The organism is Chryseobacterium defluvii (assembly GCF_003634775.1).
Taxonomy (GTDB): domain Bacteria; phylum Bacteroidota; class Bacteroidia; order Flavobacteriales; family Weeksellaceae; genus Chryseobacterium; species Chryseobacterium defluvii.
In genome coordinates, this window is the sequence record NZ_RBXB01000002.1 from 807,400 (window position 1) to 865,070 (window position 57,671).

Below are 57,671 nucleotides of genomic sequence, written 5' to 3' on the forward strand. Positions count from 1 at the left end.
AATGTTCGCTCAAAAATATACCTGGCTGCTTATTATTGGTGTGTTTTGGTTAGCATCCATCCTGGCTAATAAATGGTCTTTATCTCAAAGTAGATCAACACAGTATTTAGGATTAGGATTTTATATTCTGCTTGAAGCTGTGATCTTCCTGCCGTTGCTTTATATTGCTGTCGGATATTCAGGAGGGGGAACTATGATTTTTCAGGCAGCGATGCTTACTATTGCTATGTTTGCGGGATTATCGGCAGTAGCTTTTACTTCCAAAAAAGATTTTTCTTTTTTAAGAAACATCATTATTATAGGAGGTTTCCTTTCTATAGGATTGATTGTAGCGGGAGCGATTTTCGGGTTTAACCTTGGTCTTTGGTTTTCGGTAGGAATGGTGATTCTGGCTTCTGCAAGTATTTTGTATGAAACGAGTAAGCTTAAGGATTCCTATACAACAGGTCAGTATGTGGGAGCTTCTTTACAGCTTTTTGCTTCCATTATGTTGTTGTTCTGGTATATTCTGAGAATTTTAATGAGCAGAAGAAGCTAGTTTTAGTGATGAATTATGAGTTATGAGTTATAAGTTATAAGTGATGAGTTATGAGTTCTCACGGAAATTGATAATTCATTTTAATAAATTTAAAAAGTCCTGATGTATTTTCATCGGGATTTTTTTATTTAGATATTTGCTTTAGTATTAACTTCTTTATTTTAACGCAAAGGAATAAAATGAGAGTTACGAATATAAGTCAGCAAAGACGAAATCAATAAATTGATGGTAAAAAGTGGGCTTCATCAGCGACAAAATCGTTATTCTTTGCACCTTAACAATAAAATATTTTTAGATAAAATTTTGCGATAAATATGGATAATGCAAAGTTTATTAGGAAGAGAGGGAATTTATAACCCAAAAAATCCTGATGTGTTTCATCGGGATTTTTATTGTAAGAAAGTAATTCTTAGAATTTTTTAATGCTTAAATCTTTCAATCTTTCAATCTTTTAATTGTTTAAGCAATTACTTATCAATAGATCCTAAAACCTTTTGGGCAAAAGAATTTAAAGCATCTTTTTCACTCATTCCGTTTTGAACATTAGCATGAACTTCTAATGCTCCGCAGATATTGGTGATTAATTCTCCGGCAACATTCAGGTCTTCTTCACTGGTTCCTCTGAATTCGCAGAAGCTCTCCAGTACTTCAAGGGTTTTTTCAAGGTTTTCAGGTGTCTGATTTTGATAAAACTGTCTGATGATCGGTAATTTCATTACTTTAATTCATTAAATAAGTTGATTAAACTTTCCGCCTGATTAGACTGAACCTGGTTCACCAATTCCCCGTTTTTGAAAATAGCGAAAGTAGGTAAGTTGTCCACTTTAGCCAGTTTTCTGCTTTCAGGTAATTTCTCAGCATCTACGTATAAGAACGGAATGTCATCATTTTCAGATGCTAGTTTTTTGAATTTCGGCTTCATAATTCTGCAGTTTCCGCACCATGTTGCTCCATACTGCACCACCACTTTCTCATTGTCGCTCACAATATGCTGTAGCGTATCTTCTGTTAATTCAGTGTACATAAGTTTATTTTTAGAAAAAATAAACAATGTAGCAATCTAATAATTTACCAATCTAACAATTAAAAAACGAATCTTAAAATTGTTATACTGTTAGATTGCTACATTGTTATATTAATTTTAATTAGTTTTTAGCTAAATATTCTGCTGTAGAATTTCTGTCAGCTTTCATTGCTTCTTTTCCTTCTTCCCAGTTTGCAGGGCAAACTTCTCCGTGCTTCTGAACGTGAGTATAAGCATCAATTAGTCTTAAATACTCTTTTACGTTTCTTCCAAGAGGCATATCGTTTACTGATTCGTGGAAAATTTTTCCTGTTTCGTCGATTAGGTAGGTAGCTCTGTATGTTACGTTAGAACCTGTGAAAGTTTCTTCTCCATCCTCATTGTATTCGAAATCCTGGTCAACAATTCCTAGGATGTTTGCCAATTGTCTGTGAGTATCAGCTAAAAGCGGGTAAGTTACTCCTTCGATACCTCCGTTTTCTTTTGCCGTGTTTAACCATGCGAAGTGAACTTCATTAGTATCACAAGAAGCTCCGATTACTTTGGTGTTTCTTTTTTCGAATTCACCTAAAGCATCCTGGAAAGCGTGAAGCTCAGTCGGGCAAACAAAAGTGAAATCTTTTGGATACCAGAATAAAAGAACTTTTTGCTGGTTTGCTGTAGACTCTTCAAAGATGTTGATTCTAAGATCATCACCCATTTCAGACATTGCATCAATGGTTACATTCGGGAATTTTTTTCCTACTAAAGACATAATTTTCTTGTTTTTATATTTTAAATTTTTCTGGTGCAAATATAAAAATATTTCATCTATCGAACAAATTGATTTCGATAAATAAAATCTATAATTGTTTTTCATAGCAGCATAAAGAAAAAAGCCCTGATTCAGGGCTTTTTGTTATTTCTAATAACCTAATAAGGATATTTATTCATTATTTTAATTATACTTTTCCAGCAGCTCTTTGATTCTTCTCATGGCTTCCTTTAGATCCTCTTCTGAAGTGGCATACGAGAATCTGATGCATTCCGGACTTCCGAAAGAAACCCCGCCTACAGATCCTACATGAGCCCGATCCAGTAAAAACATTGCAAAATCATCAGAGTTTTTAATTTCAGTGCCGTCTAATGTTTTTCCGATATAATGGGAAACATCCGGAAAAAAGTAAAATGCCGCTTTTGGAAGCAATACTTTAAATCCTGGAATCTCCTTGATAAGATCATACATAAGATCTCTTCTTTTCTTAAAGGCATCGATCATGTATTTATATTCCGAAGGGTCTGTCTTCAAGGCTGTAATAGAAGCTCTCTGTGCCATGGTATTGGCTCCGCTGGTCATTTGTCCCTGCACCTTTTCACAGGCTTTTGCCAGCCATTCAGGGCATGCGGAATACCCGATTCTCCAACCGGTCATGGCAAACGCTTTAGACATCCCATTGATGACCGCCGTTTGCTCATATACTTCAGGGAATTGAGCAATGGAGGTGGTTTTAGTTTCATAATTGATGAATTCATAGATTTCATCTGAAATAATAGTCACATGCGGATATTTAGCCACCACTCTCGCTATTGATTTCAATTCGTCATACGTATAATACCCTCCGGAAGGGTTACATGGAGAGCTGAAAAGAATAGCTTTGGTTTTATCTGTGATGGCTTGTTCCAGCTGCTCTGCCGTAACTTTAAAATCAGTGACATAAGAAGTCGGAAGCATAATGGATGTTCCGCCCATCATTTTTACCATTTCGTCGTAGCTTACCCAATAAGGAGCCGGGAGCAAAACTTCATCCCCATCATTAATGATAGCTGCGAGAACGTTTAAAATAGCCTGTTTGGCACCATTGGACACACAGATCTGAGTAGGTTTATATTCAAGATGGTTATCTCTTTTCAATTTATAAGCAATTGCTTCGCGAAGCTCTAAAAATCCCGGAACAGGCGAATAGTGACTGTAATTTTGATTAATGGCATCAAAAGCCGCTTGTTTTATATTATCCGGAACATCGAAATCCGGCTCGCCGAGAGTTAAGCTGATAACGTCTATTCCATTGGCTTTCATTTCTCTAGCCCTGTTAGACATTACAAAAGTTTGCGAATAACCTAGTCTTTTTACTCTATCTGAAAGTTTGTCCATGTATTTTTTTGAATTTTAACAAATATAGATAAAAACTTAATCTGAATACAATGGTAACCGGAAAAAATACACTTCTCAACGCACATAATTTCGTATATTTAAAACCCTTAGTTTTAAAATGGATCGTCTATGAAATATCTTCTTTTTTTATGCCTTACTCCTTGCGTGGTGTTTTCACAAATACGTTCGAAAGATGATGAAATAAAGAAATACGTTTCTGAAGTTAATTCAGATTCTCTACAGTCTTATATTAAGAAACTTGTGAGTTTTAATACAAGGCATACTTTAAGTGCTACGGATGATCAGAATAAGGGGATAGGAGCGGCAAGAAACTGGGTGTTGGGAAAATTTAAAGACTATGCCAAAAACTCGGGAGGAAGAATGGAAGTGTATCTGCAGCAGCAAGATATACAGCCGGACGGGAAACGTGTAGATCAGGTCTTTAATCTGGGGAATCCTATTGCTTTTCTAAAAGGTACAGATTCTAATGATAAAAGAATTTTCATGATTTCCGGACATCTTGATTCCCGTGTTACTGATGTGATGAACAGAACTTCTTTTGCACCGGGAGCGAATGATGATGGGAGCGGAGTGAGCGCAGTGATAGAAGCTGCAAGAGTTTTAAGCAAATCCTCATTTCCGGCATCTGTTATTTTCGTAGCGTTTTCCGGGGAAGAACAATCGCTGTTGGGATCTAAAATGTTGGCGGAAAAAGCTAAAAAAGAAAACTGGCAAATAGAAGCTGTTCTGAATAACGATATGATCGGTAATACCAAATCCGGGGAAACCAATGAAACCAATGACCGTGTGCTTCGGGTTTTCAGTGAGGGATTGCCTTATATGGAATTGGACAAGAAAGCTATGAGTATAAGAAACCTAGGGCTTGAAAATGACGGGGATTCAAGACAATTGGCCCGGTATATTGAAGAAGTGGCGGAAAAATATGTAAAGATTGATATAAAACTGATATATAGAAATGATAGGTTTCTTCGTGGCGGAGATCATTCGAGCTTTGTGAATCAGGGGTTTCCAGCGGTGAGACTTACCGAATATTATGAAAATTATGATCAGCAGCATCAGGATGTACGGATAGAAAACGGAAAACAGTACGGTGATCTTCCGGAGTTTGTAGACTATAATTACCTGAAAAAAAATGTGGCAGCCAATATTGCTGTACTTGCCAGTCTTGCCAAATCTCCTTCAAAGCCTGAAAAAGTGGAAATAGAAGTGAAGGAGCTTACTAATTCAACAACATTACATTGGGAAAAACCAAAAGCAGGAAAGCTTGCGGGCTATTATGTATTAGTAAGAGAAACCGAGAGCCCAATATGGCAAAAAAGAATCTTTACAAAAGACCTTTCCCTGAAGATTCCGCTTTCGAAAGACAATTATATTTTTGCGGTACAGAGTGTGAATGAGACCGGAAATTTAAGTATACCTGTAATTCCGGCTATCGCACGATAATCATGAAAGAAATGTTTTTGTCGGAGCTTTAAAGCTTTGTCTTTTTATGGTTTAATTTTTTGGTGAGTTTACAAGGGTTTAATGTGAAATAAAACTTATTTTTGTGGTTTATAATATTTCACATGTCTACATCGTTACTATTAAAATACTTTCCGGATCTTACAGAAAATCAGATAGAACAGTTTGCAAAGCTGGAAGAGCTTTACCATGAATGGAATGAAAAAATCAATGTGATTTCCAGAAAAGATATGGAATCTCTGTATGAAAAGCATATTCTGCACTCGTTGGGAATTGCTAAAGTAATGGAATTTGCTCCGGGAACTAAAGTGTTGGATATAGGAACCGGAGGCGGTTTTCCTGGAATTCCTTTGGCGATTCTATTTCCTGAATCAGAATTTACCTTAATAGATTCTATCGGAAAAAAGATCAGCGTAGTCAATGCGGTAGCAGAAGGAGCAGGAGTGAAAAATGTAACGGCTATTCACGGAAGAGCGGAAAAATTAAAAGAAAAATTTCATTTTGTGGTAAGCCGGGCGGTTACCCAAATGCCGGAATTTCTGAGATGGCTGAAAGGAAAATTTGAAAAAGAGCAATTTAATCCCAAACACAACGGAGTTTTATATTTAAAAGGCGGAGACCTTGCTGAAGAGCTTGCCGGAATTAAATGTGAGATTTTCAGTCTTAAAAACTATTTTGATGAAGAATTTTTTGAAACAAAAAAAGTAGTTTACCTGTCAAAGGGTAATTTTAATTCTTAATTTAACATAATTAAGGAATAATTTTTGCTAAATATTCATTAATGATCAAAATTTATGTAGTCATGAAAAAGTTTCTCAATATTGGGGCTTCTGCAATGGTTGTAGGGTTGTTTTTTACTTCTTGTAACGATAATGAGGACTATCGGACCATTGAGTCAATAGATAAGGTAAAAATAGACAGTGTGAAGATTGTGAACGATACGATGGATGTTTTTACGGTACAGAGTATCAAAACATATTCTACCTATTCATCTCAATGTGAGGGTTTTTATGCCTATGATTATATTCACAACAATAATCTGACAAGGACGGTTACTGCCTATAAATATATTACCAATGGCCCTTGTGCACAGGGAATGTTTTCCGGGGCAAGCCAGATCAATTTCAGTCCGCAGCAGGTAGGAACATACACGTTAAAATTCTGGAGCGGCGACAATACATGGATTACCAAAACGATAGTAGTAGAATAAAATAATGAAGTGGATTCTTATAATTAGTTTATTAACAGCCAATACTTTATTTGGACAGAAAATTCTTTGGCAGGAAAACAGAAAACTCAACTGGAACAATTTTAAGAGCAATGTCAATAATCAGAAAGGGAGTAATGTAGTTGCTTATACGAATTGTGGTTGGGTATATTCGGTTGTAAAATCCACCAATCCTAAATCTCCGGTGAAGATTAAAATTGAAACTTTTTTCAATGAAGACAAATCCTGGAAAGATATAAAGCAGATCAATGATTATGTTTTAAATCATGAGCAGAAGCACTTTGATATTGCAGAAGTTTTTGCCAGAAAGCTCCGTAAAGAAGTAGCCGAAAAAGTGAAAACATCCGGTGATTATAATAGGATCTTTCAGGGGATTTATAACAGGATATTGAAGGAATATACCGAATTCCAAAGGGCATATGATAAAGATACGCAACATGGAGTCGATAAGGATAAACAGGCGGAATATAATAACTTGATTGCTGAAGAATTAGAAAACTTAAAAAGTTACCAGATCTCTTGAAATTCCTTAATAAAATCATCCACGAACTATTGATCCAAAACACAGATTTATCTGTGTTTAATATTGTTTTGCCGGGTAAACGTCCTATTGTTTTCATCAGGCAGATTTTAGAGGAGAATAATTATTCGGGGTTTCTTCCCAATTTTTACACGATTGAGGAGTTAATCGATAGGATAGCAGATCAACAGGCTATTCAGGGTATTTCTTTGTGGCTTTTTGCCTTTGATGTATATAAAAGCCTTAATCTCATTCCCAACGATGATTTTGCTGATTTTTTAAAATGGTTCCCGACTTTGCAGAAAGACTGGGATGATATTCTGAAATTTTCGGAAAATGACCAGGCTGTTCTTCAGTATATGTTTGATGAAGAAAGAATCAAAGACTGGGCACAGAACTTAGGGGAAGAAGAAGATGTTCCCAGAAGGAAATTCCTTAATTTCTGGAAGAATATGAATGTTTTCCTTCCTGTCTTAAAGAAAAGACTGCAGGAAAAGAACTGGGCAACTTCCGGAATGATCCATGAAACGGCAAAAGCCAGAATTGATCATTTTGCTAAAAGCACCACTGAACAATTTGTTTTCTGTGGGTTTAACGCTTTTACACCTGTTGAGGAGAAATTGGTAAGAAGTCTTTTGCAATGGAATAAAGCGCAATGCTTTTTCCAGGCGGATCATTATTATTTCGATGATGAAAGACAGGAAGCCGGGAAGTTTCTCAGAAATCATAAAACATGGAAAGAATTTAATGGGAGCCGGGCTTTTGAATGGATCGAAGATGATTTTAATCAAGCTAAAAATATAAAAGTATATGAGGTTTCGGGAAATGTTACCCAAACCAAAATACTGCCGGAAATTTTCAAGGAAATTAATAACTCTACCTATTCCAATACTGCTGTTGTATTACTGGACGAGAACTTACTTCCTGCAAGCCTTGATGTGATGTACGGTGTTGAAAACCTGAATATTACCATGGGGTTTCCTTTGAAAAACCTGTCGTTCTCCAATGCAGTTAAACAGCTCTTTTATTTGCAGAAGCAGCTTGAAAAGAATAAATCTTCTTATTATTATAAAGATGTTTTTCCTATCCTCGAAGAGTTACCAAAATCTATTGAGGATGAGAATGTTATCAATGATTTTAAGGCTAAAATAGAGGAGAGGAATATTGTATATATTTCCAAAAAGCTGTTAGCGGAACTGTTAGGCGGCCTTTCCTATTTTAATCTTCTTCAGAAAGCTGAATCAGTGGATAAGTATCTCGATATGCTCATTGAATTCTGTCAACGGATCAAATGGCTTGAAATAGATGATATTCAGTACGAAAATGTTTCTCATTTTGAAAATGCATTCAGAATCATCAAAAATCAACTTACTCCCTATGATTTTGAAATCAAAATGGAGACGTTGGAAATCCTGATTAATCAGCATATCAATGCAGAAAGTATTGATTTTCAGGGGGAACCTCTGAAGGGTTTGCAGATCATGGGCTTATTGGAAACAAGGCTTTTGAACTTTGAGAACGTGATCATGCTGTCTGTGAATGAAGGGAAGCTCCCATTGGGAAATTCACAGAATACTTATATTCCTTTTGATATCAGGAAATATTTTGATCTTCATACGTTTTTAGAAAACGACAGTATCTACGCCTATCATTTTTACAGGCTGATCCAGGATGCAAAGAATGTTCACCTGTTGTATAATGCTTTAAGTTCCGGAGTGAATACAGGAGAAAAAAGCCGGTTCATTACCCAGATTGAAATGGAAAGCTCGCATGAAATTGAACATCTGATCATTGAGAATTCATCAGAGCCTATCTCGAGCCAGCCAATCGAAATTTCCAAAACGGATATTGTTCTGGAGAGACTCGAACAGTGGAAGAAAAAAGTATCTGCTTCACACCTTACAAGTTACTTATATAATCCTATAGATTTTTACCTTTCCAAGATTTTGAACACCTCGGAGACGGATGAGATCGAAGAGGAACTTTCCGTGAAAAATTATGGAAATCTGGTTCATTATTCACTTCAAGAAATATATGAAGTACTTAAAGGTAAGATTTTAAAAGAAAGTGATTTACAAAAATCAATTAAAGAAATAGATCAATATATAGATATCGCTATTGAAAAGCTGAAACATCAACCCGAATTTTATGAAAAAGGGATGAACTTCATCCATAAAGCCATTGCAAAAAAGGTGATCCAAAATATATTGACACACGATCTTGATCTGGTAAAAAAGGGAAACAAACTGGAAATTATTGCCATCGAAAGAAGGTTTGAAAATGTAGATTTTTACCTTGATGAAAATAATACCGACAAGATTTCTTTCTTTGGTTTTATTGACAGGATAGACCGTTTAAACGGAACTTTAAGGATCATTGATTATAAAACAGCCAAGATTAAAAATCTTACAGTAAAAATCGATGAAGATAACGTGGATGAATATTTTCATAACAGTGACAGAAAGCAGGCTTTACAGCTATGTATCTACCATTATATCATCCAAAATCTTCCTGAATTCTGGGGATTCCCTATTGAAACCGGAATCTGGAGCTTTGCCGAAGCCGGAAAAGGAGTCATTTCTCTGCAGTTTGAAAAAGGAGATATCAGTGATGCAATGAAGTCCGTCAGAAGTTTGATTCTTGAAATTCTGAATCCGGACATTAATTTTATAGAGAACGTAAAAACCTATTCCAACTAAAAATGCACCTCATTGCTGAAGTGCATCCCAATTTGATATAAGAAATTGTTATTGAGAAGGTTAGTTATTCTATTTTTACCTTTTTGTTGGTTGCTTTTCCGTTGCCAGGTGTTATTTGTACTACATAAACTCCCGGTTCCAGTGTATTGGATTCAAATTGAGCTTTATTAACATCCTGATTTTGAACCAAAGCCCCGGAAATACTGTAAATGGCAATATTTTTTATGATATGTCTGTTTCTGGCTACGATTCTGCGGTTTTCGGTAAATATTTCCGTATGATCTTTTACATTAACATCTCCAACCTGTTTGTTGAACTGCAGGTTATAAAACTGAGAGACAATTTCAAATGTATAATTTTGATTTTCAAGGTTTTTTAGGTTGATTCCGCCATCTTTCACATACTGTTCACGGAAAACTGATTGTATCAGGTTTTTGTTCTGGTCAAAGATATTAACTGATAACAATTCATTCTGATCGATTTTCAAGCTTAATATAGTATTATTCTCAGATTTTACAATCTCATTTTCAGTTACTTCTTTCGGGGTGTTTTTGATGTATGGAATAAGCTTATTCGTTTGGTTATCTGTAACCTTTAATAAATAAATCCCATCTTGTAAAGAAGCCAGATGGCTGTTGGAAGCTGCTTTCCGATCTGCTTTTTCATTATTGAAGTCTGTAATCTCCAATACTTCCATTCCCTGTAATTCAGGCTTGATCTGCGAAGTATAAGAATATGATTGAGCGCTATTTTCTGATTGCTTTGAAGTTAAGGCAGCCCATTCATTGAATAGCCCTCCGCTTCTCAACGTATTGAATTTAGCATTGGATGCCAAAACAAACGGAACAATTCCTCCCACGTGTCCTAAAGGCCCCCAATAAAATGCCTCCAGTTTGTATTTATTAAGATCCCACCAAGGATAATATCCCCTTTGAACATCTATTGTTTTGGAAGTATTTTCCGGATGGATGGCTAAATCTACGGTTGAATGTCCCAATGTCATTGGAGTTTTGTTGTACCAGTCATAAACATCGTTGGCTCTCAGACATTGTCTTAATTTTGTATTCGGATTGTTGGATACTTCATTCACATAGCTGTCTGTAAACAATTTTCTCCATAATAAAGGTCCCCATAATAAACCTCCGTTATCCTGAATGACATGGTAATTATACTTATCCAGATATTCTGCTGAAATTACTTCTGAAATATTGTTTGTATAGGTTTTATAACCTGTATTATTACAAGTGTTCACAACATTGGCAATGAATGAAGTAAAAGGATAGACATCCTTCTCCAATACGCCTTTCTGAAGGGTAACTCCTGAAAAATCATACGGACCATCACCCATGTAGGCATATTTGAACTTCAAGCCCGTCGGATTTGAGATGTTGAGCTTCTTTAAAGTGGACATTGCTGCGTGAGCTCCCTGTGAATAGCCTGTCAGGAAATATTCATTATAACGTTTTATATTTTGTTGAGCCAAAACTTTATTAGCTGCCGTTACAAAATCAATGGTTGCACTGGCTTCGGTAGGATAGTGTACATACGGATGGACGCCTTCTCCTGTTCCCATTCCTACATAATCGGGTGCCATCACAATATAGCCATTCAAAACATAGGACAATTCAACCACAAATCCTGCATACATTACTCCTTTAAGATTGGAAGGCACATTATCTCTGCTATCCGTAGTTCCGTGGTCTGAAACTACCGTGGAAAGTTTATAATTTACATTAGGGTACATCAGAAGCCCTGTTGCCTTCACCAGATTATTATTTTCATTTTTGGTATAGTAAGTGATTTTGTACGCTTTTACCCCAACATTGAAGCCGTTGAGATAACTTACAAAATCGGGTGCATTTTGTTCCCCGAGATTATTGGCAATGAAATTAACAACTCCTTGTGGTGTAAGATCCAGTTTTTGTTCCACATTCACAATGTCGCCAGCTTGCTGGGCAAAATAGAAAGGTGCAGAAAGTCCCAGTAAAAAGAAAGTAATTTTTTTCATATTGATACTTTTTATTTCGTTTAAATTAGAAACTTTCAATAAATGAAACAAAATATTAACGGATCAATAATTATTCATTGAATATCAATTCTCTGCATTGTGAGTAAAACAGCGAGTCCGGCCGAAGGCCGGACTCGCTCCCATATATTTTTTATAGCTTAAAAAGCGTTGATTCCTGTAATATCCAATCCCGTAATCAATAAATGAACGTCATGAGTTCCTTCATACGTGATTACAGATTCCAAGTTGGCAGCATGCCTCATCATAGGGAATTCACCCATGATTCCCATTCCACCCAGGATTTGTCTCGATTCTCTTGCAATATCGATCGCCATTTTCACATTATTTCTTTTGGCCATTGAAATTTGAGCCGGGGTAGCTTTATGGTCATTTTTAAGGTTTCCTAGCTGTAAGCAAAGCAACTGTGCCTTAGTGATCTCGGTAAGGAATTCAGCCAGTTTCTTTTGTTGCAGCTGATAAGAAGCAATAGGTTTCCCAAACTGTTTTCTTTCCTTAGAATACTGAACAGCGGTGCAATAGCAATCGATGGCAGCACCGATAACTCCCCATGAAATACCATATCTCGCTGAATTTAAACAAGACAAAGGACCTTTCAATCCGCTTACATTAGGAAGAAGATTTTCTTTAGGCACTTTTACATTATTGAACACCAGTTCTCCCGTTTTGGAAGCTCTTAAGCTCCATTTATTATGAGTCTCAGGGGTTGTGAAGCCTTCCATTCCTCTTTCAACGATCAATCCGTGGACTTTTCCTTCTTCATTCTTTGCCCAAACTACTGCGATGTCGCATAAAGGCGAATTGGTAATCCACATTTTAGCGCCATTTAAAAGATAATGGTCTCCCATATCTTTAAAATTGGTTTCCATGGAACTTGGATCAGACCCATGATTAGGCTCCGTTAAACCGAAAGAACCGATCATTTCTCCTGCGGCTAGCTTAGGTAAATATTTTCTTTTTTGTTCCTCAGAACCGAATTCATTAATAGGGAACATTACTAAAGAGCTTTGTACGGAAGCGGCAGAACGAACTGCAGAATCTCCTCTTTCCAGTTCCTGCATGATCAAACCGTAAGAAATCTGATCTAAGCCTGAACCACCGTATTCCACCGGAATATAAGGACCAAGAGCTCCGATTTTCCCCAATTCTTTCATCAATCCGGGTAAATCTGTATGATGTTGTGCGGCATGATCTATCTGCGGCATTACAAAACTTTCCACCCAGTCTCTGATAGATTGGCGAATGAGTTTATGTTCTTCAGTAAGTAAGGCATCAATTCCATAATAATCCGGAATACTTGTGAGAGGGTAATATGACATGTTTCTTTAATTTGCCTAAAAATAAGACTTTTCAGGAGTTTAGAAAAATTTTTTTTGGAGAAACTGATTTTACAGTAAGCTTCCTCTGTTTCAGTACTGAACGGATCAAAAAGGGATTAATTTTCTTCCTCTTCGTTGGAAATCGGGTACTGTCCGTTAGAGTTGTGGACCTTTGTTTTAAATTTATATAAATAAGGAGCTTTATTCGCGGAACCGTCATATAATTTCTCCAGCCTGTCAAGAATATTCAGGCTTAGTATTTTCCGCTGGAAATTATTTCTTCTGAATTTTTGTCCCAAAATGGTTTCGTAGAGGCTCTGAAGATCTTTCATGGTAAATTTTTCAGGCAGAAGATTACTTGCAGCCACTTCCGTATTAATATTCATTCGAAGATACTCAAGGCCGGTTTCAATAATTCTGTCGTGATCGAAAGCCATGTTTGGAAGCTTACTCACTTCAAACCATTCACAGGTTTCATTGAAGGCATCCGGGAAAGTATTCGCTAATGAAAAATCTATAAGGCTGCAATATCCCACCGTAATGAACCTTTGAAATATCCAGTGGTCTTTCGGTACTTCAATTCCTTTATTCTGAAGCAAAATCTGGTGTACATTATTTTCTGTACGGTCTATTCTCCCGAAAGTGTGGAACTGCTTCAAAAAAATATCCTTAAGATGTGTCCTTTCATACAAAACACGTTCAGCAGCTTCTCTGAGATCTTCATCATTAAAGACAAAACCACCCGGAAGCGACCACAAATCAAGGTCATGATATTTTAAAAGCAGTACTTTCAAAATATTTTTATGAAAACCAAATATCGTACAGTCAACAGATACATGAGCTACAAAGTCTTTTGTATCAATGAGTTCCTGAAGTGTTTCTTTGTTTTTTGGATCCTGGATTTTCATGACAGTAAAAATAAAATTATTTCCGAATTTTTTTCTTAGCAAGATTAAAATAAATTAAACTTATTACCAAAAGTATTACAACAAAAAATAAAATATACAAAGGGTAATAGTTTAAGAGCTGATTTCCAAATAGTAATGCCATAATGATCGAACTTACGGAGCTTCCCAGTGAAGAAAAGATAACAATAAGTGAGGTAAAGAGGTTGATTTTTTCTTTGTCTATCTGTGCAATCATTTTGGAATTAATAACAGGATAAAGAGGGGATAAGAAAAGACCAATGACAGGAAATAAGTATAAAAGAATCTTAGAATGATCAGATTCAAAATATTGTATTAATAGAATAAGGCACAAAACAAATACAATGAATCCTAAACAAACAATATAGTATTTTGATAAAGAAAACCGCTGAATAATGTTAGCGGTAGCCATTCTTCCTGCATAAGAAAACAGGGCAAGAAAGGATGAAGCCTGAAGGGCAAAAAATGAATTGACCTTCAAATGGTTTTTATAGAAAGACGGCAGCCATGAATTAAAGCTTTGCTCAATAAATACAATAAAGAAAATTACGGCTAGAAAAGCTACTACAGAAATATTGAAAATACTCGATAAATCTGACATAAGGCCTTTAGTGTCCGTTTTTTGAGCCTCAGATATTTGTATTCTTGAAAAAAGCCATATCGTTACCAAGGAAAGAACCGAAATAGAAAGAAATCCGAATTTCCAGAATTCCGAATACTTACTTGAAATGAGCCAGCCGAATCCGGTATTTACTACAAATATTCCGATCATAAATGAAGCCTCAACACTATTCATGGTTTTGGCAAGTGATTTCTCATCCAGGATATTATTCCGGATAATTCCGAAAACACAGATTTTTCCAATCGCGAAGCAGGCTCCTATAATGGCAAACCATAATTTGTAAAACCAGAATACTTCCACAAAAGGCAAAATACTTGAGCATACACCTACGATAGTCAATGAGATAATCAAAGCTGTTTTGGTTCCTATTTTACTGATGAAGTTGACTGCGAAAAGGGAAATAAAAGCAATCGGAATATCTTTAAATGATTCTAAAAATCCCAACTTTTCATACGTGATTTTTGCATCGGAAAGCTGTAAAATTACGATGCCCATACAGTTCAACACCATTGAAAAAATTAAAAATGTAAGTTTTAACGGAAGGGAAACTGTATTGAGGTTAGTGGTCATTTTGGGGACTAATTTTATGGATATTTTATGAATTTTTCAGAATTATGACAATTATTTTAGGGCTTTCAAGCCCCAAAAATAAACGAAAAATTAAAATATTTATTAATATAATGTTAATTATTTAAAAAAAAATATATTTTTATTGTCTCAATTTGAGAATTAAAAAACTAACAGTATATGAATGTGAAAATATCCAGAAGTTTGGGGATGGTTGCTGTGCTTTATTTTACAGCGAATTTCAATGCCCAGAACACCAGCAATGACACCTTGCCTAAAGAGCAGAAAATAGAAGAGGTGGTAATGATTGGTTACGGAACTCAGAAGAAGAGTAATGTAACCGGAGCTATTGCAAGTATTAAAGCCAGTGATATTGAAAATATCCCGGCGGGTAAACCAGAGCAGGTACTGCAGGGTAGAGCAGCCGGGGTCAATGTGATTACCAATTCCGGTCAACCTGGTTCAGCTGCTACCATTCGTGTGAGAGGTATTACCAGTTATTCATCAAGTAATGATCCGCTATGGGTGGTGGATGGTATTGTAGTGGATGGTATCGGTTGGCTGAACCAATCTGATATTGAAAGCATGGAAGTGTTGAAGGATGGTGCATCTTCAGCCATTTATGGAGTATCTGCAGCAAGAGGAGTAATCCTGGTGACTACCAAAAAGGGTAAAAAAGGAAGACTGAATATTTCCTATAACGGATTCTACGGAGTGGGAAGTGCTTCAAGAAGGCTGGATCTTTTGGATGCCACTCAATATGCTACAGTGATTAATGAAGCTTTTGCCAATGATGGAAAGCCGATTCGTTATAATGATCCGGCTAGTTTCGGGGCAGGAACAGACTGGCAGGATATCATTTTCAGCAATGCCGAAAGATCAAGCCACGAAGTGAGCATTAGCGGCGGAAATGAGAAATCAACATTCTATGGATCTTTCGGTTATTATGACCAGACCGGAATCGTGATGAGCGATATTTCATATTACAAAAGATTAACCGGGCGTCTGAACTCTACCCATAAAGTAACAGATTGGTTAACAGTGGGACAGACATTTGCCTATACTCATACAAAATCTCAGGGAATTAATTCCAATGGTGAATTTGGAGGACCTTTAAGTTCGGCTGTGAATTTAGACCCTACAACACCGGCTGTTGTTACGGATATGAGTGCACAACCATTTCCTAATGATTACTCCAACCCCTATATCTTCAGGGATGAAAATGGAAATCCTTATGGTATTTCACATTACGTAAACCAAGAGATGTCCAACCCCTTGGCCTTCCGTAATACACAATTAGGAAACAACGGGTGGTCGGATGATTTTGTAGCTAATGTTTACGGAGAAGTTAAAATTTCAAAACATTTGACTTTCAAATCTTCCATCAACGGCAAAAAAGCCTATTGGGGGAGTAGAAACTTTACTCCGCTCTTCTATCTGAACCCGAATTATACCAATCTTAGTGTAAACAGTTTAAGCAGAACGACACAGGAAAAATTCGAGTGGAGTTTAGAAAATACGATCAACTATCAGAATAAATTCGGAAAGCATAATTTGAATGTGCTATTAGGAAACGGATATTACGAATATAATATCGGATTCGGACAAACCGTTACCCATACCGATTTACCCGTTAATAATTGGCAGGATGCTTCTTTCAACTTTTATGTACCACCCAACAAAAGAAATACAAATGCATGGGATTATGTAAATACGCATAAAGCTTCTTATTTCGGAAGGGTAATTTATGATTATGACAACAGATACTTATTCACCGGAACGTTAAGATATGACGGTTCATCAAAATTTGGAGCCAACAATCACTGGGGAACATTCCCTGCGTTCTCTTTAGGTTGGAATGTAAGTAACGAAAGCTTCTGGCCGCAGAATAATATTGTTAACAGCTTGAAATTAAGAGGAGGATACGGAATTTTAGGAAATGACGGTATTGGAGATTTCAAATTTGCAAGCTTCTATGTTTCCGGAGCTAATTATACATTTATTGATGCGCAAGGAAATGAGGTTCTTTTACCGGGATACATTCCCAACACGTTGGAAAACCCGGATCTGAAATGGGAAACCACTTCGCAGTTGAATATTGCGGCAGATTTAAAATTATTCAAAAACTTTACCCTTACTGTTGACTGGTATAAAAAGAAAACATCTGATATCCTCAGAGAAATTTTCCTTCCGGGATATGTAGGAGTTACCAATGCACCGACTGCCAATATCGGAGATATGGAAAACAGAGGGGTTGAAGTAGAATTAGGTTATAAAAAGAACTGGACAGACTTCGGATTTTCCATCAATGGGAACTTCTCTTACTTAGAAAATGAAGTAACAAGTCTGGAAAGAGGCAGAGAATATCTTGACGGGCCAGGCTTCCAATCTATGGGGCCGGTTCAGAGAATACAGATCGGGCAACCGTATAATTCTTTCTATGGATTCAAATATTTAGGGGTATTCCAAAATCAGGCACAGATCAATTCTTATGTAAATGCTCAGGGTCAGATGATTCTTCCCGATGCTAAACCTGGAGATTTTATTTGGTCAGATACCAATGGCGATGGAGTTATCACAGACCTTGATAAAGTGAATCTTGGAAGTTCTATTCCAAAATATACTTTTGGTTTAACGGCGAATGTAAATTATAAAAACTGGGATTTAATGATATTCGCTCAGGGAGTGGCAGGAAACAAAGTATTCCAGGGGTTGAGAAGATTAGATATGCTGGATGCCAATTATCAGACAAGAATACTGAACCGTTGGACAGGAGAAGGGTCTACGAATGAATATCCTCGCTTGACAAGAGATGACACCAACAAGAACTATTCCAGAATGTCCGATTATTATTTACAGAAAGGAGATTACTTAAGATTAAAACTTATACAGGTAGGATATACACTTCCGCAAAACGCTACTGAAAGCTTTGGAGTAAGTAAAGTCCGTTTTTATGTAACTGCTGAAAATCTTGTAACATTTACAAAATATACAGGGTATGATCCTGAAATTGCAGCCGGAGACAGTTTCGGTATAGACAGGGCTTTCTATCCACAGGCAAGAACATTTATTTTCGGTGCCAATATCACTTTCTAATACTATTACAATGAAGAATACATTATATAAAATCAGCATAGCAGCATCCCTTTTAATGGGCGTTGCATTCACCAATACAGCTTGTACTAATGATCATATTGAAGATGTGGAATATTTAGGCGCATTTTCTACCGAGAACTTTTTCAGAAATGAACAGGAATGCTTCTACGCCCTGGTGGGAGCTTATGATGTCATGAGAAAATATGCGGGAGGATTTGAAAATATGGTCACATTCTTTAATGCAGGGTCTGATGATTTCTATGCAGGAGGAGGAAGTTCAACCGACGGGGCTGGAATTCAAGGGCTTTCTAATTATACGATAAACCCTACTATAATTCCTGCAAGCTACTGGCGAGATTATTACCAGGGAATTTCCAGAACCAATGTGCTTATTCAGAAAGTTCCTTTGGCGGATATGAATAATGCTACGAAAAACAGATTCATTGCGGAAGCGAAAACATTAAGAGCGTTATATTATTTTGATTTGGTGAGAATGTTTGGAAATATTCCTCTTATCCTGCAGCCTTTCACCGCTTCAGATGATTTGTACAATGTTCCGCAGGCAGATAAGGCTGCAGTATATACCCAAATAGAAGCAGACCTGTTAAGCGCCATTCCGGACTTACCAATGGTGGTTCCTGCTGATCAGAAAGGACGTTTATCACAAGGGGCTGCAAAAGCGCTATTAGGGAAAATCTATTTATACAATAATAAAAAAGCAGAAGCTGCCGCACAATTGGCAGATGTAAATGGAACTCCGGGTGGAACCAGCCAATACGGGTATAAGCTTGTGAGCAATTTTGCCAGTTTATGGGTAACGGATAATAAGTTTACAACAGAGTCTATCATTGAAGTCAATCATACCAATCTAGGGAATTCAGACTGGAGCTTTTGGGGACAGGGAAATGATGAAGGAAATTCTATCTGCATTATGACCTCGCTTCGTTCCTATACGCGTAATGATGCTACGGCTCCGGATTTGGTTTCAGGATGGGCTTTCAATCCGGTTACGGATAACTTATTCAATTTTATGCAGGGAGATCCGCGTCTTGATGCCTCTATTTTTAATGCAAAAGCTTTAAAGCAAGCCGGTAAAATTGATTATTCTGCGGCTTATATGGATTCAGGATATTTCTTAAATAAATATTTACCTACAAAAGATGAAGTAACCACTTTACCGGGAGCTGCAGAATTGAACTACCGTCAGAACTATATTCTGATCAGACTGGCAGACACCTATTTATTGGAAGCGGAAGCGCTTAACGGAACAGGAGCAAGAGCACAGGCTTTGCTGGATGCAGTAAGAGCAAGAGTAGGATTGGCATCAGTTCCGGTTTCTTTACAGGCTATTAAAGATGAAAGAAGAAGAGAATTGATAGGAGAAGGACACCGTTGGTTTGACCTGGTAAGATGGGGCGATGCACCAACCGTTTTAGCTGCAAGAGGTTTTAAAGCAAATAAAAATGAAGTATTGCCAATTCCTCTGACTGAAATGACCGGAACAGCTCTTCATCAAAACCCTGGGTATTAATCTTTAATTTTTGAAATAATGATAACAAGATCTATTCATAAAAGACTTTTATTTAGCGCAGCTATTTTTTTCATGGCGAGCTGTTCCCCTGACACGGTAGACGGTGACGGAAACGGAATTACTCAAAGTTCCGTAGATGCTTCTTTCACAGCGACAAAAACTGCCGAGAACAGATATACCTTAAAAAGAAATTTCAACAACTATATTACTTCAAAATGGAATATAGACGATGATGGATTCAACATCGGTAAAGAAGAGGAGAAACTTTTCCTACCGGATGCAGGTACGTATGTGATCCAGCATCAGGCTATCGGAATAGGAGGCGTTGTAGCAGGAACATCAAGCCAGAGTATTGTTGTTCCTACTTCGGACCCCGTTTCCGGAAATATGATTCAGGGGGGAAGATTCGATACCCCGGCTGAGATTGCTAAATGGACCAAGCATATCATCAGTCCATCCGGTGCCGAATGGATTTTTGCTAACGGAAAGGCAACAATTGTTGCCAATGGTGGCAGTCAGCAGGCTATTTACCAGGCAGTGAACGTTGAAGCAGGTAAAAAGTATTCCATTGATATGGTGGCTTCTTCGGATACGGCTTTGGTAGATACATGGTTTGAAGTATATGTTTTAAACAGTGTTCCGGCGTCAGGTCAGGATATGGGAGGTGCTGTCTACAGAAATATCAATACCTGGGCGGGTTGTGGGACATCTGCCTTTAAAGGAAAAGTATCCTCAGTGGGTTGCGATGCGGGTAAAAACGGCGGTGTTTATACTGCTACCACAACAGGAACCGTATATCTTGTCATTAAATGTGGCGGAAAAACGGTCAACGGACTAAGCATTGATAAAGTTGAGTTCCGAAGAATGCAATAGATTAATTATAATCACTTCCTATGAGATCAAAAAATTCATATAGTTTCTTTATTAGAGGTGCTGCACTTTGCGGTGTAGCACTTCTTTCTTTTTTAAACTGCAGCAGCACGACAGCCGATTCTTCCAATAATGAGAATCCGGGAAACGGGGGCGGGAATGCTACAGGTGATCCCGTTCAGGTTTGGTTAACGAAAGGAGACCAGTCTGTAAAGCTTCAGCAGCAAGGCAATATCTTTTTTACCAAAGGTTCCGGTGCAGGACAGAATATAGAAGTGGATGCATCACAAGTGTTCCAGACGGTTGACGGTTTCGGATATACCCTTACCGGAGGCAGTGTGGAAGTCATCAACCAGCTTTCCGCAGCTAAAAAGCAAGAATTGCTCAATGACCTTTTCGGCAGCTCCGGAATTGGAGTCAGTTATCTGAGAATAAGTATCGGAGCATCAGATCTAAACAGCCAGGTTTTTTCCTATGATGATGTACCGGCCGGACAAACAGATACCGCACTTGCTCAATTCAGTCTAACAAAAGATCAGGCTTTAATTCAGATGTTAAAAGACATTCTGATGATCAATCCCAATATTAAAATCCTGGCAACACCCTGGTCTGCACCGGTTTGGATGAAAGATAACGGTAACAGTGTAGGAGGAAGCCTTAAACCTGAGTATTATGGGGTGTATGCACAGTATTTTGTAAAATATATCCAGCAAATGAAAGCACAGGGAATTACTATTGATGCGATTACCCCTCAAAACGAGCCTTTACATCCCGGTAATAACCCAAGTATGTATATGACTGCTGCTGATCAGGCAACATTTGTTAAAAGCCATTTAGGACCTGCTTTCCAGGCGGCTAATCTTAATACAAAAATTATTGTTTACGATCATAATTGCGATAATCCTACTTATCCTTTAAGCATTCTTAATGATGCCGTTGCTAATCCTTTTGTGGATGGTTCTGCTTTTCATTTGTATGCCGGAGATATTTCAACTTTAGGAAATGTACACAATCTGTTCCCTAATAAAAACGTCTATTTTACAGAGCAATGGACAAGTTCTACCGGAGACTTCTCAGGAGATTTGGATTGGCATATGAAAAATGTGATCATCGGTTCGATGAGAAACTGGAGCAAAACCGCCCTTGAATGGAATGTTGCCAATGATACCTCTTTTGGACCTCATACTCCGGGTGGATGTACCCAATGCAAAGGAGCAATCACAGTAACAGGTAGTACAGGATATGATAAAAATGTAGCATATTATATCATTGCACAGGCTTCGAAGTTCGTTCCTGCAGGCTCTAAAAGAATTGCTTCCACGCAGGTGAATAACCTTTCATCAGTAGCGTTTATAACTCCGGCCAATAAAAAAGTTCTTATTGTTCAGAACTCGGGAAGCTCCTCTCAAACATTTAATATTAAATTTGATGGAAATACTGCGTCAGCCACAATTACAGCAAAATCGGCTGCAACATACATTTTTTAAATGAAAATATAATGAAAAAGCTTTTCTTCATCATTCTGTCACTATCCTCAGCAAGTGTATTTTCCCAAAAGACAATTGATCAACGGGTGTCCGAACTTTTATCTAAAATGACCCTGGAGGAAAAAATAGGGCAATTGGTTCAATACAGCGGTTTTGAATATGCAACAGGCCCTCAGAACTCCAACTCTGCAACAGTTTTAGAAGAAATAAAAAAAGGAAAAGTGGGTTCTATGCTTAATGTAACCGGAGTAGAAGAAACAAAGGCTTTTCAGAAATTGGCAATGCAATCCAGACTTAAAATTCCTTTGCTGTTCGGGCAGGATGTTATTCATGGATTCAGAACAACATTTCCTGTCAATCTCGGACAGGCTGCAAGCTGGGATTTGGGCTTAATTGAAAAATCCGAAAGGATTGCCGCCACAGAAGCTTCCGCTTACGGAATCCACTGGACCTTTGCACCAATGGTGGATGTAGCAAGAGATCCGAGATGGGGAAGGGTAATGGAAGGTTCTGGGGAAGATACCTATCTGGGAACGCAGATTGCATTGGCAAGAATTAGAGGCTTTCAGGGAAAAGGATTGGGAAATCTTGACGCCATTATGGCCTGTGCAAAACATTTTGCTGCCTATGGAGCTGCAGTTGGCGGAAGAGATTATAACTCTGTCGACATGAGCTTACGACAATTGAATGAAACCTATTTACCTCCATTTAAAGCAGCTGCAGAAGCGGGTGTTGCCACTTTCATGAATTCTTTCAATGACATTAATGGAATCCCTGCAACAGCCAATCAGTACATACTCAGAGATTTGTTAAAAGACAAATGGAACTATAAAGGTTTTGTAGTTTCAGACTGGGGAAGTATCGGGGAAATGGTTCCTCACGGATATGCGAAAGATAATAAGGAAGCTGCTGAAAGAGCTATTTTAGCAGGAAGTGACATGGATATGGAAAGCCGCGCTTACATGGCGGAGCTTCCCAAACTAGTTCAGGAAGGAAAAGTAGAGGTAAAATTCATTGATGATGCGGCAAGAAGAATTTTAACCAAGAAATTTGAAATGGGTTTATTTGATGATCCGTTCAGGTTCAGTAATGAGAAAAGACAGAAAGAACAGACCAATAATCAGGAAAACAGAAAATTCGGAAGAGAATTCGGTTCAAAAAGTATTGTTTTATTGAAAAATCAGAACCATATTCTTCCACTTTCAAAATCTGCGAAAACCGTTGCACTGATTGGTCCTTTTGGAAAAGAAACGACTGCCAATCATGGTTTCTGGTCTATTGCTTTCAAAGATGATAATCAAAGAATTGTTACCCAGTTCGACGGGATCAAAAATCAGCTGGATAAAAATTCAACCTTATTATATGCGAAAGGCTGTAATGTAGATGATCAGGATAAATCGATGTTTGCCGAAGCAGTGGAAACCGCAAAAAAAGCAGATGTAGTTATTATGACGTTGGGAGAAGGCCATGCTATGAGTGGCGAAGCAAAGAGCAGAAGCAATATTCATTTTTCAGGAGTTCAGGAAGAATTATTGAAAGAAATTGCCAAAACCGGAAAACCTGTTGTTTTAATGATCAATGCAGGAAGACCTCTTGTTTTCGATTGGGCTGCAGACAATATCCCAGCCATTCTATACACGTGGTGGTTAGGAACCGAGGCAGGAAATTCTATTGCTGATGTTCTTTTCGGAACGGTAAATCCCGGGGGAAAATTACCCATGAGTTTCCCCAGAACAGAAGGGCAAATACCTGTTTATTACAACCATTACAATACAGGAAGACCTGCCAAAAACAATACGGACAGAAACTATGTTTCCGCCTATATAGACTTGGATAACGATCCTAAATTTCCGTTTGGTTACGGATTAAGCTATACTCAATTCAACTATTCGGATTTAAAATTAAGTTCAACCAATTTGAAGGGCAATCAGGCTTTAAACATCAGCGTGAATGTTTCCAATACCGGAAATTATGATGGGGAAGAAGTGGTGCAGCTTTATATCAGGGATTTATTCGGAAAAGTAGTAAGACCGGTAAAAGAGTTGAAAAGCTTCCAAAAAATATTCATTAAAAAAGGAGAAAGTAAAACGATAACCTTCAGGCTTACCCCTGACAATTTGAAATTCTACGATGATGCCTTACATTATGACTGGGAAAGTGGTGAGTTCGATATTATGGTAGGACCCAATTCTCAGGATGTTCAGACAAAAAGAATTAATTGGGTGAAATAAGAAATGAAATGAGATGAGGTAATAGTGTGTCAAGTTTCATTTAATCAATAGGAGCGGGCTTTAGCCCGCATCAAATAAAAAGTGTTAATAAGGCTTTAGCCAAAACTTAAACATCAATCAATGAAGATTAAAATTCAATATATTTTTCATTTAATCCTGGGTGGAACCTTCGCTTTTTCTGTCATGAATTGTGCTTCTAATAAGCCGGATTCTGACAGGAAACTGATATGGAGCGATGAATTCAATAAAAAAGGATTACCGGATTCTTCCAAATGGAATTATGACGTTGGCGGACATGGTTTCGGAAATGAAGAAGCTCAATTTTATACCAAAGACCGGTTGGAAAATGCAAGAATGGAAAACGGAAATCTCATCATTGAAGCCCGTAAAGAAAATTGGAAGCAAAGCAAATATACTTCCGCAAGACTTTTAACCAAAGGTAAATTTTCATTTCAATACGGAACTGTTGAAGTAAGGGCAAAGCTTCCTAAAGGACGTGGAAGCTGGCCTGCAATATGGATGATGAGTGAAAACATGAAACAATGGCCGGATGACGGTGAATTGGATATCATGGAACATGTAGGCTATAATCAGGGGTACATCCATGCTTCAGTTCATACAAAGAAATATAATCATATTCAGGGAACGCAGAAAACAGATACGATTCTGGTAAATGATGCAAGCGAAAAATTCCATGTATATAAAGCAGACTGGACACCTGAAAAAATTAATGTGTATGTGGATGATAAAAAATATTTCACCTATATCAATAAAGAAAAAACAGATGAAGCATGGCCTTTCGACCGACCGTATTATATCATTTTAAATTTAGCGGTTGGTGGATTCTGGGGAGGAAAAGAAGGTATTGACGACACTATTTTTCCGCAGAAATATTACATAGACTATGTGAGGGTATATCAAAATAAATAAATGAAGAGAGGGCATTTAGCTCAAAAAACAGAAAAGAAATATGAAATCAAAGATTCACAGGCACCTTGGGAATGAATATATAGTTTGTAAAAAACTTATAACGGGTTGTTTGGTTGTAGGGAGTGTTCTGCAGGTAAATGCACAGGATTATTGGAAAAAAAATTCCGGTAAAACAACGGGTAAAGTTATTCTGACCCATTCCAAAGCCAATGAAAAAATGGCTGACAAAGGAACGGTAAAATTTGAAAAATTCAGTCAGCCTAAAGAAACGGATGCCTGTATTTTTGTAGATCCGGATTTTAAATATCAGAAACTGATCGGAATCGGGGGAGCCATTACAGATGCTTCTGCCGAAACCTTTTATAAATTACCGAAAAACAAACAGAAAGAAATCATTGAAGCCTATTATGGGAAAAATGGTTTGGGATATACAGTTGTCCGCACCAATATGAATTCCTGCGACTTCTCCAGTGATTCATATACATATGTCGCGGAAAATGATACTTCTCTGAAGTCTTTCCATGTAGGGCATGATGAAAAGTATAAAATTCCGATGATCAAGGAAGCTCAAAAAGCAATCGGAAATCAGTTCACATTCTATTTTTCTCCCTGGAGTCCACCCGCATGGATGAAGTCCAACAAAAATATGCTGAAAGGAGGCAGGCTTGAAAATCAATTCTATCAGACCTGGGCCGATTATTATATTAAATTTATCAAAGAATACGAGAAAAGAGGAATCAATGTCTGGGGATTGACGGTTCAGAATGAGCCTATGGCAACACAAACCTGGGAATCCTGTATTTACACGGCGGAGGAAGAAGGAGAGTTCCTTAAAAATAATTTAGGACCAACCCTTTGGAAAAATGGCTATAAAGATAAAAAAGTAATGATCTGGGATCATAACAGAGACCTGATCTATCAGAGAGCAACGACTACCTTAGGTGATCCTGAAACCTCCAAATATGCTTCAGGAATCGGTTACCACTGGTATGAAACATGGAATAACAAAACCCAGTTATTTGATAACCTTTCTGAAACTCAAAGAGCTTTTCCGGATAAATTTTTAGCCTTTACCGAAGGTTGTAAAGAACAGTTCAACATGTCTAAAATTTATGACGTAAGTTTAGGAGAGCTTTACGGGAGAAATATGATCAACGATTTTAATAAAGGAACCGCTTTATGGACAGATTGGAACGTGCTTTTGGACGAAACGGGAGGACCTAACCATGTCGGAAACTTTTGTTTTGCTCCGATCATTGCCGATACCAAAACCGGAGAAGTGCATTACACCTACGAATATTATTACGTAGGGCATGTTTCAAAATATATCAGGCCGAATGCCCAAAGAATCGGAACTTCATCAAACAGGGCTGCTTTGATTGCTACTTCATTCATCAATGAAAACGGACAGCTGGTCACCGTAATTATGAATGAATCCGATAATGACATGGAAACCAATCTCTGGATTGAGGGAATGTCTGCCAAGCTTTCCGCACCGGCACACTCTATACAGACTGTAATTTTGTAAGCTTCATATTAACACTATTATTATTAAAATCGGCGGCCTCGAAGAGGCCGCCGATTTGCTTTATCATATAAAATAATTCTTCAATTATTCCTTTACATCGTATTTGTCAATAACTTTCTGGGTAACTCCCGTATTGCTGAAACCACCATCATGGAATAGGTTCTGCATCGTTACTTTTCTTGTAAGGTCAGAGAACATGCTTACGCAATAGTTCGCACAGTCAAGAGCTGTAGCATTTCCCAGTGGGGACATATCTTCAGCATACCCTAAGAAACCGCCGAAACCTTTTACACCGCTTCCCGCAGTTGTTGGAGTTGGAGACTGCGAAATGGTATTCACACGTACTTTTCTTTCTCCCCAGTAGTTTCCGAAAGATCTTGTGATGCTTTCCAGATAAGCCTTATTATCTGCCATATCGTTATAATCAGGGAACGTTCTCTGTGCTGCAATATAAGTAAGCGCAAGAATGCTTCCCCATTCGTTCACACAGTCTTTTTCCCAGGCCACACGCATTACTTTATGAAAAGAAACAGCAGAAACATCCCATCCTTTCTCAAGCCAGTCATAGTTCATATCAGTATAATGCTTTCCTTTTCTTACATTCACAGACATTCCTATAGAGTGAAGGATAAAATCGATTTTACCATATTTTGCGATAGCCGCATCAAAAAGTTTTTCAAGATCTTCGATAGAAGTGGCATCTGCACCTATTACTTCAGAGCCAGTTTTTTCTGCTAAAGCATTCAGTTCTCCCATTCTCATAGCAATAGGAGCGTTGGACAAGATAAATTCAGCTCCTTCTTCATGGCATCTCTCAGCAACTTTCCATGCAATAGATTGTTCATTAAGGGCTCCAAAAATAATTCCCTTTTTGCCTTTAAGTAAACCGTATGACATAATTTTTTAATGTTTATTGAATACAAATGTAGCAATAATTTGTGTTTACCGCATCATAAAAAACGGAGCCTTTATAAAAAGACTCCGTTTTTATTGAAAATATTTATATGACTGAATTTCTTTAGTTCGTTTTCTTATTCCATTCCGCTTTCACATCTTCTGCAGCATCTTTGGTTTTCTCCCAGGCATCATTCGCCTTATCTTTAATATCTTCCCAGGTTTCCGAGACATTGGCTTTTACTCTGTCCAGCCAGTCTTCCTGGTTAGCTTCCTCATCATTGGCTCTTTTTTCATTAATGTAGTCCCTGGCTTTATCTGCCAGTTCATTAATTTTCCATTTCGCTTTGTCTGCAGCATTTTGTAAAGAGTTTTCCGTATTATTTACTGTGTTTTCCGCTTTGTTGTAATCTGCATTGTCCATAATATTAATATTTTAGTGTTATATGGTAGTAAACAATAACCATTCCTAAAAACAGCATGTATTGTTAAACTTTTCATAATCTTTTGTTATACTTTTCTAAATCAGGATTATATTTGTTATTAAAATAGTTAGCCATGGAGAAAATACGTTGCGGCTGGTGTGAAAAAGATGATCTGTACAGAAATTACCATGATGAAGAATGGGGTAAGCCTGTATATGACGATGACAAGATCTTTGAGTTCTTAATACTTGAAAGCTTTCAGGCAGGACTGAGCTGGTATACCATTCTTTCCAAAAGAGAAAACTTCAGAAAATCTTTTGATCACTTTAATTATAAAAAGATTGCCGGATATTCTGATAAAAAGGTCGAAGAGCTTATGCAGGATTCAGGAATTATTAGAAACAGACTGAAAATTCTCGCTACCATTACCAATGCACAAAAATTTCAGGAAATCCAGAAGGAGTTCGGAAGTTTCTCTAAATACATTTGGGGCTTTGTTGATGGAAAACCCATCGACAACAAGCCCAAAACCTTAAAAGATGTTCCTGCAACCACGGAAATTTCGGATGCAATAGCAAAAGACCTTAAAAAAAGAGGATTCAAGTTTATGGGTTCAACCGTAGTGTATGCGCATATGCAGGCAACCGGAATGGTGAATGACCATGTGGAGAATTGCATAACCCGGTGATTAAAAAGGACCTCAACATGGAGATCCTTTTATTTTTTTGTTATCGAATAATTCTGTCCAGCACCCATTCAATAAGATTCTTTTCCGAAGCATGATGGTCTGCAGAGAATTCTCCACGTCTTCTGTTGGCAATTACATTATTTACTGTGATTGCTTTATGACCCAATAATTTAGAAAGAGCATAAATCGCGGAAGTTTCCATTTCAAAATTGGTCACTCCAAGATCATTCAGGGTTTCAAGGAACTTGTCATCAACGGCTTTTAAACGAAGCTGCCTTCCCTGCGGGGCGTAGAATCCCGGGAAAGTAGCTGTATTTCCGTGATATTTGGCGTCTTTATAAAGGTCGGCAATATCTTCTGCCCAGTCAGCAAAATAAAGCATAGGCTTTATCTTTTCATAAGGGAATTTTTCTAAAAAGTTTCTTGAAAACTCATTTTCAAAGTGATAATCCTGATAGAAATGCATTAAACCGTCTACTCCCACTACATTCTGTGTAACCAACATATTATCAACCTGTACTTCCGGATTTACACTTCCACAGGTACCCATTCGAAAGAGCTGCAGCGCTTTGTGCTCTGTTTTAAACTCCTTCAGTTTAAGATCAATATTGACCAGAGCATCCAGCTCATTCATTACGATATCAATGTTTTCCGTACCAATCCCCGTAGACATCACGGAAATCCTTTCGCCACGCAAAGTTCCGGTGTGGGTATAAAACTCCCTTTTGTTCTTTTGTATTTCTACTTTATCAAAGTATTTAGATACTTTGGGTACCCTGTCCGGATCACCTACAAGGATAATTTTGTCTGCAATATCTTCTGGCAACAGGTTTAAGTGGTAAACGCTTCCGTCTTCATTCAGAACTAATTCTGAAGCTGCAAGTTTATTTAGCATTTGATAAGTTTTTAATTAATGAAAATAGCTTCTTTATATGGAGTATACATCAGTTCTAACAGGGAACCGTATTCTTCAACAATTCTTTTTTGTCCCTGATAAACCTCATACACGGTAATAGTAGTTTTTTCCAGATTTTTAGGGTCCTTTCTCTGGGAAGTAATTTCGTAAAAATGATCTTCTTTCTTTAAAACGGAAACTAGTTCTTCCTTAGTGGAATTGTTGGCTTCCAACATGCCCGGAAAATCCATTACGATGTCTTTTAATTCGGTATATTTTTTATAAGGCTTGGTTACCCCGTTGGAATATACATATACTCTGGGTACCTGCTGGTCTTTTACAAGGCGTACCAAGTAATAATCATTGCCTTTTTTCTCTGCATAAACTGCCATTTCCTGGTCTTTTTGAGAAAATAATGCCAAAGAAAAAAGACTGGCAATCAACGCAAACAATAATTTTGTTTTCATAGGATATTTTGTTTTTGGTTGTGAAATTTCAGCTCCCTACTATTTTAGGGGAGGGTAAAATTAGTAAAAAAACCATTAAGAAGAATATAAACAATTATTTAATCAATATTTAAAATTGAAGTAATGTTGATGTCGTATTGAGGTGATAGTTTTGCACATAAAAATTCATGAGATCTTATCCATTGCTTATTATGGCCTTATTTATTGGTTTTGCCAGTATGTCTTTCAACACTGAATATAAAGGTGTCGAAAACGAAAATACTGTAATCAACAGAGGCTTAAGCGATTTTAAAAACAGACTTGAACAGCTAAAATCCGACGTTTACTTATTTGCGGATGACAAAATATCTCTTGAAGAACTGCAGCAATCATTAAGCAATACGAGAAATTCTTATAAGGAGATTGAATTCTATATTGCTTATCACTATCCTGAATTTGCCAAAACACATCTTAACGCAGCGCCTTTATTCCATATTGAAGCAGCGGGAACAATGGCTTATACGCTACCTCCGGAAGGATTGCAGGTTCTGGATGAATTGGTTTTTTCCGAAGAAGCAGCCCATGAAAAAGAAAAAATAAAGGATATTACAAGCTTTTTGTATAATAATTATGCTAAATTCTATCTGAGTGCCACAAAAAACGGATTAAGCAAGGGAAATAATAAAACATTACCATTACGGCTGGAGCTCATCAGAATTTATACGTTGGGAGTAACTGGTTTCGATACTCCGGGTTCACTGAATATCTCTGAAGAAGCCGCTCATGCGCTTTCAGGAATAAAGAAATACATGAATGATGATCCGTATTTTAAAAATTATGATGTTCGTAAAGCCGATACAGTATTGTCGGAAAGCATTGATTATCTTTCAAAGCATAAAGATTTTGAAACTTTTGACCGTATTGAATTTTACAAAAAATATATACAGCCTTTGTATGAAGAGTTTGGGAAATGGGATGGAAGAACAGATGACCTGAAAGAATTTTCGGGCTGGAATGTAAGCAGTAAGAATTTCTTTAGCAGTGATTTCCTGGATCCATATTTCTATACCTTATTAAAACCATCAGAAGATAATGCCCAATTAAGAGACCTCGGGAAAAAGATTTTTTATGACCAGAATGTAAGCGATAACGGGAAAATGAGCTGTGCAAGCTGCCATTTGCCCGAAAATGCATTCACCGACCTGAAAAGTAAATCTCAAAGCAATGTGGAAGGGCAGACTGTACTGAGAAATTCCCCGTCTTTATACAATGCCGTTTTTGCCAAAAGATTTTTCTATGATATGCGTGCATTTTATCTGGAACAACAGGCTGAACATGTTATTTATAATGAACAGGAATTTAATACAAGCTACGAAAGCATCATCAAAAAGCTAAAGGCAAAACCGGAATATAAAAAAGCCTTTCAGACCGCGTTCAAAGATGGAAAAATCAATAAGCAAAATTTCTCTAAAGCGTTAAGCTCCTACGTAGCCTCATTATACTCATTTGAGAGTGATTTCGACCGTTTCATGAGAAATGAAAAGGAAATCTCGGAAGATGCCAAGAAAGGATATAATTTATTCATGGGAAAAGCCAATTGTGCAACCTGTCATTTCGCCCCTCATTTTTCAGGATTGGTTCCTCCTTTTTATAACGAAAATGAATCCGAAGTATTGGGAGTAACCCAAAAACCGGTCAGCCAAATGCCAATTGAATTGGATACGGACAAGGGAAGAATCAATAGCCTTGTAAAAAAAGAGAATTCATGGATTTATGAGAATTCTTTTAAAACCATGACCGTAAGAAATATTGCCCTTACCCGACCTTATTTTCACAACGGAACTTTTAATACACTCGAAGAAGTGCTGGATTTTTATAATGAAGGGGGTGGAGAAGGATTAGGTTTGAAAATGAAAAATCAGACCCTTCCTCCTGACAAGCTGAATCTCACAAAACCTGAAATTCAACAGATCATTGCTTTCCTGAACACCCTCACGGATATCAGTAAAACGAAAAACAGATAAAGTTATGAGTTATGAGTTATGGGTTATGTGTTAGCCAAGTGTATCTTCAAAATTTTAAATCAATTTATCCACTTCCAGCTCTCAACTCTCAAATACTAATTCATAACCCATAACTCATAACTCTCTTAACAATTAATTAATTCCCTTAACATTGAGTTCCGGATTTATTAATATTCGAGGATGCTTATTTAAAATACTATTAATAGCGGGTTCATGATTAAAAAATAGTTTTGCATTGTCTAATAAATCGAATTACTATGAAGAAAAAATTACTAGCAGTTGCAGCACTTGCACTAGTAACGGGTTCTGTTGTGAAAGCACAGACCTGTACAGGAACTCACATCAGCTGTTTTACATCCATTGTCCCTACAGCACAAACCAATAAACTGATCATTCCTACGGAACATAAGTATCAGCTTATTTTAAAAGAAGGAGACAGCTATACACAAGGAGGCGGATTTGTAGGAGGATTGAATGACTTTACAGGATATGTTCCCATTACAGGAAGCAGTACCAACGGATATCTTTCGGTAAACCACGAAACCAATCCCGGAGGGGTCACCATGGCTGAAATTAATTTTAATACGGCCACTAAACTTTGGCAATTAACTAAATCCCGGGCAGTAAGCTTTTCAGATCCAAGCTTAGTACAAACAATCAGAAACTGTTCAGGGGGAATTACGCCTTGGGGAACTATCGTTACGGCAGAAGAGCAAACTACTTCTAATGACGTTAATGGTGACGGATATAAAGATTACGGATGGCTGGTAGAGATCAACCCCGCAACGGCTCAGGTAAGTTCCCTTAATACAGATGGTACCAAAGGAAAATTATGGCAAATGGGGGTTATGAACCACGAAAATGTAGTGGTGAATAATGCGGGAACGGTAGCCTATTTCGGAGAAGACGGAGGAACAAATAAGGTGTATAAATATGTCATGGACACACCCAATAATCTTTCTTCCGGAAACTTATACGTTCTGAAGCTTGACCAGGGACTAAGTAACGGAGATCCTGTAGTAACAACTGCCGTTTGGGTTCAGGTTCCGAATAAAATAAAGGCGGACCAGAATAATGTGGCTTCTCAGGCACATACATTGGGCGGAACTAGTTTCAGTGGAGTAGAAGATGTGGAAATCAGCCCGGTAGACGGGAAAATTTACTTCACGGCCAAAGGGTTGAACAAAGTATACAGATTACAGGATGACGGAGCTACGGCTTCTCAGGTGGAAACTTTTGTAGGCGGCCTTACTACAAGCTATTCTTTCAATACTGCACAGGGAATGAAATCTGAAGCTTGGGGAGATGGTAATGATAATCTTACTTTTGATGAACTCGGGAATCTTTGGGTACTTCAGGATGGAGGGAAAAACTATATTTGGGTAGTTGCTCCGGATCATACGCCGGCCAATCCTAAAGTAAGACTTTTTGCATCTATGCCTGCCGGATCCGAGCCAACAGGACTTACTTTTACACCGGATCATAAATTCGGATTCTTCTCTATTCAGCATCCGGATGCTACCATCTCTACAGATATTGATGCTACAGGAAATACTGTTGATTACAGAGGAAAATCTGCTACAATCGTTGTGGCTCTTAAAGAAAACCTGGGAACAACAGGATCTTTGGGAACTATTGATCAGCATGTTGAAAATAGCGTTACCGTATCTCCTAATCCAACCTCAGGAATGGTAAAGATCAATGCTCCGAAAGCTTTGAAAAACATTTCAGTAACGGCTTACAGTATGGATGGTAAAATTGTTTACAGCAACAAATTTACAGGTTCGCATACTTCCTTGGATCTTGATTTTACTTCTCAACTTGAAGCTTCCCATATTTTAGTTGTAAATATCGAAGCGGAAGGTGGATTCCAGAAGATGGTGAAAGTTCTTAAAAAATAACTATTAATAATTTCTCTAGCTGTCGGTAATGATTCTATTTGCCGGCAGCTTTCTCTATCTATGAAAAAACTGTTTGTTTTTATTTCCTTTTTTTCTCTTTCTCAGGTTACGGCTCAGATTGATCCTGTAAAATACCCTACCTATACCAATATTGATGATGCTTTGAAAAGTAAAGAAACGGTATATAGCATAAGCTTTAGAGACAAAGCGCTTTTTAATATTCCTCCCGGCATCAGAAACCTGAATTCCTTGTTCTTTCTGAATATTATGGGAAACAGGTTGGAAAAAATGGATCAGGAGATTTTTGATTTGAAAGAACTTGAAATATTGAATGTAAACCAAAACAGCATTAAATATATCCCTGACGAAATTGGAGCATTAAAAAAACTCAAGACTTTTTCAATGAGTCTGAACAGTTTAACGTCCATAAATCCTAATATTGCCCAACTTCAAAACCTGGAAGTTATTCAGCTTGATGCCAATAATCTGAATGTTTTTCCCGAAGCTTTACTTCAGATTCCAACTTTAGTGGAAATCAATTTGCAGGGTAATCAGATCAGTTTCATTGATGAAGATCTAAGGAAAATTAAAAACCTGAAATTTTTAAACCTTTCAGCCAACCAGATCAATGATTTGGGAAACATAGATCTTCCTGAAAAATTAAAATACCTTGAACTGCAGCAGAATGCCATCATCAGTTTACCCGATCAGCTGTTCTGTGCAAAAAACCTTGAGTTTTTAAATGTAAGTCAGAATAATATCAGGCAGATTTCACCTAAAATAAAAGGATTAAAGAATATCGTCAGTTTAAATCTGGGTAACAATAAAATAATGGATCTTCCAATGGAATTTAAAGAGCTGAAAAACCTGAAAACACTTATCCTTACGGGAAATCCTATCGAAAAAAATAAAATAGACCAGCTGAAAGCCTTACTGCCGGATACCCAGATCTACTTCTGATTATCCGCCGACTCTTTTCGTTTTATAGCCCATATCTTTAAGGATTTCCATGATTTTGTCACGGTTATCCCCTTGAATGATGATCACACCATCTTTTTCAGAACCCCCGATTCCTAAAGTGGTTTTGATCTTTTTGGAAATATTTTTAAGACCTTCTTCACTGCCTTCCCAGCCTTCAATTAGGGTCACGGGCTTACCATTCCTCCCTTTCTTTTCAAACTTGCATACCAAAGGCTCTTTCTGTTTGAATTCTTCTTGAGGCATTTCAAAATCCTGTTCTTCATGATCAGGAAAAAGGTTTTTAAGTTGATCTCGTAAATCCATGGAACAAAATTAAAAATATAATGAATAAGGTGCAAGATTTAATATTTTTATAGGCAATGAATGCCTAGGTGAAATTAAAACTCTTCAAATTCTTTTATTCATAGGAAAATAGATAAATTTGTATGGTTAAATCATACAAAATGTCAAAAAAAGCAATACTAGCAATCCTTGACGGATGGGGGTTGGGAATGAATCCGGACGTTTCGGCCATAGATAAAGCAGATACACCATTTATGGATAGTTGTTATAAGAAATTCCCTCATACCACACTGGAAGCAAGCGGTTTGGCGGTTGGTCTTCCGGCCGGGCAGATGGGAAATTCTGAAGTAGGCCATATGAATTTAGGAGCGGGAAGAGTCGTGTACCAAAACCTGGTTAAGCTTAATATGGCGGTTGAAAATGGTACTTTAGGCCAGGAAAAAGTCATCCAGGAAGCTTTTGAATATGCTAAAAAAGAAAATAAAAAGATACACTTCATAGGTTTGGTTTCCAATGGAGGGGTACATTCACATATCAATCATTTAAAAGGGTTACTGACAGCTGCCAAAGAATTCGGACTGAATGAGAATGTTTTTGTTCATGCCTTTACCGATGGGAGAGACTGTGATCCGCATTCCGGAATTGGGTTCATTGAAGAGCTTCAGAGGCACATGGAAGCAACTACCGGAAAACTGGCGACAGTAGTAGGAAGGTATTACGCAATGGATAGAGATAAGAGATGGGAGCGTGTAAAGCTGGCTTATGATGCTCTCACAGAAGGAGTAGGTCTACAGACAACCGATGCATTGGCAGCCATTAAAGCCTCTTATGACAATAATGTTACTGATGAATTTTTAAAACCGATCATTTTAGTTAATACTACAGCTACAGGAAATATAGTTCCGGTGGCCAAAATTGTAGATAATGATGTGGTAATCTGCTTCAATTTCCGTACCGACAGGGGACGTGAAATCACAGAAGTCCTTTCGCAAAAAGATTTTCCTGAATATTTCATGCGTAAACTGAATCTGTACTATATTACGTTGACCAACTATGATGCAACTTTCCAGAATGTACAGGTGGTTTTTGATGAAGAAGTCTTACAAAATACCATGGGAGAAGTGTTGGAAAGAAACGGTAAAACCCAGATCAGGATCGCAGAAACAGAAAAGTATCCACACGTTACCTTCTTTTTCTCAGGGGGAAGGGAAAAAGAGTTTGCAGGTGAAAGAAGATTACTTTGTCCAAGCCCTAAAGACGTTCCAACCTATGATCTGAAGCCGGAAATGTCTGCATATGATATTACCAATGCCATTCTTCCGGAATTGGAAAATGAAACTGCCGATTTTGTATGTTTAAACTTCGCGAATACAGATATGGTGGGACATACCGGAGTCTTTGAAGCGGCCGTAAAAGCAGCAGAAACGGTAGATAAATGTATCGAAAAAGTAGCAACCACAGCGTATGAGCATGGATATGCCGTATTTATCCTGGCAGATCACGGAAACTCAGACGTGATGATAAATGCTGACGGAACACCGAATACGCAGCACTCAACCAATTTGGTCCCGCTTATTGTAATGGATAAAGACCACACCTGGAATCTGAAACCCGGAAAACTGGGGGATATTGCTCCATCCATTTTAAAAATAATGGGGCTGGAAATACCGGAAGTAATGACGGGCGATATTCTAATAAGCTGAAATCAATAATATTGTTAAAAAAATATCGTTATTATTTAAGTATTGGTATTTTATGATTAAAGTCAGGCACGTAACTTGCTATGCTTTAAATAATAAAAGCCTATCTTTGCATATTAAATCTAAATAGTAAAAATGTATCAAAATCTTGTTAGGAAAGAAGTAATGGGGATTTTAGAAAAGGAAGTAGGTTCTTTTCTGGAAAAATTTTTAACGCCGATTGAAAAAATCTGGCAGCCTTCAGATTATCTCCCGGACCCTTCAAGTGCTGAGTTTAAATACGATTTAGAAGAAATCCAGACTTTCGCTCGTGAAATGCCTTACGATCTTTTTGTGACGCTCATCGGAGACTGTATTACGGAAGAAGCTTTGCCTTCTTACGAATCATGGTTAATGGGAGTGGAAGGTATCGACCAGGAAGAGAAAATAGTAGGCTGGAGCCATTGGGTAAGAGCATGGACTGCTGAGGAAAACAGACACGGAGATTTATTAAATAAATATCTATATCTGTGTGGAAGAGTGAATATGAGGGAAGTGGAGATCACTACTCAATACCTGATTAATGATGGTTTCGATTTGGGTACCAGCATGGACCCTTACAGAAACTTTGTATACACAAGCTTTCAGGAAACAGCTACCAATATCTCTCACAGAAGAGTGGGTACCCTGGCCAAACAGTCAGGAAACGGAAAATTAGCAAAAATGTGTGGGGTGATTGCGGCAGATGAAGCGAGACACGCCAAAGCATACAAACATTTCGTGACAAAAATTCTAGAGATTGATCCCTCTGAAATGATTTTGGCTTTTGAAGATATGATGCGTAAGAAAATTGTAATGCCTGCACACATGATGAGACAATCCGGGCAGAAAGCCGGAGAGCTTTGGGGACATTTTTCCGATGCTGCTCAGCGATGTATGGTGTATACAGGACAGGATTATATCAACATTTTAAAAGATTTGTTGGATGAATGGAAGATAGAGCACGTAAAAGGCCTTACTGAAAAAGCAGAAAAAGCTCAGGAATATTTAATGAAACTACCGGCAAGATTACAGAAAATCACCGACAGAATCTCTACCCCGGACCAGCAGTTTCAGTTCAGCTGGGTAAAAAGTTAGTCTATATTGTTATAAATTATAAAGTAAGAGTGCTGATTGTTTTTTTGGCACTCTTTTTATTTCCTATCTTTGCACAGCTAAAAATGAACAAAAATGTTAAATAATAAAAAAATTGCCGTGGATTTTGATGGAACTATTGTAGATGATGCGTATCCGGCAATTGGAAAGCCTAAAACTTTCGTATTTGAAACTTTAAAAAAATTACAGGCCCAGGGCTACAGGTTGATTCTTTGGACATACAGACATGGAAAGACATTGGAAGAAGCAATAGAATTCTGCAGAAAAAATGGGATTGAATTCTATGCAGTCAATTCTAGTTTTGAAGGAGAGGTTTTTGATTCTGAAGCACAGTCAAGAAAAATAGATGCGGATTGGTTTATTGATGACAGGAATTTAGGAGGCTTTCCGGGCTGGGGAGAAATCTATAATATCATTAACGAAAGAATAGAATTCCGTGTGGAAGGAAAAGAAGTTTTAGCCTATTCCAAACTTAAGAAAGAAAAGAAAAAAGGATTATTCTGGTAGAATAGATCTAACAATATAGTAATGTAACAGTTTACCAATATTTTGGTTGTTACATTGTTAAATTTTTAAATTGTTATATTAATACATGATTCAGTTAAAAACAATAGAAGAGCTTCGTTTGATGAAGCAAAGTGCCCGATTGGTTTCCCAGACATTAGGAATGTTGGCTAAAGAAATCAAACCGGGAATCACTACTTCACATTTAGATAAATTAGCCTACGATTTTATTAAAGATCATGGCGCCGAACCAGCATTTCTGGGATATGGTGGATTTCCGTACTCTTTATGTATTTCTCCCAATGAGCAGGTAGTTCATGGATTTCCCAATAATGATATTCTGAAAGACGGAGACGTTCTTTCGGTAGACTGTGGAGTTATTTTAAATGGTTTTGTAGGAGATCATGCCTATACTTTTGAAGTAGGGGAAGTGAAGCCTGAAACCAAAAAATTACTGAAAGTAGCGAAAGAATCTCTTTATAAAGGAATTGAACAATGCATCAGAGGGAAAAGAATAGGAGATATTTCCCATGCGATACAGTCTCACTGTGAAAAAGAAGGATATGGAGTAGTAAGAGAACTCGTAGGACATGGTTTGGGAAGAAAAATGCATGAAGATCCACAGGTTCCTAATTACGGAAGACAGGGAAGCGGAAAAGTGATCAAAGACGGTTTGGCAATCGCTATCGAGCCGATGATCAATATGGGAACCGAAAAAGTAAAATTCCATAATGACGGCTGGACGGTGACTACTTTAGATAATCAGCCATCTGCTCACTTTGAACATGATGTAGCCGTAATCAACGGTAAGCCGGTGCTACTTTCCACATATCAATATATTTATGAAGCTTTAGGCATTGAAAGTGACGAAGAGAAGCGTTTTCAAATGGATTTTTAATGAAAAAAGTCACTAAACTTTTATTAAATAAACTTCCGCGTCCCATGCTTATTAAAATGAGTATTTGGGCAAGACCGCTTATCTATCAGTTCTTTAAAGGAGATCAGTTTTATGATCCTATTGACGGAAAATCTTACAGGAAATTTCTTCCTTACGGATATGGCTCCCAGAGGGAAAATGCATTGTCTCCCGGAACTTTAAGTCTGGAAAGACACCGTCAGATGTGGTTGTACCTTCAGAATGAAACCGATTTTTTCATTAAAAACTATAAAGTTTTACATATTGCTCCGGAACAGGAGTTTTTGAGGAAATTCAAAAGAATGAGAAACCTGGATTATATTTCAGCCGACTTATTCTCTCCGATTGTAGATGTAAAAGCTGATATTCTTGATCTTCCTTTTGCGGATGAAAGCTTTGATATCATTTTTTGTAACCACGTCCTTGAACATATTGAGGACGATGCAAAAGCCATGAGCGAATTATACAGAGTCATGAAGCCGGGAGGCTGGGGAATTTTTCAGGTACCGATGAAAAACTCATTGGAAAAGACTTATGAAGATTTCACCATTAAAGACCCTAAAGAACGTCAGAAGCATTTCGGACAATACGATCACGTTCGTTGGTATGGGATGGATTATTTTGACCGTCTGAGAAAAGCAGGCTTTGAAACCGAACCCAATTTCTATTCTCAAAACTTTTCACAGGAAGAAATCAGAAAGTACGGATTAAGGCATAATGAAATCCTGCCTGTCGTATTCAAAAAATAACAAACACGCCTTCAATTTGAAGGCGTGTTTGTTTTTATAAGATACTAATGTGAAACCGCTTTCAACCCAATTACAGAGCCAATTAGCGTGGTAATAAAAAATATTCTCCAGAAGCTTACGGGATCTTTAAAAAAGAAAATTCCCATTAATGCTGTTCCTACCGCACCAATTCCCGTCCATACCGCATAAGCGGTTCCGATGGGTAATGTTTGGGTTGCTTTGATCAGTAAGACCATACTTATTGTCATGGTCACAAGAAAACCTGCATACCAATAATACATTTCGGTTCCGGACGTTTCCTTGGCTTTTCCTAAACATGAAGCAAATGCTACTTCAAATAATCCTGCAATGATTAAAATGATCCAATTCATTTCTGATAATTTTCTGCTGCAAAGTTCCCTGTTTTAAAGGAAAAAACATTTTACAATTGTTAAAAAATGAATACTTATCATAATTTTATATAGAATCAGGGATGTCATTCTGAACGTAGTAAAACGAAGTGAAGAATCTTAATAATTTTAAAGAGATTCTTCCTTCGTCAGAATGACAAAAAAAAAATTTAATTTATTTTATCTCTGCACGAATCCGGCTCAGACTTACCTGTGTGATACCAAGGTAAGAGGCAATATGCCCCAACTGAACTCTTTTCAGAAGATTGGGCTTCTGGGTCATAAGATCTGTATACCGTTCCAACGCAGTTTTAAACTGTCTTGAGATAATGAGCTCTTCGGTTTTAACAAGCTCCCTTTCTGCAAATTTTCTTCCCCAGTTGGCAATATGGATATCTTCATTAAAAAGCTTCCTGAGGCTTTCTGTTTCCAGCATGTACAGATCACAGTCTTCAAGAAGCTGGATACTTTCATATCCTGGTTGATTTTCCACGTAGCTTTTCATGGAAACGATCGTCTCACCTTCACTTCCGAACCAGAAAGTAATATCATTGGCTTCGGTAGAAGCATACGCACGGACAATCCCCTTTTTGATAAAATAAATATGAGGAACTATTTTATCCGCTTCCATAAGGCAGAAGCTTTTGGGATATGAAACCTCCGTAATATGCTTTTTTAAAGCATTTTTAGAAGCTTCGGGTAAAACATAAATGCGGTCAAGGATTTGGTTGATATCCATTATATAGTTTTGGAAGTTTTCTTTTCGATCTTTTCCACCTCATTGAATGCAATTTGTGCATATTGTTTCCATTTACTTTGATATTCCAGGGGAATCTGAACCCAGCCGTTCATCTGTTTACCTTCTGAAGGCTCAAAAACTGAAGCGCCGTCTAAGCTCAAAGCCACATCCAGTACGGAACCGTTTAATTTTATCGCGACATTTCCATTTTTAAATAAGACAAATGCTTTTCCATTCGGTGCTTTCAGGCAAAGGGCACCAAACATTTTTCCCTCTTGTGCACCGGGAATTTCTGTTGCTAATTCCGTAAAATATTTTTCCGCTTCAGCCATGTATCCATTTTAGAGGTAAATATATTACTTTTTCATGCAGTACTTACTTTTGTGGACGCAAAACCAAATTTAAAATTTTGTTTTTAGTAACTTTGCAGCCCAGTTCAATATTGAGCCTAAAAAAGTACATATGCACAAAGCAGGATTCGTAAATATAGTCGGAAAGCCCAACGCAGGAAAATCTACCTTATTAAATCAGTTAATGGGGGAGAAACTGGCTATTGTAACACAAAAAGCACAAACAACACGTCACAGGATTTTTGGAATTTATAATGAAGATGATCTTCAGATTGTATTTTCAGATACTCCGGGAGTGTTAGACCCTAAATATGGTTTACAGGAGAAAATGATGGATTTTGTAAAGGACTCTTTACAGGATGCCGATGTTTTCCTTTTTATTGTTGATGTTACCGATAAAACAGAACCCTCTGAGTTTTTAATTGATAAGCTTAATAAAATTCCGGTACCGGTTTTATTGCTACTAAACAAAGTGGATCAGACCAACCAGGAAGGCTTGGAAAAGCTGGTGGAAGAGTGGCATCAAAGAATTCCGAAAGCTGAAATTTTACCTATTTCTGCTTTAAATGCGTTCAATACGGAAATTATTTTACCGAAAATAAAATCTTTACTTCCGGAAAATCCGCCGTATTACGAAAAAGACCAGTTTACGGATAAGCCGGAAAGATTCTTCGTGAACGAAACCATCCGTGAAAAAATCCTTTTAAACTATGAAAAAGAGATTCCTTATTCTGTGGAAGTGGTGACGGAACAGTTTAAGGAAAAAGAAGGAATAATTTTTATCGATTCTATCATTTACGTGGAAAGAGACACCCAGAAAGGGATCGTGATAGGCCATAAAGGCGAGGCTATCAAAAAGGTGGGTACAGAAGCCAGACTGGACCTTGAAAAGTTTTTTGCCAAGAAAATCCATTTGAACTTATTTGTGAAAGTAAAAAAAGACTGGAGAAAAAATGACCGGGATTTGAAAAATTTCGGATACAGATAGACTAAAATAGCCCTGTTCTTCGTTGTATTGTAAGATTTTTATTATCTTTAATCTAAATTTTCCATTGAATGAATTATTTGAACTCAAATTCCAGCACTATTTTTAAGGATATTGTTCTATTGATTGTGAGAGTTTTTATAGGTTTTGCTATGCTGTCTCACGGGTTTCCAAAACTTCAGATGTTATTAGAAGGCGGAAAAATTGAGTTCTATAGCTTTCTTGGAATGGGACCTCAATTTTCCCTGATCCTTACTGTTTTTGCTGAATTTGTTTGCTCTATACTTCTTATCTTAGGACTGTTTACAAGGGTCGCTCTGGGATTTTTGATCTTTACTATGCTGATTGCAGGCTTTTTTGTTCATGGGGCAGATCCTTTCGAGAAAAGAGAAATGAGCTTGGTTTATCTGTCTGTTTATCTTCTTTTGATGGCTTTCGGGGCAGGGAAAATTTCGGTAGATTATTTGATCGAAAAACGTAAAAGAGCATCCGACTGGTAACATAAAATCAATTTAAAATACAAGCAGTACTTGTTACTGCTTTTTTTATGTCCTTAAATTCATTAATTTCGTGAAAAATGAAAATATAATGAAGCTAAAACTAACCATTTGTCTTCTGGCTTTTCTTAATTTCTATGAAGCTCAGGAAAATATTACTTATCAAAAACCTTCTGCAGAAATCCTTAAGCTTGCAGATTATGAGAGACCCCCAAGCGTTTTAATCAACAATAAAAAAGACTGGATTGTTTTTGCCTACCGTCCAACCTACAAAACCCTTGAAGACCTCAGCCAGCAGGAAATGAAGCTTGGAGGATTGAGGATTAATCCGGTAACCAACATTTCAAGTACGGCTACCTATTCCAACAATCTTAAAGTAAGAAAGCTGAATGATAAAAATGAAGTTCAGGTAAAAGGTTTACCTGCAAACCCTAAAATTACCAATACCTCTTTCTCTCCTGATGAAAAAAAACTGGCTTTCACCAATACAACCAGTAAAGGAGTGGAACTTTGGATAGTGGACCTGGAAACAGCAACCGCAAAAAAAATCACCGGGGATAATCTGAATGCGAACCTGGGGAATCCATATGTATGGTATAAAGATTCTCAAAGCTTATTAATAAGAACGCTTCCTCAGAACAGGCCAACGTTGATTGATTCAAGCAAGGATATGCCTACAGGACCAATTGTTTCAACCGCAGACGGGAAAGTTTCTCAAAACAGAACATATCAGGATTTGCTTAAAAATCCACAGGATGAGAAGAATTTTGAAATCCTTACTTCTTCCGAGCTCTATAATGTAGATCTGAATGGAGGCGTAAAGAAAGTAAAAGATCAGGATTTATATGCAGGTCTGAGCTTTTCACCGGATGGAAATTATCTGATGGTAACGACTATCAAAAAACCGTTTTCTTATATTGTTCCTCTAAGCAGATTTCCTATGACTTCCACAGTGTACGATATGCAGGGTAATACGGTAAAAGTCGTAAACGAAGTTCCTTTGAACGAAATCATGCCAAAAGGATTCTCTTCTGTAAGAACAGGGAAAAGAGATATGGGATGGAGAAGTGATCTACCTGCAACTTTAGTATATGCTGAAGCTTTGGATGGAGGTGACCAGTATAAAAATGCAGATTACCGGGATGAAATTTTCACTTGGGAAGCGCCGTTCAATGCCGCTCCTAAATCTTTCTTCAAAACAAAACAAAGGTATTCCGGAACAAGCTGGACGAATGATCATTATGCGATCGTAAATGAAGGTTGGTACGATACAAGAAATACAAAATCTTTCTTAGTGGACCTTAATAACGGTGAATCCAAAATTATTGATGACAGGAATTATCAGGATGTTTACAGCGATCCGGGAAATTTCAATACCACTAAAAACCAGTTTGGAAGAACGGTAATTGATATGAAGAACGGTAAATCTTACCTTATCGGAGACGGGTTTACAAAAGACGGGCAACACCCTTTCATTGATGAAATGGATATGAAAACCCTGAAAAAGAAAAGACTTTACACTTCCAATCTTAAGAATGCTAAGGAAGAGATTATAGATATTATTAATCCATCAAAAGGAGAGGTTTTAACCATTCAGCAGTCGGCAACTCAGTATCCGAATTATTTTAAAAAGAATGTCAAGTCTAATAAAACGGAAACGGTTACCAATTTTGCCAACCCTTTTGAAAGCATCAAGGATGTCTATAAAGAAGTTATTACTTACAAAAGAAATGACGGGGTAACTTTAACGGGAACATTATATCTTCCTGCCAATTATGACCGAAAGGCTAAAAAAGAGAAGCTTCCTTTGCTGATCTGGGCTTATCCTACAGAATATAAGGACAAGAATACGGCAGGGCAGAATACGCAAAATCCAAACGATTTCACTTTCCCTAATTACGGCTCTTTCGTATACTGGGCAGCAAAAGGATATGCTGTTTTGGATGATGCCGCTTTCCCAATCATCGGAGAAGGTAAAACAGAACCTAATGATACTTTCCTTCCCCAATTGGTTGCCAATGCAGAAGCAGCGATCAGTGCGGTAGATCAGCTAGGATATATTGATAAAACCAAAGTTGCGGTAGGAGGACATTCTTATGGTGCTTTCATGACAGCCAATCTTTTGACCCATTCTAAGCTTTTTGCGTGCGGAATTGCAAGAAGTGGAGCTTATAACAGAACTTTGACCCCATTTGGTTTCCAGAGCGAGCAGAGAAACTATTGGGATGTTCCGGAAATTTACAACACGATGTCTCCTTTCATGAATGCAGATAAAATGAAAACACCAATGCTGTTAATTCATGGGGATGCAGACAATAACCCGGGAACATTCACCCTGCAGACGGAAAGATATTTCCAGGCATTGAAAAATCTTGGAGCTCCTGTGAAAATGGTGCTTTTACCAAAAGAAGCCCACGGTTATCAGGCTAAAGAGAATATTTTCCATGTTTTATGGGAACAGGATCAGTTCTTAGAGAAATGTTTAAAGAAATAAATTTTTAAAACTCGTTCATTTTGGACGAGTTTTTTATGATAATGATTTCTTAGTTTTTTTATTCCCATCTTATATAGTACAAATAGGGTATTTCCCGGTTTTGAAAATATGCTTACATTTAGTTAAACTAAAACCTTAAAACCATGAAACCCCTCAAACCTATTCTACTGGTATCACTTTTTGTGATATTGTGCAGTTGTAGCTCTCGCAGAGCATTAACTGAATGTGATCATCCTTCCGGGTGGTGTAAAGAAATACGGGATATATCCGATAAATCCTGGAAATATGCTCAGCTTAGTAAAAATGTGTACAATAAGCCTTTTCAATTTAACCTGGATAAGTATTTCGAAAAAATAGAAGATTTCGAAAATAAAGAAATGGATTTTTATGCTACACTTTATAAAGATAAGCTTACGGGAATGTATGTTTTTGCATTTAGAGGTACAGATTCTCTTAAAGATTTTTCTACGGGAAATAATCCGGCAAATCAAAAACAAAATAAATATGGACTGGAAATTTTCGATCAATGCAGGAGTAAGTATAATTTTAAGGAATGTATTGTAACTGGACATTCATTAGGAGGCGGAATTGCTACTCACATTTCTTTAAATAGAGAAGGCGCAACAGCTTACACATTCAATAGGAGTCCTGTATTCCGTAATAAACTGAAGATTAAGAATGATCGGTATACCATTGTAGAGAATGGGGAAATATTAAAAGCGGCCAGGCTTTTCGGAAGGGAGCCTAATCAGTTATACACTTCAATCGGTTGTTCCAAAGGAAACCCTGTTAAGCAGCATGATATGAAAAATCTGGCAGAATGTTTAACTAAAATTGCAGCTTTTGAGAATAATGAGGCAAAAGAATCATTACTGCTTAATCATATTTCAGCTGAATAAAATAAACAAGAAGCGGCCGGGGAACCCGGCCGCTTCTTGTTTATGCATTCTGTTTAATCCTCTTCGCAGACATATTCAAAAATCGTTTTACCAGGAAGACTGCGGAAACCGTTAATCCTAATCCTAAAGCGATCCACATTCCAAAGGCTCCCATTTTTAAGGTAACACAAAGGAAATATCCTAAAGGAATCGTAACGATCCAATACGCAATAAAAGTATAAATGGAAGGGATTTTTACATCCTGTAAACCTCTCAACGTTCCCAAAGCAGTCACCTGAATTCCGTCTGATAACTGGAACAGGGCAGCAATAATCAAAAGCTTTGAAGCTAAGGTAATTACTTCAACTTCTTCTTTCTTCGTAAAGAAGCTAGGAAGGACATTTCTTCCCAGAATAAATATGATTCCACAGATTACCATGAAAATAAAAGCAATTTTAAGGTTGTTGATACCTACCTTTCTCAGTTCAACGAAATTGCCTTCACCCAGCTTTCTTCCGATCATTACCGTAGAAGCCACACTGAAACCGATACATAGATTAAAGGTAAAGGAAGCCATGCTCAATGCAATCTGGTGAGAGGCAATATCATGAGCGGAAATCAGTCCGCAGATGAAAGCTGCAGCAGCAAAAGCCGTTACCTCAAAGAACATCTGTAATGCGGTAGGAAACCCTAATTTTAGCATTTTACTGAACATTTCTTTCGTAAATACCTGTACTTTCAAAGAGAAATCCTTAATGTATTGTCTGGTTTTCTTTTCATGCAAGAGAACAAAATAAAGAAAAACGACCATGAAGATTCGGGCAATTAAGCTGGCTAAAGCGGAACCTTCTACCCCCATTGGAGGAATTCCGAAAAGCCCTTTAATAAATACATAATTCAGAACAATATTGATTACATTGGCAATAATAGTCGCCTTGGTAACTCCAATGGTGTAAGATAATCCTTCAGAAACCTCACGCAATGTCTGAAAAGCCATAAAGGGAACAATGCTTATCGCCATAATTCCTAAGAAATTGGCAGTGTCAGGAATGATCTTTTCCGGCTGTCCGGAATGATAGAGCAGAGGCATTCCTAAAAACAATACACCCATTAAAATAATTCCTACAGACATATTGATAATGAATCCATGGCTGAAAACAGAATTGATTGTTTTATGATCCCCTTTTGAATGAGCTTCCGAAACCAGGGGCGGAATTGCAAAGGAAAATCCTAATGCAAGGACAAACATCGAGAAAAATACGGCATTTCCCAGAGATACCGAAGCCAGTGCATCTGCTCCCAACAGTCTTCCTACGATAATATTGTCAAATAAGTTGACCGAAACCTGTCCCACCTGTGTAAGCATTACCGGAAAGGCCAGTTTCAGGGCTTCATTCGTATAGTTTTTATTTAAAAAGTTCATAATAGTTCAAAAAAAAATTTGCAGCTTTATATACTGCAAATTCTTTGTTATTTATTTAATTAATAATTAATTATTTTCTTACAAAATTTGCGACGTCTTCTTCAGAAACAGTATTTCCTCCAAGAATAATCAACCTCTCTACAACATTTCTCAGCTCTCTGATATTTCCTGTCCAGGAAAGGGCTTTTAACGCTTCAATAGCTTTAGCGTCAAACTTTTTCACAGCAGTACCGTGTTCTTCGGCAATAATCCCTGAAAAATGGTCTACCAGCAACTGAATATCCTCTTTTCTGTCATCCAAAGGCGGAACATAGATTTCAATTACAGAAAGTCTGTGATACAAATCCTCTCTGAATCTTCCAGCTTCAATTTCAGCCTGCATATTCTTGTTGGTAGCGGCCAGAACCCTTACATCTACCTTGATTTCCTTATCACTCCCTACAGGGGAAACTTTACTTTCCTGAAGCACCCTTAGTACTTTTGCCTGGGCAATAAGACTCATATCTCCAATCTCATCAAGAAAAATGGTACCGCCTGTAGCCTGCTCAAATTTTCCCTGTTTATCTTTAATAGCACCCGTGAAAGAACCTTTTACATGTCCGAAAAGCTCAGACTCGATAAGTTCCGAAGGAATTGCCGCACAGTTCACTTCCACCATAGGTCCTTTAGATCTGTCGCTCTGGCTGTGAATAGCATGGGCAACCAATTCTTTCCCGGCACCGTTAGGTCCTGTAATCAAAACCCTTGCATCGGAGACTGCTACCTTATCGATCATATCCTGGATTTTCTTTAAAGCAGGAGATTCACCAATCATCTGGTACTTTTTGTTGACCTTCTTTTTGAGTGTTTTATTTTCTGTCTGAAGATTTTTGTTTTCTTTCTTAAGACTTTCTTTTGCCAATGCATTTTTTACGCTTGTAATCAGCCTGTTGATGTCAATAGGCTTGGATATAAAATCGTATGCACCCTCTTTTAAGCAGGAAACTGCAGAATCTATATCGGCGTGCCCTGAAATCATGATAAAAGTAATATCCGGTTTCAAAGCCAGACTTTGCTTTAAAAGTTCGGTTCCTGAAAGTTTGGGCATTTTTATATCAGAGATCACCAGGGCGAAATCCTCTTTTTCAATATGTTTGAAGCCTTCCAGGCCATCTTCGGCCACAATAAATTCATAATTGGTAAGCTCATCTGAAAGAATACTGTGGAGTACTCCGGAGATTGCTTTTTCGTCTTCTACTATAAGGATTTTTTGCATAGTTGCAAATTTAGAAATTTTTGATTGAATTATTAGCAAAAACCATACCTAATATGTTATTTTAAATAATCCCGTCTCCCGAAAATTGCTGATCCTACGCGTACAGAATTGGCCCCGCATTCTATGGCAACCGGAAAATCATCACTCATTCCCATAGACAGGGTTTCCAGTTTTTTTACTGCACTAAATTCATCGAAAACCTTTTTCAGCAAGGAAAATTCCTTTCGGATCTGATTTTCATTTTCAGTAAATGTAGCCATTCCCATCAATCCTGTGATTTCAATATGAGGAAACCCGCCGTTAAGGTATTTTTGAAACAGATTATGGGCTTCCATGATGTCAAGACCGAATTTGCTTTCCTCTTCAGCAATTTTTACCTGTAGCAAAACCTTGATTTTACGGTTATGCTTTCCCGCCTCTTTATTGATCTCAAGAAGGAGTTTTTCAGAATCTGCGCTTTGAATGGTATCTACAAAACCGGCAATATATTTTACCTTATTGGTTTGCAGGTGCCCGATCAGGTGCCACTGAATGTCTTTGGGAAGGTGAGGATACTTTTCAACAAGTTCCTGGACTTTATTTTCTCCGAATATCCTCTGTCCCGAATCATATACTTCCTGAATCGCAGAAACAGGATGGGTTTTTGAAACCGCCACCAACTGAACATGGGCTGGAAGCTGACTTTTTATCGTATGATAGTTTTCCGTAAGGCTCATAACGGCAAATTTCTGAATTTTAAAAGCAAAAAACGAGTGAATTGATAAAATTTTCAACATTGATTTATCTTTGTTGTCATTCTGAATGAAACATAGCAGAATGAAGAATCTTCTATAATAGCCTTGAGATTCTTCACTTCATTACATTATGTTCAGAATGACAGTAAGGATAATATTTAATTCAGGATTTCATTGATCTTAGGATATTGGGAAATTTTTCTAAATACAAACTTGTTGCTTTTCTGAAGCTTTTCGATAAACATATCCAGTTCATTGATAGAATCGGCATCCGTTAAATACTGATCATGCGTAAGGAAAACCAGGTGCCTCGAAGTTTTCTCCAGGTCATTCAGGAATATACTGTCTACTTTTTTCAGCATGGCTTCGTGGTTTCCTTTTAAATTCATAGACGGGGTAGGTTTCCATTCCAGATCCCAGCCCACTACTTTGTATCCTGCTTTTTTTAAGCCATTGGCTGCCTCGGTGGAACTTTTGATATCGGTTACTGTAATAGTATTGAGCCTCCAAATGTTTCTTCCGGGAGTTCTGGCAATTTTATCATGTAATTTCAGGCTGTCTTTTGCTGTATCGAAATCCTGGACCACTGCATCCGGATTTTTATAAAAACCGGTATATTTATTATGAGCATGGGTAAAGCTATGATTAGCCAGCTCAATGAGCGGATCTTTTCTCAGCTGTTCAAAGTCTTGCTGCTGCTTTTTGCTTCCATATACATGTTTGCCTACCACAAAGGCGGTGGCGCAGACATTTCTTTTACGAAGGATTTTCAGGAGATTTTGAGTTCCTTGATTAGGACCATCATCAAAAGTAAGGTAAATAACTCTTTTATCTGATGGGATATTGTCATCATCTATGACGGGGACTATTTTTGCGACGGGATCTTCGTATGAAATCATCCTTTCGGATGCTTTCTGTTCTTTTTTCTGGTTGCAGCTGTTGAATAAAATTGAAGTTGCACTCACCAATGCAAACATCCCAAGAAAAGTCGTTTGTTTTGACTTTTCCGCAAAAATTTTTCTCATAAAATAAAAAGGAATTTAAATTGTTAAAAATTGTTAATTTTTCTAAAATATTCTTAACAAATCATATGCCAATTTTTATGGAAAATGTATATTTTAAGCTAATTTTAATAAGTTTTCTGAGACTTGAATTTATTCCAGTATTTTCTTTAAATATAAAGAATTTTGAATTGCGGCATGTCCCCACGTATTATTGAAAAATATAAAGGATTTCTTTTGCAGGTTTTTGATTTTTTCTGCCAGATTATTGAGAAATTCTTCCGGATATTCCGACTTATAAAGAACTGGTTTTCCGTGAAGCCGATAATACAGTATTTCCGGATGGGTAACCATTACATCTTCTGGAAGATTACCGGGAAAGCTCACCCCGGAGAAAACAATGCTTTTAGCTTTGAACAAATTGAAAATATCTTCCTTCCACCAGGATTCATGACGAAATTCAATGACGTTCAAAAAGGCAAAATCAAGATTATGAAGGATAAGTTCAATATTTTCCGGACTGCTTTTAAAAGAGGGAGGAAACTGGTACAGAAAACCCGCTAATTTTTCGGTTAAATACTCCCCAATGTGATGACAGAACGCTGAAATTTCTTCTTTACAGTTTTCAAGACGCTTTTCGTGCGAAATAGTTTTTGGAATTTTAATGAAAAACTTAAAATCTTCCGGGGTTTCATCAACCCATTTTAGGAGTGTTTTTGCCGTTGGTTTCCTGTAAAAGGTAGAATTGATTTCCACGGTATTGAATTTCCGGGAATATAAGGTAAGGTAGTCTTTACTTTTAACGTCTTCCGGATAAAAAAATCCTTTCCAGTCATTATTATAAAAACCTGAACATCCAATGTAAAGACTTCCTTTTTTCATAATTTTTATTTTATATCTAAATCCACTGCATTTAATCTCAGAGAGTTTAAAATTACGGATAAAGAGCTGAAGCTCATAGCCGCTGCCGCAATCATCGGAGATAGCAGTATTCCGAAAAACGGATACAATAATCCTGCCGCAATGGGTACTCCCAAAACGTTATAAATGAATGCAAAGAAAAGGTTTTCCTTGATGTTTCTCAGCAACTTCTCACTCAATAGTTTAGCTTTTGCCACCCCTAAGATATCTCCTTTTAAAAGGGTGATTTCCGCACTTTCAATGGCAACATCTGTTCCTGTTCCCATGGCGATTCCGATATCAGACTGGGCCAGGGCAGGGGAGTCATTGATTCCGTCACCGGTCATGGCCACGATTTTTCCCTGTTGTTGCAGTTTTTTGACTTCATTGAGCTTGTCTTCCGGAAGGCAGTTGGCCTTGAAATGTTTTATGCCCAATTCTTCTGCAACGGCTTTTGCCGTATGTTCATTATCTCCTGTCATCATGATCACATCAATGCCTTCTTTCATTAGATGTTCAACCGCTTTTTTAGAACTGTCTTTGATTTTATCCGTAAAGCTTAGGAACCCTAAAACAGTATTTTCCTGAGCGATGTAAGAAATAGTGTGAGCTTTTGACTGAACTTCAACGGCTTTCTGTTGCAAGCTTGCAGGAATTTTGATTTGATGCGAAATTAATAAGCTTTCATTTCCCAAATAGGTGGTTTTTCCCTGAATATTCCCCTTTACGCCTTTCCCGGAGATGTTTTCAAACTGATCCACCTTTTCAGAAGTGATGCTTTCTTCTTTTGCTTTTTTGATCACCGCATTGGATAAAGGGTGCTCCGAATTTTGATTTAAGGAGAATGCTAATTTTAACATCAGAGCCGGATCTCCGTTGTTAATCGTTTCAAGATGTTCCACAGAAGGTTTTCCTTCGGTTAGAGTACCTGTTTTATCTGTAATTAATACATTCACTTTGTTCATGTGCTCAAGGGCTTCGGCATTTTTAATCAGGATACCGTTTTTGGCTCCTTTTCCGATTCCTACCATTAAGGACATTGGGGTAGCTAAACCGAGGGCACATGGACAAGCGACAATTAAAACAGCTACAGCATTCACAAAAGCAAATAAGCTTCTTTTCCCTTCCGGACCAAAGAATTGCCATGAAAGGAATGTGAGCACGGCAATAATGATCACTGCAGGAACAAAAACTTTGGAAACTTTATCTGTTAATTTCTGAATAGGAGCTTTGCTGCGGCTGGCTTCATTCACCATTTTTATAATCTGAGAAAGTAAGGTTTCATCACCTACTTTTTCAGCTTTCATCATGAAAACCTGGTTTCCGTTGATCGTTCCCGAAGAAACTTTATCATCAGTTGTCTTTTCAACAGGTACGGGTTCGCCGGTAATCATACTTTCATCAATAATTGCATTCCCTTCTGTAATTTTTCCGTCTACCGGGATTTTTTCACCGGGCTTCACTTTTAACAGGTCTCCGATCTTCACTTCAGACAATAAAATTCTTTTTTCTTCTCCATTTATTATAAGATTGGCTTCGTCCGGGGAGAGGTTCATCAGCTCCCGGATAGCATTTCCTGTTTTTTTATGAGCGGCAGCTTCCATTAACTGTCCCAAAATAACCAAGGTTAAAATCACACAGACTGCTTCAAAATATAAAGGTATTTCATGGTTGTGCCCCCTGATCTCATGGGGAACAATACCAGGGAACGCTAAAGCAACAATACTAAAGATGAAGGCCGCCGCAACTCCCAGCGCAATAAGGCTGAACATATTCAGATTCCATGTTTTGAATGAAACCCAGCCTCTTTTCATGAGGAACCAGCCTGCATAAAACAATACGGGAAGTGTAAGTATAAGCTCAATGACTCCCTGGACCTGATGGGAAAAAGGAAGACTAATGAGCATTCCTCCCATGGATAAAATAAAGACCGGAATGGTAAATATCAATGCAATGATGAATTTCCTTTTCAGGATGTTGTAGGTTTCATCTTCATCGTCTTCTCCGGAATCGGGCATTCTTACTAAATCCATTCCGCATATCGGGCAGCTCCCCGGTTCATCACGGATAATTTCAGGATGCATCGGGCAGGTGTATTTTGCCGTTTTCTTTTCAGGGTATTTTACCAGATCCATTCCACAGACAGGGCAACCGACGTTGGTATCATAGGTTTTATCCCCCTCACAGTACATAGGGCAATAATATTTTCCTGCCATTTCATCAGTAACTTTTGGTGTTTCGTGCTGATGTGAATGTGAATGGCTATGATGTAAATGATGATGCTCAGTTTTTTTTACCAAATCTTGGGTGATCTTTTCCAAGTGCATGTGACAAACAGGACAATCTCCTTTTTCGTCATATACCTTATCTCCTTCACAGAACATTGGACAATAGTATTTCCCAATATGATCTTTAAAGCTCTCCGGAATATTCGAAGCAGAGTAAACAGGTTTGTGATCCGGATCCTTTGCCAGCTTTTCTTCAATCGGGACAAGGTACATATTACAGACCGGGCATCTTTCGCCCTGTTTGAAGTATACTTTATCTCCTTCGCATTCCATCGGGCAATAGTAGACAGAAGACGGTGAAACACGATCTTGTGGTTTGATGAATGTTTTTTCAGGATTATTGGGGTCTTCCAACTGATATTTTCCAATTTCCGCCAAAGCTTTATTTAAAGTGTTGAGCTCAATTTCCTGACCGGAAGTAATCGTTGCCGTATTGTTTTCCAGGTTGACGTCGGCTTTTACTCCTTCAATGCTGTTAAGCTTTTCAGAGATTTTTTTCTGACAGCCGGAGCAAGTCATACCAAGTATTTTATATTGTCGTTCCATGATCCTTAAATTTATACTACAAAGTTCTCCAATGAAGATTGAAACTTGTTATAAATTTAAGGATAATAGTTATAGAATTTGTGAATCCGGATTTTGGAGAAAGAGTGTGTTTTTTTACTCTCACAGATTTGGCAGATTACGCAGATCTTTATTGTATTGACAATAATATTTTTAAGTAAATGTGTTTTATCATAGGTTTTTCAAAACTCTAAAACACAATCATCTGCCAAATCTGCGAGATAATCTATAAACTATCCAGCGGTTTTCTGTTGTGTACCTTCATTTTTTTGAATTCGGTGGGCGTAAAGCCTGTACTTCCCCGGAACTGTGAAGAAAGGTGCTGGACACTTTTATAGCCTAATTTTCCTGCAATTTCTGTGAGAGTGAATTCATCATACAGAAGCAATTCCTTTACTTTTTCTATCTTTTGAAGAATAAAGAACTGTTCCAAGGTAATATTTTCATTTTGAGAAAAGGTTTTGGAAAGGGAACTGTAATCTTTATGAAGTTCATTACTTAAAAACTCAGATAACAGGAAGTTTTCATCAATATCCAGTTCGCCTACTTTTACGATAATCAAATTTTTGATTTTTTCAATAAGCCTGTGTGCGGAATCTTTTATCCTTTCAAAACCGGTTTCTTCCAAGAGCTTTTCAACTGCCTGTAATCCTTGTTCTGAAATTTCTGACACCGTTTCCACTTCTCCTAAATTTACTGATTGCAAGGGAATATTCGCATCATTAAAAATACTTTCAACAGCAGAAATACACCTGCCGCAAACCATATTTTTGATGAATATTTTCATATCGGATGGTTTAATCTGTCTTTTACGAATTCAACTTTTGTTTTGCCGTGCGGTGCAGGATTTCCGTCTTCACCGAGGTTTACCATTACGATTTTATCAACGGTGATAATGGTTTGTCTGGTCATTTTATTTCTGACATCACATTTTAAAGTTATGGAACTGGAGCCGAAATGCACCACTTCAATACCAATTTCAATAATATCCCCTTGCTTTGCCGAACTTACAAAATTGATTTCGGAAATAAATTTGGTGACAATTCTTGTGTTTTCAAGCTGAATAATAGTATATAGTGCTGCCTCTTCATCAATCCACTGTAGTAATCTCCCTCCAAAAAGGGAATGGTTCGGATTCAGGTCTTCCGGTTTTACCCATTTTCTAGTATGGTAATTCATATAAAGTAATTTGCATTACAAATGTAATATTTATGACGCTATTTTTGTGCGTAATAGGATTGGGTTATCCGAAAAAGATGATTTATATTCTCAATGAATTTTAATTTACAACGTTATAAATAGTTAATTTATCTTAAAATAAAACTTTGAAATTAAAATATAAAATAGTGAATTTGTATTGTTTATCGGCTTTTCCAGTCAGAGGAAAAAATCGGATTAAACATAATATAAGAATTAATAATAAAAAAGCTTTGTTTTGAAATTATTAATCGTATATTGCGTTAGTTTATATTTGGAATCAATATTTGTTCATTAATTTATGTTGTTTTTCTTTTATATACCAAATTTTTATTAATTTTTTAATTTATTCAAAATGAACATTTTTGTTTCAAACATCAATTACGCAACTAAAGAATATGAGTTGCAGGACTTATTTGCAGAATACGGAGAAGTATCTTCTGCTAAAATTGTAACAGACAAAGAAACTGGTCGTTCAAGAGGTTTCGGTTTTATCGAAATGGGTGATGACGAGGGACAACAAGCTATCGAAGCTCTTAACCAGAGAGAATTTAACGGAAAAGTATTAAACGTTTCTGAAGCTAAGCCAAGAGAAGAAAAGCCAAGAAGAAGTTTTGATAACAACAGAAGTGGTGGTTATGGAAACAACAGAGGCGGAGGTTACGGAAACAACCGTGGCGGCGGCGGTGGAAATCGTTGGTAAAAAATATAAGCGGCTTTTAAGCCGCTTTTTTTATGTCTTTATTTTTCCTTTATAAGCAATACTGCATCATCAAAATAGACATTTTCTGATTTATTGTATGGGTTTTTCTCCCGCGTAATACTGGAAAGAACCAGTTTAATATGATATTTCCCAAGGTTGTTTTCTATAGAAATTTCAGGAAGCTTCACCGTTCCGGTTTTGTTCTTATTGGATTCTATCAATTGATTGATAGCCGGAGTGAAATCCAATTCTTCCCTTGAGTTAAGCACTACTTTTAAAACCGAATTATTATCGCGATTTTCTATGATATTAAAGTGATCACCATTGATTTCACGGGTTTCCTTATTATAATTATATCTGTTCAAGCCAATCATATAGGTATAATCTCCAATGCTGATCACCTTATTTTCAGATAGGATGGTTAACCTTTCATGTTGTGAAGCGGTAGTCTTATCAGTACGGGTGAAACTATTTTTAATATGATCCGAAACGGCCCAGAAATCAACGGATTCTATATCTGCCGTTAATTGCTTCTGATTTTTATCCGGAACCAGATGAATAAGAAAATCTTTTTGCTTTCTTTTGGCTAAGAATTCAAATTTATCAGCAATTTCGCTAACAAGAGTATCAGTAACTTTTTTTTGAAAATCTATTCGGCCATTAACAAGAATTTTGTTCTCCTGCAAAAGCTTTAGTAATTCCGTTTTCTGGCTTCTTTTGGCAACCCCGAATGCATTGAAGTAGGGAAATATCAATGCAAAAACCCCGAATAGGAATAAACTGACAGGAATATATTTCACGGTAGGCTTTCTGCTGACTATGAAATAAATGACTACGCTTAATAGCCACAAAGCTAAAAGCAGTACAAAATATCGGGGTTCGGTGTAACCGTATTCCAATATCCGTGTAAAAATAGCTGTGAACAGAAGAATGATCAACGGGATAATGGTAAAATAAAACAGCTTTGAAAATATTCTTAC

Annotated in this window: 51 protein-coding genes and 1 pseudogene (2 of these 52 only partly in view); 27 read left to right on the forward strand and 25 right to left on the reverse strand. The window is 37.4% G+C overall.

What is annotated here, in order from left to right; genetic code table 11:
* On the forward strand, nt 1-538 hold the 3' portion of the coding sequence (locus BCF58_RS10455; RefSeq protein WP_121461726.1) for a Bax inhibitor-1/YccA family protein. 152 nt of this gene lie to the left of the window's left edge; the window shows 538 of its 690 coding nt (coding positions 153-690); its start codon lies off the left edge, out of view; the stop codon is at nt 536-538.
* Nucleotides 539-1,005: 467 nt separating this feature from the next.
* On the opposite strand, the gene BCF58_RS10460 is transcribed toward BCF58_RS10455, so the two are convergent.
* From BCF58_RS10460 to BCF58_RS10475, 4 genes are all read right to left on the reverse strand, one after another.
* Nucleotides 1,006-1,254 carry a DUF6952 family protein gene (locus BCF58_RS10460; RefSeq protein WP_100375496.1) on the reverse strand — a complete coding sequence of 83 codons (249 nt, stop codon included), beginning with the start codon at nt 1,252-1,254 and terminating at the stop codon, nt 1,006-1,008.
* Nucleotides 1,254-1,562: a thioredoxin family protein gene (locus tag BCF58_RS10465; RefSeq protein ID WP_121461727.1), complete on the reverse strand. Its 309-nt coding sequence runs from the start codon at nt 1,560-1,562 to the stop codon at nt 1,254-1,256. Before BCF58_RS10465 ends, BCF58_RS10460 begins: the two co-directional genes overlap by 1 nt.
* 121 nt (nt 1,563-1,683) lie before the next feature.
* The gene (locus tag BCF58_RS10470; protein WP_121461728.1) at nt 1,684-2,316 is read right to left on the reverse strand and encodes a peroxiredoxin; all 633 of its coding nucleotides are present in this window, start codon (nt 2,314-2,316) and stop codon (nt 1,684-1,686) included.
* Between the two features lie 183 nt (nt 2,317-2,499).
* Complete coding sequence (locus BCF58_RS10475) at nt 2,500-3,693, reverse strand: pyridoxal phosphate-dependent aminotransferase (RefSeq protein WP_121461729.1); 1,194 nt, start codon at nt 3,691-3,693, stop codon at nt 2,500-2,502.
* A 129-nt stretch (nt 3,694-3,822) separates the two neighbouring features.
* Between BCF58_RS10475 and BCF58_RS10480 the strand changes: the two genes are divergently transcribed.
* The 5 genes from BCF58_RS10480 (at nt 3,823) to BCF58_RS10500 (ending at nt 9,622) form a co-directional block, all read left to right on the forward strand.
* A complete protein-coding gene (locus BCF58_RS10480; protein ID WP_121461730.1) occupies nt 3,823-5,157 on the forward strand; it encodes a M20/M25/M40 family metallo-hydrolase in 1,335 nt (444 codons plus the stop codon).
* Nucleotides 5,158-5,279: 122 nt separating this feature from the next.
* Entirely contained in the window at nt 5,280-5,915 is a 636-nt protein-coding gene (gene rsmG, locus BCF58_RS10485) for a 16S rRNA (guanine(527)-N(7))-methyltransferase RsmG (protein ID WP_121461731.1), read from the forward strand.
* Between the two features lie 62 nt (nt 5,916-5,977).
* On the forward strand, nt 5,978-6,385 hold the full coding sequence (locus BCF58_RS10490) for a hypothetical protein (RefSeq protein ID WP_121462043.1): 408 nt from the start codon (nt 5,978-5,980) through the stop codon (nt 6,383-6,385).
* 4 nt (nt 6,386-6,389) lie between these two features.
* Complete coding sequence (locus BCF58_RS10495) at nt 6,390-6,926, forward strand: DUF922 domain-containing protein (protein ID WP_121461732.1); 537 nt, start codon at nt 6,390-6,392, stop codon at nt 6,924-6,926.
* Nucleotides 6,923-9,622 (forward strand): PD-(D/E)XK nuclease family protein, encoded by a 2,700-nt coding sequence (locus BCF58_RS10500; protein WP_121461733.1) that lies wholly within the window; start codon nt 6,923-6,925, stop codon nt 9,620-9,622. The genes BCF58_RS10495 and BCF58_RS10500 overlap by 4 nt, the downstream gene beginning before the upstream one ends.
* Before the next feature lie 64 nt (nt 9,623-9,686).
* Here BCF58_RS10500 and BCF58_RS10505 read toward each other — a convergent pair whose 3' ends face one another.
* The 4 genes and pseudogenes from BCF58_RS10505 to BCF58_RS10520 form a co-directional block, all read right to left on the reverse strand.
* Entirely contained in the window at nt 9,687-11,630 is a 1,944-nt protein-coding gene (locus BCF58_RS10505; RefSeq protein WP_121462044.1) for a T9SS type A sorting domain-containing protein, read from the reverse strand.
* A gap of 158 nt (nt 11,631-11,788) precedes the next feature.
* Nucleotides 11,789-12,967, reverse strand: a complete 1,179-nt coding sequence (locus tag BCF58_RS10510) for an acyl-CoA dehydrogenase family protein (protein WP_121461734.1) — start codon at nt 12,965-12,967, stop codon at nt 11,789-11,791.
* A gap of 116 nt (nt 12,968-13,083) precedes the next feature.
* Nucleotides 13,084-13,875: an NUDIX hydrolase gene (locus tag BCF58_RS10515; protein WP_121462045.1), complete on the reverse strand. Its 792-nt coding sequence runs from the start codon at nt 13,873-13,875 to the stop codon at nt 13,084-13,086.
* 211 nt (nt 13,876-14,086) lie between these two features.
* Nucleotides 14,087-15,085 (reverse strand): annotated as a pseudogene (locus BCF58_RS10520) (MFS transporter); the annotation flags it as partial.
* 177 nt (nt 15,086-15,262) lie between these two features.
* On the opposite strand from BCF58_RS10520, the gene BCF58_RS10525 reads away from it, so the two are divergent.
* The 7 genes from BCF58_RS10525 to BCF58_RS10555 all read left to right on the forward strand — a co-directional run bounded on the left by BCF58_RS10525 (nt 15,263) and on the right by BCF58_RS10555 (nt 26,755).
* Nucleotides 15,263-18,178, forward strand: coding sequence for a SusC/RagA family TonB-linked outer membrane protein (locus tag BCF58_RS10525; protein ID WP_121461736.1), 2,916 nt, complete (start codon nt 15,263-15,265; stop codon nt 18,176-18,178).
* Between the two features lie 10 nt (nt 18,179-18,188).
* On the forward strand, nt 18,189-19,709 hold the full coding sequence (locus tag BCF58_RS10530; RefSeq protein ID WP_121461737.1) for a RagB/SusD family nutrient uptake outer membrane protein: 1,521 nt from the start codon (nt 18,189-18,191) through the stop codon (nt 19,707-19,709).
* 18 nt (nt 19,710-19,727) lie between these two features.
* On the forward strand, nt 19,728-20,582 hold the full coding sequence (locus tag BCF58_RS10535; protein WP_121461738.1) for a hypothetical protein: 855 nt from the start codon (nt 19,728-19,730) through the stop codon (nt 20,580-20,582).
* A 20-nt stretch (nt 20,583-20,602) separates the two neighbouring features.
* Entirely contained in the window at nt 20,603-22,066 is a 1,464-nt protein-coding gene (locus BCF58_RS10540) for a glycoside hydrolase family 30 protein (protein WP_121461739.1), read from the forward strand.
* A gap of 11 nt (nt 22,067-22,077) precedes the next feature.
* Entirely contained in the window at nt 22,078-24,297 is a 2,220-nt protein-coding gene (locus BCF58_RS10545) for a glycoside hydrolase family 3 N-terminal domain-containing protein (RefSeq protein WP_121461740.1), read from the forward strand.
* A gap of 120 nt (nt 24,298-24,417) precedes the next feature.
* Nucleotides 24,418-25,227, forward strand: coding sequence for a glycoside hydrolase family 16 protein (locus tag BCF58_RS10550; protein WP_121461741.1), 810 nt, complete (start codon nt 24,418-24,420; stop codon nt 25,225-25,227).
* Between the two features lie 40 nt (nt 25,228-25,267).
* The gene (locus BCF58_RS10555) at nt 25,268-26,755 is read left to right on the forward strand and encodes a glycoside hydrolase family 30 protein (protein WP_121461742.1); all 1,488 of its coding nucleotides are present in this window, start codon (nt 25,268-25,270) and stop codon (nt 26,753-26,755) included.
* Between the two features lie 84 nt (nt 26,756-26,839).
* On the opposite strand, the gene BCF58_RS10560 is transcribed toward BCF58_RS10555, so the two are convergent.
* Both BCF58_RS10560 and BCF58_RS10565 read right to left on the reverse strand, forming a co-directional pair.
* The gene (locus tag BCF58_RS10560; RefSeq protein WP_121461743.1) at nt 26,840-27,652 is read right to left on the reverse strand and encodes an enoyl-ACP reductase FabI; all 813 of its coding nucleotides are present in this window, start codon (nt 27,650-27,652) and stop codon (nt 26,840-26,842) included.
* Between the two features lie 121 nt (nt 27,653-27,773).
* A complete protein-coding gene (locus tag BCF58_RS10565) occupies nt 27,774-28,073 on the reverse strand; it encodes a hypothetical protein (protein ID WP_121461744.1) in 300 nt (99 codons plus the stop codon).
* A gap of 134 nt (nt 28,074-28,207) precedes the next feature.
* On the opposite strand from BCF58_RS10565, the gene BCF58_RS10570 reads away from it, so the two are divergent.
* Entirely contained in the window at nt 28,208-28,762 is a 555-nt protein-coding gene (locus BCF58_RS10570; protein ID WP_121461745.1) for a DNA-3-methyladenine glycosylase I, read from the forward strand.
* 40 nt (nt 28,763-28,802) lie between these two features.
* Here BCF58_RS10570 and BCF58_RS10575 read toward each other — a convergent pair whose 3' ends face one another.
* Both BCF58_RS10575 and BCF58_RS10580 read right to left on the reverse strand, forming a co-directional pair.
* The gene (locus BCF58_RS10575; protein ID WP_121461746.1) at nt 28,803-29,657 is read right to left on the reverse strand and encodes a nucleoside phosphorylase; all 855 of its coding nucleotides are present in this window, start codon (nt 29,655-29,657) and stop codon (nt 28,803-28,805) included.
* 11 nt (nt 29,658-29,668) lie between these two features.
* Nucleotides 29,669-30,124 (reverse strand): hypothetical protein, encoded by a 456-nt coding sequence (locus BCF58_RS10580; RefSeq protein ID WP_121461747.1) that lies wholly within the window; start codon nt 30,122-30,124, stop codon nt 29,669-29,671.
* Between the two features lie 167 nt (nt 30,125-30,291).
* Here BCF58_RS10580 and BCF58_RS10585 point away from each other — a divergent pair, with 167 nt between their 5' ends.
* The 3 genes from BCF58_RS10585 (at nt 30,292) to BCF58_RS10595 (ending at nt 34,988) form a co-directional block, all read left to right on the forward strand.
* Nucleotides 30,292-32,127: a cytochrome-c peroxidase gene (locus BCF58_RS10585; RefSeq protein ID WP_121461748.1), complete on the forward strand. Its 1,836-nt coding sequence runs from the start codon at nt 30,292-30,294 to the stop codon at nt 32,125-32,127.
* A gap of 257 nt (nt 32,128-32,384) precedes the next feature.
* Nucleotides 32,385-34,028, forward strand: coding sequence for an alkaline phosphatase PhoX (locus tag BCF58_RS10590; RefSeq protein ID WP_228434781.1), 1,644 nt, complete (start codon nt 32,385-32,387; stop codon nt 34,026-34,028).
* A 60-nt stretch (nt 34,029-34,088) separates the two neighbouring features.
* A complete protein-coding gene (locus BCF58_RS10595; protein WP_121461749.1) occupies nt 34,089-34,988 on the forward strand; it encodes a leucine-rich repeat domain-containing protein in 900 nt (299 codons plus the stop codon).
* Here BCF58_RS10595 and BCF58_RS10600 read toward each other — a convergent pair whose 3' ends face one another.
* Complete coding sequence (locus tag BCF58_RS10600) at nt 34,989-35,312, reverse strand: translation initiation factor (protein ID WP_121461750.1); 324 nt, start codon at nt 35,310-35,312, stop codon at nt 34,989-34,991. It abuts the gene before it with no gap.
* Nucleotides 35,313-35,452: 140 nt separating this feature from the next.
* Between BCF58_RS10600 and gpmI the strand changes: the two genes are divergently transcribed.
* From gpmI to BCF58_RS10625, 5 genes are all read left to right on the forward strand, one after another.
* On the forward strand, nt 35,453-36,994 hold the full coding sequence (gene gpmI / locus BCF58_RS10605) for a 2,3-bisphosphoglycerate-independent phosphoglycerate mutase (RefSeq protein ID WP_121461751.1): 1,542 nt from the start codon (nt 35,453-35,455) through the stop codon (nt 36,992-36,994).
* Nucleotides 36,995-37,126: 132 nt separating this feature from the next.
* Entirely contained in the window at nt 37,127-38,107 is a 981-nt protein-coding gene (locus BCF58_RS10610; RefSeq protein WP_121461752.1) for an acyl-ACP desaturase, read from the forward strand.
* A gap of 93 nt (nt 38,108-38,200) precedes the next feature.
* Nucleotides 38,201-38,632, forward strand: coding sequence for a BT0820 family HAD-type phosphatase (locus tag BCF58_RS10615; RefSeq protein ID WP_121461753.1), 432 nt, complete (start codon nt 38,201-38,203; stop codon nt 38,630-38,632).
* Nucleotides 38,633-38,717: 85 nt separating this feature from the next.
* Entirely contained in the window at nt 38,718-39,527 is an 810-nt protein-coding gene (map, locus tag BCF58_RS10620; RefSeq protein WP_121461754.1) for a type I methionyl aminopeptidase, read from the forward strand.
* Nucleotides 39,527-40,294 carry a class I SAM-dependent methyltransferase gene (locus BCF58_RS10625; protein ID WP_121461755.1) on the forward strand — a complete coding sequence of 256 codons (768 nt, stop codon included), beginning with the start codon at nt 39,527-39,529 and terminating at the stop codon, nt 40,292-40,294. The genes map and BCF58_RS10625 overlap by 1 nt, the downstream gene beginning before the upstream one ends.
* A gap of 44 nt (nt 40,295-40,338) precedes the next feature.
* On the opposite strand, the gene BCF58_RS10630 is transcribed toward BCF58_RS10625, so the two are convergent.
* From BCF58_RS10630 to BCF58_RS10640, 3 genes are all read right to left on the reverse strand, one after another.
* A complete protein-coding gene (locus BCF58_RS10630) occupies nt 40,339-40,665 on the reverse strand; it encodes a DMT family transporter (protein WP_121461756.1) in 327 nt (108 codons plus the stop codon).
* Between the two features lie 193 nt (nt 40,666-40,858).
* Complete coding sequence (locus BCF58_RS10635; RefSeq protein ID WP_121461757.1) at nt 40,859-41,422, reverse strand: Crp/Fnr family transcriptional regulator; 564 nt, start codon at nt 41,420-41,422, stop codon at nt 40,859-40,861.
* Nucleotides 41,422-41,754: a hypothetical protein gene (locus BCF58_RS10640; RefSeq protein WP_121461758.1), complete on the reverse strand. Its 333-nt coding sequence runs from the start codon at nt 41,752-41,754 to the stop codon at nt 41,422-41,424. Before BCF58_RS10640 ends, BCF58_RS10635 begins: the two co-directional genes overlap by 1 nt.
* A 130-nt stretch (nt 41,755-41,884) precedes the next feature.
* Here BCF58_RS10640 and era point away from each other — a divergent pair, with 130 nt between their 5' ends.
* The 4 genes from era (at nt 41,885) to BCF58_RS10660 (ending at nt 46,647) form a co-directional block, all read left to right on the forward strand.
* Complete coding sequence (gene era, locus BCF58_RS10645) at nt 41,885-42,760, forward strand: GTPase Era (protein WP_121461759.1); 876 nt, start codon at nt 41,885-41,887, stop codon at nt 42,758-42,760.
* Nucleotides 42,761-42,828: 68 nt separating this feature from the next.
* Nucleotides 42,829-43,257 (forward strand): DoxX family protein, encoded by a 429-nt coding sequence (locus BCF58_RS10650; protein ID WP_121461760.1) that lies wholly within the window; start codon nt 42,829-42,831, stop codon nt 43,255-43,257.
* Between the two features lie 88 nt (nt 43,258-43,345).
* Nucleotides 43,346-45,748: an alpha/beta hydrolase family protein gene (locus BCF58_RS10655; protein ID WP_121462046.1), complete on the forward strand. Its 2,403-nt coding sequence runs from the start codon at nt 43,346-43,348 to the stop codon at nt 45,746-45,748.
* A gap of 143 nt (nt 45,749-45,891) precedes the next feature.
* On the forward strand, nt 45,892-46,647 hold the full coding sequence (locus tag BCF58_RS10660) for an alpha/beta hydrolase family protein (protein WP_121461761.1): 756 nt from the start codon (nt 45,892-45,894) through the stop codon (nt 46,645-46,647).
* A 40-nt stretch (nt 46,648-46,687) separates the two neighbouring features.
* Here BCF58_RS10660 and BCF58_RS10665 read toward each other — a convergent pair whose 3' ends face one another.
* The 8 genes from BCF58_RS10665 to BCF58_RS10700 form a co-directional block, all read right to left on the reverse strand.
* Nucleotides 46,688-48,049 carry an MATE family efflux transporter gene (locus BCF58_RS10665; RefSeq protein ID WP_121461762.1) on the reverse strand — a complete coding sequence of 454 codons (1,362 nt, stop codon included), beginning with the start codon at nt 48,047-48,049 and terminating at the stop codon, nt 46,688-46,690.
* A gap of 70 nt (nt 48,050-48,119) precedes the next feature.
* Nucleotides 48,120-49,304, reverse strand: a complete 1,185-nt coding sequence (locus tag BCF58_RS10670; protein WP_121461763.1) for a sigma-54-dependent transcriptional regulator — start codon at nt 49,302-49,304, stop codon at nt 48,120-48,122.
* 56 nt (nt 49,305-49,360) lie between these two features.
* Nucleotides 49,361-50,020 (reverse strand): YggS family pyridoxal phosphate-dependent enzyme, encoded by a 660-nt coding sequence (locus BCF58_RS10675; protein WP_121462047.1) that lies wholly within the window; start codon nt 50,018-50,020, stop codon nt 49,361-49,363.
* 176 nt (nt 50,021-50,196) lie between these two features.
* Nucleotides 50,197-51,063 carry a polysaccharide deacetylase family protein gene (locus BCF58_RS10680; protein WP_121461764.1) on the reverse strand — a complete coding sequence of 289 codons (867 nt, stop codon included), beginning with the start codon at nt 51,061-51,063 and terminating at the stop codon, nt 50,197-50,199.
* Between the two features lie 129 nt (nt 51,064-51,192).
* Nucleotides 51,193-51,921 carry a DUF72 domain-containing protein gene (locus tag BCF58_RS10685; RefSeq protein WP_121461765.1) on the reverse strand — a complete coding sequence of 243 codons (729 nt, stop codon included), beginning with the start codon at nt 51,919-51,921 and terminating at the stop codon, nt 51,193-51,195.
* 5 nt (nt 51,922-51,926) lie between these two features.
* Complete coding sequence (locus tag BCF58_RS10690) at nt 51,927-54,773, reverse strand: heavy metal translocating P-type ATPase (RefSeq protein ID WP_121461766.1); 2,847 nt, start codon at nt 54,771-54,773, stop codon at nt 51,927-51,929.
* 244 nt (nt 54,774-55,017) lie between these two features.
* On the reverse strand, nt 55,018-55,578 hold the full coding sequence (locus tag BCF58_RS10695) for a helix-turn-helix domain-containing protein (RefSeq protein ID WP_121461767.1): 561 nt from the start codon (nt 55,576-55,578) through the stop codon (nt 55,018-55,020).
* Nucleotides 55,575-55,970: an acyl-CoA thioesterase gene (locus BCF58_RS10700; RefSeq protein ID WP_121461768.1), complete on the reverse strand. Its 396-nt coding sequence runs from the start codon at nt 55,968-55,970 to the stop codon at nt 55,575-55,577. Before BCF58_RS10700 ends, BCF58_RS10695 begins: the two co-directional genes overlap by 4 nt.
* Before the next feature lie 373 nt (nt 55,971-56,343).
* Here BCF58_RS10700 and BCF58_RS10705 point away from each other — a divergent pair, with 373 nt between their 5' ends.
* Nucleotides 56,344-56,691 carry an RNA recognition motif domain-containing protein gene (locus BCF58_RS10705; RefSeq protein ID WP_121461769.1) on the forward strand — a complete coding sequence of 116 codons (348 nt, stop codon included), beginning with the start codon at nt 56,344-56,346 and terminating at the stop codon, nt 56,689-56,691.
* Nucleotides 56,692-56,729: 38 nt separating this feature from the next.
* Here BCF58_RS10705 and BCF58_RS10710 read toward each other — a convergent pair whose 3' ends face one another.
* A protein-coding gene (locus tag BCF58_RS10710; protein WP_121461770.1) for a DUF4153 domain-containing protein crosses the window boundary here: on the reverse strand, nt 56,730-57,671 show its 3' portion. The gene runs 846 nt beyond the window's last position; the window shows 942 of its 1,788 coding nt (coding positions 847-1,788); its start codon lies off the right edge, out of view; it ends in the stop codon at nt 56,730-56,732.

What these genes read in the sequence shown, in the direction of transcription:
- BCF58_RS10480 (WP_121461730.1), top strand. Translation starts at nt 3,823, where the DNA reads ATGAAATATCTTCTTTTTTTATGCCTTACTCCTTGCGTGGTGTTTTCA.
- BCF58_RS10495 (WP_121461732.1), top strand. Translation starts at nt 6,390, where the DNA reads ATGAAGTGGATTCTTATAATTAGTTTATTAACAGCCAATACTTTATTT.
- BCF58_RS10525 (WP_121461736.1), top strand. Translation starts at nt 15,263, where the DNA reads ATGAATGTGAAAATATCCAGAAGTTTGGGGATGGTTGCTGTGCTTTAT.
- BCF58_RS10535 (WP_121461738.1), top strand. Translation starts at nt 19,728, where the DNA reads ATGATAACAAGATCTATTCATAAAAGACTTTTATTTAGCGCAGCTATT.
- BCF58_RS10540 (WP_121461739.1), top strand. Translation starts at nt 20,603, where the DNA reads ATGAGATCAAAAAATTCATATAGTTTCTTTATTAGAGGTGCTGCACTT.
- BCF58_RS10585 (WP_121461748.1), top strand. Translation starts at nt 30,292, where the DNA reads ATGAGATCTTATCCATTGCTTATTATGGCCTTATTTATTGGTTTTGCC.
- BCF58_RS10685 (WP_121461765.1), bottom strand. Translation starts at nt 51,921, where the DNA reads ATGAAAAAAGGAAGTCTTTACATTGGATGTTCAGGTTTTTATAATAAT.
- gpmI (WP_121461751.1), top strand. Translation starts at nt 35,453, where the DNA reads ATGTCAAAAAAAGCAATACTAGCAATCCTTGACGGATGGGGGTTGGGA.
- BCF58_RS10670 (WP_121461763.1), bottom strand. Translation starts at nt 49,304, where the DNA reads ATGCAAAAAATCCTTATAGTAGAAGACGAAAAAGCAATCTCCGGAGTA.
- BCF58_RS10580 (WP_121461747.1), bottom strand. Translation starts at nt 30,124, where the DNA reads ATGAAAACAAAATTATTGTTTGCGTTGATTGCCAGTCTTTTTTCTTTG.
- BCF58_RS10570 (WP_121461745.1), top strand. Translation starts at nt 28,208, where the DNA reads ATGGAGAAAATACGTTGCGGCTGGTGTGAAAAAGATGATCTGTACAGA.
- BCF58_RS10690 (WP_121461766.1), bottom strand. Translation starts at nt 54,773, where the DNA reads ATGGAACGACAATATAAAATACTTGGTATGACTTGCTCCGGCTGTCAG.
- BCF58_RS10475 (WP_121461729.1), bottom strand. Translation starts at nt 3,693, where the DNA reads ATGGACAAACTTTCAGATAGAGTAAAAAGACTAGGTTATTCGCAAACT.
- BCF58_RS10590 (WP_228434781.1), top strand. Translation starts at nt 32,385, where the DNA reads ATGAAGAAAAAATTACTAGCAGTTGCAGCACTTGCACTAGTAACGGGT.
- BCF58_RS10465 (WP_121461727.1), bottom strand. Translation starts at nt 1,562, where the DNA reads ATGTACACTGAATTAACAGAAGATACGCTACAGCATATTGTGAGCGAC.
- BCF58_RS10665 (WP_121461762.1), bottom strand. Translation starts at nt 48,049, where the DNA reads ATGAACTTTTTAAATAAAAACTATACGAATGAAGCCCTGAAACTGGCC.
- BCF58_RS10625 (WP_121461755.1), top strand. Translation starts at nt 39,527, where the DNA reads ATGAAAAAAGTCACTAAACTTTTATTAAATAAACTTCCGCGTCCCATG.
- BCF58_RS10600 (WP_121461750.1), bottom strand. Translation starts at nt 35,312, where the DNA reads ATGGATTTACGAGATCAACTTAAAAACCTTTTTCCTGATCATGAAGAA.
- BCF58_RS10660 (WP_121461761.1), top strand. Translation starts at nt 45,892, where the DNA reads ATGAAACCCCTCAAACCTATTCTACTGGTATCACTTTTTGTGATATTG.
- BCF58_RS10510 (WP_121461734.1), bottom strand. Translation starts at nt 12,967, where the DNA reads ATGTCATATTACCCTCTCACAAGTATTCCGGATTATTATGGAATTGAT.
- rsmG (WP_121461731.1), top strand. Translation starts at nt 5,280, where the DNA reads ATGTCTACATCGTTACTATTAAAATACTTTCCGGATCTTACAGAAAAT.
- BCF58_RS10515 (WP_121462045.1), bottom strand. Translation starts at nt 13,875, where the DNA reads ATGAAAATCCAGGATCCAAAAAACAAAGAAACACTTCAGGAACTCATT.
- map (WP_121461754.1), top strand. Translation starts at nt 38,718, where the DNA reads ATGATTCAGTTAAAAACAATAGAAGAGCTTCGTTTGATGAAGCAAAGT.
- BCF58_RS10650 (WP_121461760.1), top strand. Translation starts at nt 42,829, where the DNA reads ATGAATTATTTGAACTCAAATTCCAGCACTATTTTTAAGGATATTGTT.
- BCF58_RS10550 (WP_121461741.1), top strand. Translation starts at nt 24,418, where the DNA reads ATGAAGATTAAAATTCAATATATTTTTCATTTAATCCTGGGTGGAACC.
- BCF58_RS10560 (WP_121461743.1), bottom strand. Translation starts at nt 27,652, where the DNA reads ATGTCATACGGTTTACTTAAAGGCAAAAAGGGAATTATTTTTGGAGCC.
- BCF58_RS10640 (WP_121461758.1), bottom strand. Translation starts at nt 41,754, where the DNA reads ATGGCTGAAGCGGAAAAATATTTTACGGAATTAGCAACAGAAATTCCC.
- BCF58_RS10545 (WP_121461740.1), top strand. Translation starts at nt 22,078, where the DNA reads ATGAAAAAGCTTTTCTTCATCATTCTGTCACTATCCTCAGCAAGTGTA.
- BCF58_RS10595 (WP_121461749.1), top strand. Translation starts at nt 34,089, where the DNA reads ATGAAAAAACTGTTTGTTTTTATTTCCTTTTTTTCTCTTTCTCAGGTT.
- era (WP_121461759.1), top strand. Translation starts at nt 41,885, where the DNA reads ATGCACAAAGCAGGATTCGTAAATATAGTCGGAAAGCCCAACGCAGGA.
- BCF58_RS10695 (WP_121461767.1), bottom strand. Translation starts at nt 55,578, where the DNA reads ATGAAAATATTCATCAAAAATATGGTTTGCGGCAGGTGTATTTCTGCT.
- BCF58_RS10705 (WP_121461769.1), top strand. Translation starts at nt 56,344, where the DNA reads ATGAACATTTTTGTTTCAAACATCAATTACGCAACTAAAGAATATGAG.
- BCF58_RS10635 (WP_121461757.1), bottom strand. Translation starts at nt 41,422, where the DNA reads ATGGATATCAACCAAATCCTTGACCGCATTTATGTTTTACCCGAAGCT.
- BCF58_RS10470 (WP_121461728.1), bottom strand. Translation starts at nt 2,316, where the DNA reads ATGTCTTTAGTAGGAAAAAAATTCCCGAATGTAACCATTGATGCAATG.
- BCF58_RS10505 (WP_121462044.1), bottom strand. Translation starts at nt 11,630, where the DNA reads ATGAAAAAAATTACTTTCTTTTTACTGGGACTTTCTGCACCTTTCTAT.
- BCF58_RS10555 (WP_121461742.1), top strand. Translation starts at nt 25,268, where the DNA reads ATGAAATCAAAGATTCACAGGCACCTTGGGAATGAATATATAGTTTGT.
- BCF58_RS10610 (WP_121461752.1), top strand. Translation starts at nt 37,127, where the DNA reads ATGTATCAAAATCTTGTTAGGAAAGAAGTAATGGGGATTTTAGAAAAG.
- BCF58_RS10460 (WP_100375496.1), bottom strand. Translation starts at nt 1,254, where the DNA reads ATGAAATTACCGATCATCAGACAGTTTTATCAAAATCAGACACCTGAA.
- BCF58_RS10490 (WP_121462043.1), top strand. Translation starts at nt 5,978, where the DNA reads ATGAAAAAGTTTCTCAATATTGGGGCTTCTGCAATGGTTGTAGGGTTG.
- BCF58_RS10700 (WP_121461768.1), bottom strand. Translation starts at nt 55,970, where the DNA reads ATGAATTACCATACTAGAAAATGGGTAAAACCGGAAGACCTGAATCCG.
- BCF58_RS10615 (WP_121461753.1), top strand. Translation starts at nt 38,201, where the DNA reads ATGTTAAATAATAAAAAAATTGCCGTGGATTTTGATGGAACTATTGTA.
- BCF58_RS10530 (WP_121461737.1), top strand. Translation starts at nt 18,189, where the DNA reads ATGAAGAATACATTATATAAAATCAGCATAGCAGCATCCCTTTTAATG.
- BCF58_RS10575 (WP_121461746.1), bottom strand. Translation starts at nt 29,657, where the DNA reads ATGCTAAATAAACTTGCAGCTTCAGAATTAGTTCTGAATGAAGACGGA.
- BCF58_RS10630 (WP_121461756.1), bottom strand. Translation starts at nt 40,665, where the DNA reads ATGAATTGGATCATTTTAATCATTGCAGGATTATTTGAAGTAGCATTT.
- BCF58_RS10565 (WP_121461744.1), bottom strand. Translation starts at nt 28,073, where the DNA reads ATGGACAATGCAGATTACAACAAAGCGGAAAACACAGTAAATAATACG.
- BCF58_RS10675 (WP_121462047.1), bottom strand. Translation starts at nt 50,020, where the DNA reads ATGAGCCTTACGGAAAACTATCATACGATAAAAAGTCAGCTTCCAGCC.
- BCF58_RS10680 (WP_121461764.1), bottom strand. Translation starts at nt 51,063, where the DNA reads ATGAGAAAAATTTTTGCGGAAAAGTCAAAACAAACGACTTTTCTTGGG.
- BCF58_RS10655 (WP_121462046.1), top strand. Translation starts at nt 43,346, where the DNA reads ATGAAGCTAAAACTAACCATTTGTCTTCTGGCTTTTCTTAATTTCTAT.